60 protein-coding genes are annotated in these 55,061 nt (G+C 63.0%); 39 read left to right on the top strand and 21 right to left on the bottom strand.

Features of this window, described 5'->3' with window-relative positions; translation table 11 throughout:
* Positions 1-35: 35 nt before the first annotated feature.
* The 14 genes from tsaB (at position 36) to D460_RS0108835 (ending at position 11,763) form a co-directional block, all read left to right on the top strand.
* On the top strand, positions 36-695 hold the full coding sequence (gene tsaB, locus D460_RS0108900) for a tRNA (adenosine(37)-N6)-threonylcarbamoyltransferase complex dimerization subunit type 1 TsaB (RefSeq protein ID WP_018898192.1): 660 nt from the start codon (positions 36-38) through the stop codon (positions 693-695).
* Between the two features lie 2 nt (positions 696-697).
* Complete coding sequence (locus D460_RS0108895) at positions 698-1,192, top strand: GNAT family N-acetyltransferase (protein ID WP_026282945.1); 495 nt, start codon at positions 698-700, stop codon at positions 1,190-1,192.
* A 36-nt stretch (positions 1,193-1,228) separates the two neighbouring features.
* Positions 1,229-1,657 (top strand): Fur family transcriptional regulator, encoded by a 429-nt coding sequence (locus D460_RS0108890; protein ID WP_018898190.1) that lies wholly within the window; start codon positions 1,229-1,231, stop codon positions 1,655-1,657.
* A gap of 33 nt (positions 1,658-1,690) precedes the next feature.
* Positions 1,691-2,491, top strand: coding sequence for a lysophospholipid acyltransferase family protein (locus D460_RS0108885; protein WP_026282944.1), 801 nt, complete (start codon positions 1,691-1,693; stop codon positions 2,489-2,491).
* 64 nt (positions 2,492-2,555) lie between these two features.
* Entirely contained in the window at positions 2,556-2,768 is a 213-nt protein-coding gene (locus tag D460_RS32855; protein ID WP_018898188.1) for a hypothetical protein, read from the top strand.
* A gap of 5 nt (positions 2,769-2,773) precedes the next feature.
* On the top strand, positions 2,774-4,183 hold the full coding sequence (gene miaB, locus D460_RS0108875) for a tRNA (N6-isopentenyl adenosine(37)-C2)-methylthiotransferase MiaB (RefSeq protein ID WP_018898187.1): 1,410 nt from the start codon (positions 2,774-2,776) through the stop codon (positions 4,181-4,183).
* A gap of 18 nt (positions 4,184-4,201) precedes the next feature.
* Positions 4,202-5,254, top strand: a complete 1,053-nt coding sequence (locus D460_RS0108870) for a PhoH family protein (protein ID WP_026282943.1) — start codon at positions 4,202-4,204, stop codon at positions 5,252-5,254.
* Positions 5,254-5,769, top strand: coding sequence for an rRNA maturation RNase YbeY (gene ybeY, locus D460_RS0108865; protein ID WP_018898185.1), 516 nt, complete (start codon positions 5,254-5,256; stop codon positions 5,767-5,769). Before D460_RS0108870 ends, ybeY begins: the two co-directional genes overlap by 1 nt.
* On the top strand, positions 5,766-6,917 hold the full coding sequence (locus D460_RS0108860; protein WP_026282942.1) for a hemolysin family protein: 1,152 nt from the start codon (positions 5,766-5,768) through the stop codon (positions 6,915-6,917). The genes ybeY and D460_RS0108860 overlap by 4 nt, the downstream gene beginning before the upstream one ends.
* 77 nt (positions 6,918-6,994) lie before the next feature.
* The gene (gene lnt, locus D460_RS0108855) at positions 6,995-8,599 is read left to right on the top strand and encodes an apolipoprotein N-acyltransferase (protein WP_018898183.1); all 1,605 of its coding nucleotides are present in this window, start codon (positions 6,995-6,997) and stop codon (positions 8,597-8,599) included.
* A 151-nt stretch (positions 8,600-8,750) separates the two neighbouring features.
* A complete protein-coding gene (locus tag D460_RS0108850; RefSeq protein ID WP_018898182.1) occupies positions 8,751-9,170 on the top strand; it encodes a helix-turn-helix domain-containing protein in 420 nt (139 codons plus the stop codon).
* A gap of 180 nt (positions 9,171-9,350) precedes the next feature.
* Positions 9,351-10,592: a methionine adenosyltransferase gene (metK, locus tag D460_RS0108845; protein WP_018898181.1), complete on the top strand. Its 1,242-nt coding sequence runs from the start codon at positions 9,351-9,353 to the stop codon at positions 10,590-10,592.
* Between the two features lie 4 nt (positions 10,593-10,596).
* Positions 10,597-11,298 carry a tRNA (guanosine(46)-N(7))-methyltransferase TrmB gene (locus D460_RS0108840; protein ID WP_026282941.1) on the top strand — a complete coding sequence of 234 codons (702 nt, stop codon included), beginning with the start codon at positions 10,597-10,599 and terminating at the stop codon, positions 11,296-11,298.
* 21 nt (positions 11,299-11,319) lie between these two features.
* Positions 11,320-11,763 (top strand): NUDIX domain-containing protein, encoded by a 444-nt coding sequence (locus D460_RS0108835; RefSeq protein WP_018898179.1) that lies wholly within the window; start codon positions 11,320-11,322, stop codon positions 11,761-11,763.
* Here the strand turns inward: D460_RS0108835 and D460_RS32850 are convergent.
* The 3 genes from D460_RS32850 to D460_RS0108820 all read right to left on the bottom strand — a co-directional run bounded on the left by D460_RS32850 (position 11,696) and on the right by D460_RS0108820 (position 13,329).
* The gene (locus tag D460_RS32850; RefSeq protein ID WP_037111105.1) at positions 11,696-12,505 is read right to left on the bottom strand and encodes a carbon-nitrogen hydrolase family protein; all 810 of its coding nucleotides are present in this window, start codon (positions 12,503-12,505) and stop codon (positions 11,696-11,698) included. The genes D460_RS0108835 and D460_RS32850 overlap by 68 nt on opposite strands.
* Positions 12,506-12,589: 84 nt before the next feature.
* Positions 12,590-12,847: a DUF1150 family protein gene (locus D460_RS0108825; RefSeq protein ID WP_018898177.1), complete on the bottom strand. Its 258-nt coding sequence runs from the start codon at positions 12,845-12,847 to the stop codon at positions 12,590-12,592.
* Between the two features lie 50 nt (positions 12,848-12,897).
* Positions 12,898-13,329 (bottom strand): Hsp20 family protein, encoded by a 432-nt coding sequence (locus D460_RS0108820; protein WP_018898176.1) that lies wholly within the window; start codon positions 13,327-13,329, stop codon positions 12,898-12,900.
* Between the two features lie 276 nt (positions 13,330-13,605).
* On the opposite strand from D460_RS0108820, the gene D460_RS0108810 reads away from it, so the two are divergent.
* On the top strand, positions 13,606-14,550 hold the full coding sequence (locus D460_RS0108810; protein ID WP_026282940.1) for a nucleoside hydrolase: 945 nt from the start codon (positions 13,606-13,608) through the stop codon (positions 14,548-14,550).
* Between the two features lie 43 nt (positions 14,551-14,593).
* Here the strand turns inward: D460_RS0108810 and grpE are convergent, their stop codons facing one another.
* Positions 14,594-15,214 (bottom strand): nucleotide exchange factor GrpE, encoded by a 621-nt coding sequence (gene grpE, locus D460_RS0108805; protein ID WP_018898174.1) that lies wholly within the window; start codon positions 15,212-15,214, stop codon positions 14,594-14,596.
* 219 nt (positions 15,215-15,433) lie between these two features.
* Between grpE and D460_RS0108800 the strand changes: the two genes are divergently transcribed.
* Positions 15,434-15,868 (top strand): GFA family protein, encoded by a 435-nt coding sequence (locus D460_RS0108800; RefSeq protein WP_018898173.1) that lies wholly within the window; start codon positions 15,434-15,436, stop codon positions 15,866-15,868.
* Between the two features lie 2 nt (positions 15,869-15,870).
* Here the strand turns inward: D460_RS0108800 and hrcA are convergent, their stop codons facing one another.
* Complete coding sequence (gene hrcA / locus D460_RS0108795) at positions 15,871-16,959, bottom strand: heat-inducible transcriptional repressor HrcA (RefSeq protein WP_018898172.1); 1,089 nt, start codon at positions 16,957-16,959, stop codon at positions 15,871-15,873.
* A gap of 183 nt (positions 16,960-17,142) precedes the next feature.
* Here hrcA and rph point away from each other — a divergent pair, with 183 nt between their 5' ends.
* From rph to hemW, 4 genes are all read left to right on the top strand, one after another.
* Positions 17,143-17,859 (top strand): ribonuclease PH, encoded by a 717-nt coding sequence (rph, locus tag D460_RS0108790; RefSeq protein WP_018898171.1) that lies wholly within the window; start codon positions 17,143-17,145, stop codon positions 17,857-17,859.
* A 172-nt stretch (positions 17,860-18,031) separates the two neighbouring features.
* Complete coding sequence (locus tag D460_RS0108785; RefSeq protein WP_018898170.1) at positions 18,032-18,436, top strand: VOC family protein; 405 nt, start codon at positions 18,032-18,034, stop codon at positions 18,434-18,436.
* Between the two features lie 10 nt (positions 18,437-18,446).
* Positions 18,447-19,091: an RdgB/HAM1 family non-canonical purine NTP pyrophosphatase gene (gene rdgB, locus D460_RS0108780; protein WP_018898169.1), complete on the top strand. Its 645-nt coding sequence runs from the start codon at positions 18,447-18,449 to the stop codon at positions 19,089-19,091.
* Between the two features lie 8 nt (positions 19,092-19,099).
* Positions 19,100-20,302, top strand: coding sequence for a radical SAM family heme chaperone HemW (gene hemW / locus D460_RS0108775; RefSeq protein WP_026282939.1), 1,203 nt, complete (start codon positions 19,100-19,102; stop codon positions 20,300-20,302).
* A gap of 210 nt (positions 20,303-20,512) precedes the next feature.
* Here hemW and D460_RS0108770 read toward each other — a convergent pair whose 3' ends face one another.
* On the bottom strand, positions 20,513-21,430 hold the full coding sequence (locus D460_RS0108770) for a DMT family transporter (RefSeq protein WP_018898167.1): 918 nt from the start codon (positions 21,428-21,430) through the stop codon (positions 20,513-20,515).
* Positions 21,431-21,643: 213 nt separating this feature from the next.
* Between D460_RS0108770 and gcvA the strand changes: the two genes are divergently transcribed.
* Both gcvA and fhuF read left to right on the top strand, forming a co-directional pair.
* The gene (gcvA, locus tag D460_RS0108765; RefSeq protein WP_018898166.1) at positions 21,644-22,528 is read left to right on the top strand and encodes a transcriptional regulator GcvA; all 885 of its coding nucleotides are present in this window, start codon (positions 21,644-21,646) and stop codon (positions 22,526-22,528) included.
* 126 nt (positions 22,529-22,654) lie between these two features.
* Complete coding sequence (gene fhuF, locus D460_RS0108760) at positions 22,655-23,419, top strand: siderophore-iron reductase FhuF (protein WP_018898165.1); 765 nt, start codon at positions 22,655-22,657, stop codon at positions 23,417-23,419.
* A gap of 45 nt (positions 23,420-23,464) precedes the next feature.
* Here the strand turns inward: fhuF and D460_RS32845 are convergent, their stop codons facing one another.
* The 6 genes from D460_RS32845 to mutM form a co-directional block, all read right to left on the bottom strand.
* Complete coding sequence (locus tag D460_RS32845; protein ID WP_018898164.1) at positions 23,465-24,220, bottom strand: glycoside hydrolase family 16 protein; 756 nt, start codon at positions 24,218-24,220, stop codon at positions 23,465-23,467.
* Between the two features lie 108 nt (positions 24,221-24,328).
* Complete coding sequence (gene dnaA, locus D460_RS0108750) at positions 24,329-25,879, bottom strand: chromosomal replication initiator protein DnaA (RefSeq protein WP_026282937.1); 1,551 nt, start codon at positions 25,877-25,879, stop codon at positions 24,329-24,331.
* A gap of 507 nt (positions 25,880-26,386) precedes the next feature.
* Positions 26,387-26,605, bottom strand: a complete 219-nt coding sequence (locus D460_RS36655; protein WP_026282936.1) for a hypothetical protein — start codon at positions 26,603-26,605, stop codon at positions 26,387-26,389.
* 126 nt (positions 26,606-26,731) lie between these two features.
* Complete coding sequence (gene rpsT, locus D460_RS0108740; protein ID WP_018898162.1) at positions 26,732-27,010, bottom strand: 30S ribosomal protein S20; 279 nt, start codon at positions 27,008-27,010, stop codon at positions 26,732-26,734.
* A gap of 191 nt (positions 27,011-27,201) precedes the next feature.
* Positions 27,202-27,975: an enoyl-CoA hydratase gene (locus tag D460_RS0108735; RefSeq protein ID WP_018898161.1), complete on the bottom strand. Its 774-nt coding sequence runs from the start codon at positions 27,973-27,975 to the stop codon at positions 27,202-27,204.
* Between the two features lie 47 nt (positions 27,976-28,022).
* Positions 28,023-28,928, bottom strand: coding sequence for a bifunctional DNA-formamidopyrimidine glycosylase/DNA-(apurinic or apyrimidinic site) lyase (mutM, locus tag D460_RS0108730; protein ID WP_018898160.1), 906 nt, complete (start codon positions 28,926-28,928; stop codon positions 28,023-28,025).
* A 149-nt stretch (positions 28,929-29,077) separates the two neighbouring features.
* On the opposite strand from mutM, the gene ubiE reads away from it, so the two are divergent.
* Together ubiE and ubiB are read left to right on the top strand one after the other, a co-directional pair.
* On the top strand, positions 29,078-29,854 hold the full coding sequence (gene ubiE / locus D460_RS0108725) for a bifunctional demethylmenaquinone methyltransferase/2-methoxy-6-polyprenyl-1,4-benzoquinol methylase UbiE (RefSeq protein ID WP_018898159.1): 777 nt from the start codon (positions 29,078-29,080) through the stop codon (positions 29,852-29,854).
* Between the two features lie 6 nt (positions 29,855-29,860).
* Positions 29,861-31,435 carry a 2-polyprenylphenol 6-hydroxylase gene (gene ubiB / locus D460_RS0108720; protein ID WP_018898158.1) on the top strand — a complete coding sequence of 525 codons (1,575 nt, stop codon included), beginning with the start codon at positions 29,861-29,863 and terminating at the stop codon, positions 31,433-31,435.
* A gap of 63 nt (positions 31,436-31,498) precedes the next feature.
* Here the strand turns inward: ubiB and D460_RS0108715 are convergent, their stop codons facing one another.
* Positions 31,499-32,797, bottom strand: coding sequence for an MFS transporter (locus D460_RS0108715; RefSeq protein WP_018898157.1), 1,299 nt, complete (start codon positions 32,795-32,797; stop codon positions 31,499-31,501).
* Positions 32,798-32,892: 95 nt separating this feature from the next.
* Between D460_RS0108715 and D460_RS0108710 the strand changes: the two genes are divergently transcribed.
* Positions 32,893-33,765: a LysR family transcriptional regulator gene (locus tag D460_RS0108710; protein WP_018898156.1), complete on the top strand. Its 873-nt coding sequence runs from the start codon at positions 32,893-32,895 to the stop codon at positions 33,763-33,765.
* Here the strand turns inward: D460_RS0108710 and D460_RS0108705 are convergent, their stop codons facing one another.
* Positions 33,766-34,671, bottom strand: a complete 906-nt coding sequence (locus tag D460_RS0108705) for a LysR substrate-binding domain-containing protein (protein ID WP_018898155.1) — start codon at positions 34,669-34,671, stop codon at positions 33,766-33,768.
* A gap of 124 nt (positions 34,672-34,795) precedes the next feature.
* Here D460_RS0108705 and D460_RS0108700 point away from each other — a divergent pair, with 124 nt between their 5' ends.
* Together D460_RS0108700 and D460_RS0108695 are read left to right on the top strand one after the other, a co-directional pair.
* Positions 34,796-35,560, top strand: coding sequence for an SDR family oxidoreductase (locus D460_RS0108700; protein WP_018898154.1), 765 nt, complete (start codon positions 34,796-34,798; stop codon positions 35,558-35,560).
* 129 nt (positions 35,561-35,689) lie between these two features.
* Positions 35,690-36,439 (top strand): SDR family oxidoreductase, encoded by a 750-nt coding sequence (locus D460_RS0108695; RefSeq protein ID WP_018898153.1) that lies wholly within the window; start codon positions 35,690-35,692, stop codon positions 36,437-36,439.
* Between the two features lie 62 nt (positions 36,440-36,501).
* On the opposite strand, the gene D460_RS0108690 is transcribed toward D460_RS0108695, so the two are convergent.
* Entirely contained in the window at positions 36,502-37,356 is an 855-nt protein-coding gene (locus D460_RS0108690) for an NmrA family NAD(P)-binding protein (protein WP_018898152.1), read from the bottom strand.
* A gap of 112 nt (positions 37,357-37,468) precedes the next feature.
* Between D460_RS0108690 and D460_RS0108685 the strand changes: the two genes are divergently transcribed.
* Complete coding sequence (locus D460_RS0108685) at positions 37,469-38,368, top strand: LysR family transcriptional regulator (protein ID WP_018898151.1); 900 nt, start codon at positions 37,469-37,471, stop codon at positions 38,366-38,368.
* A 36-nt stretch (positions 38,369-38,404) separates the two neighbouring features.
* Here the strand turns inward: D460_RS0108685 and D460_RS0108680 are convergent, their stop codons facing one another.
* Together D460_RS0108680 and D460_RS0108675 are read right to left on the bottom strand one after the other, a co-directional pair.
* Entirely contained in the window at positions 38,405-39,772 is a 1,368-nt protein-coding gene (locus D460_RS0108680) for a PepSY domain-containing protein (RefSeq protein WP_018898150.1), read from the bottom strand.
* Between the two features lie 58 nt (positions 39,773-39,830).
* Complete coding sequence (locus D460_RS0108675) at positions 39,831-40,250, bottom strand: DUF2946 domain-containing protein (protein WP_018898149.1); 420 nt, start codon at positions 40,248-40,250, stop codon at positions 39,831-39,833.
* A 306-nt stretch (positions 40,251-40,556) separates the two neighbouring features.
* Between D460_RS0108675 and D460_RS0108670 the strand changes: the two genes are divergently transcribed.
* Positions 40,557-41,480 carry a DMT family transporter gene (locus D460_RS0108670; RefSeq protein WP_018898148.1) on the top strand — a complete coding sequence of 308 codons (924 nt, stop codon included), beginning with the start codon at positions 40,557-40,559 and terminating at the stop codon, positions 41,478-41,480.
* An 87-nt stretch (positions 41,481-41,567) separates the two neighbouring features.
* Complete coding sequence (coaBC, locus tag D460_RS0108665) at positions 41,568-42,779, top strand: bifunctional phosphopantothenoylcysteine decarboxylase/phosphopantothenate--cysteine ligase CoaBC (RefSeq protein ID WP_018898147.1); 1,212 nt, start codon at positions 41,568-41,570, stop codon at positions 42,777-42,779.
* Here the strand turns inward: coaBC and D460_RS0108660 are convergent.
* Positions 42,766-43,575 carry a class II glutamine amidotransferase gene (locus tag D460_RS0108660; protein ID WP_018898146.1) on the bottom strand — a complete coding sequence of 270 codons (810 nt, stop codon included), beginning with the start codon at positions 43,573-43,575 and terminating at the stop codon, positions 42,766-42,768. The genes coaBC and D460_RS0108660 overlap by 14 nt on opposite strands.
* A gap of 39 nt (positions 43,576-43,614) precedes the next feature.
* Here D460_RS0108660 and D460_RS35880 point away from each other — a divergent pair, with 39 nt between their 5' ends.
* From D460_RS35880 to otsA, 6 genes are all read left to right on the top strand, one after another.
* A complete protein-coding gene (locus D460_RS35880) occupies positions 43,615-43,896 on the top strand; it encodes a hypothetical protein (protein WP_155947723.1) in 282 nt (93 codons plus the stop codon).
* A gap of 527 nt (positions 43,897-44,423) precedes the next feature.
* Positions 44,424-45,101, top strand: a complete 678-nt coding sequence (locus D460_RS0108655) for a FadR/GntR family transcriptional regulator (protein WP_018898145.1) — start codon at positions 44,424-44,426, stop codon at positions 45,099-45,101.
* Positions 45,098-46,393: an MFS transporter gene (locus D460_RS0108650; RefSeq protein WP_018898144.1), complete on the top strand. Its 1,296-nt coding sequence runs from the start codon at positions 45,098-45,100 to the stop codon at positions 46,391-46,393. The genes D460_RS0108655 and D460_RS0108650 overlap by 4 nt, the downstream gene beginning before the upstream one ends.
* A gap of 82 nt (positions 46,394-46,475) precedes the next feature.
* Positions 46,476-48,005 carry a carboxypeptidase gene (locus tag D460_RS0108645; RefSeq protein WP_018898143.1) on the top strand — a complete coding sequence of 510 codons (1,530 nt, stop codon included), beginning with the start codon at positions 46,476-46,478 and terminating at the stop codon, positions 48,003-48,005.
* Between the two features lie 90 nt (positions 48,006-48,095).
* Complete coding sequence (otsB, locus tag D460_RS0108640) at positions 48,096-48,893, top strand: trehalose-phosphatase (RefSeq protein WP_018898142.1); 798 nt, start codon at positions 48,096-48,098, stop codon at positions 48,891-48,893.
* 57 nt (positions 48,894-48,950) lie between these two features.
* A complete protein-coding gene (gene otsA / locus D460_RS0108635; protein WP_018898141.1) occupies positions 48,951-50,327 on the top strand; it encodes an alpha,alpha-trehalose-phosphate synthase (UDP-forming) in 1,377 nt (458 codons plus the stop codon).
* A gap of 26 nt (positions 50,328-50,353) precedes the next feature.
* Here otsA and D460_RS0108630 read toward each other — a convergent pair whose 3' ends face one another.
* Positions 50,354-51,253, bottom strand: a complete 900-nt coding sequence (locus tag D460_RS0108630) for a LysR family transcriptional regulator (protein WP_018898140.1) — start codon at positions 51,251-51,253, stop codon at positions 50,354-50,356.
* Between the two features lie 99 nt (positions 51,254-51,352).
* Between D460_RS0108630 and D460_RS0108625 the strand changes: the two genes are divergently transcribed.
* The 3 genes from D460_RS0108625 to D460_RS0108615 are packed head-to-tail and all read left to right on the top strand — an operon-like array spanning position 51,353 to position 54,110.
* The gene (locus tag D460_RS0108625) at positions 51,353-52,303 is read left to right on the top strand and encodes a choline ABC transporter substrate-binding protein (RefSeq protein ID WP_018898139.1); all 951 of its coding nucleotides are present in this window, start codon (positions 51,353-51,355) and stop codon (positions 52,301-52,303) included.
* 25 nt (positions 52,304-52,328) lie between these two features.
* Complete coding sequence (gene betC / locus D460_RS0108620) at positions 52,329-53,843, top strand: choline-sulfatase (protein ID WP_018898138.1); 1,515 nt, start codon at positions 52,329-52,331, stop codon at positions 53,841-53,843.
* Positions 53,844-53,900: 57 nt separating this feature from the next.
* Positions 53,901-54,110 (top strand): molybdopterin-binding protein, encoded by a 210-nt coding sequence (locus tag D460_RS0108615; RefSeq protein ID WP_018898137.1) that lies wholly within the window; start codon positions 53,901-53,903, stop codon positions 54,108-54,110.
* A 27-nt stretch (positions 54,111-54,137) separates the two neighbouring features.
* On the opposite strand, the gene D460_RS0108610 is transcribed toward D460_RS0108615, so the two are convergent.
* Both D460_RS0108610 and D460_RS32840 read right to left on the bottom strand, forming a co-directional pair.
* A complete protein-coding gene (locus D460_RS0108610; RefSeq protein WP_018898136.1) occupies positions 54,138-54,425 on the bottom strand; it encodes a putative quinol monooxygenase in 288 nt (95 codons plus the stop codon).
* A gap of 362 nt (positions 54,426-54,787) precedes the next feature.
* The coding region (locus D460_RS32840) for a transposase (RefSeq protein ID WP_018898135.1) at positions 54,788-55,061 on the bottom strand (274 nt) is incomplete at its 5' end.

The following is a 55,061-nucleotide window of genomic DNA, read 5'->3' as shown; positions in this document are numbered from 1 at the left end:
ACAGGTCAGGAACGGTTTATTCGGAAATAGATGCCATGATCATACTGGCGCTCGACACCGCAGGTGTGGATTGCGCTGCTTCTGTCTATGACAGCAGCAGGAATACGGTGCTGGGGGAGGCATCGGACATGATCGGCAAGGGGCATGCAGAGCATCTGATGGGGATCGTGGATCGCGCGCTGGATCAGGCGGGAGTTCAGCTTTCCGATGTCGAGCGTGTTGCCGTCACCATCGGTCCGGGCTCTTTCACCGGCATCCGCGTCGGCGTTGCCGCCGCCCGTGGCTTTGCCCTTTCGCTTGGCGTGCCCGCTGTCGGCATCACGACGCTCGCGGTCATGGCCGAAGCCGAACGTGAGCGCTCGCCGGGCCGACAGGTGCTGGCCGCCATGGATGCCAAGCGCAACGAGATTTATCTGCAGGCCTTCGACGCCGACGGCACGCCGCTCGATGAAGCCAGGGCCGTGACCGTCGAGGACGCGCAGGCCTTCGCGGCATCCTTCGACGGCGTTATCACCGGCTCGGCGACACCCTTGCTGCGGCCGGACGCGACAGGCGAACACGCCAACCATTTCCCCATCTCCATCGTGGCGCGCCTTGCCGCTGCCGCCGACCCCTCTTCCGGAAAGCCGAAGCCACTTTATCTGCGCGGACCTGACGCCAAGCCGCAGGCCGGGTTTGCGATTGCGCGAGTATGACCATGCTGGAATCCTATCTGTCGCTGAAGCCGGAATTCGAAATCATCCCCATGGATGCCGATGATTGCCATGCGGTCTCGACACTGCATGGAGAGCGCTTCGCGCGTCCCTGGGGCGATGGCGAGTTCTACAGCCTGCTCAGCCAGGGCAACGTCTTCGGCTTCGTGGCGCGGCAGACGAATGCTTTCCTGAAAAAGCCGCTGCCGGGCTTCGTCCTGGCGCGTGAGGTTGCCGGCGAGGCCGAGATCCTGACCATCGCCGTGCAGGCGAAGGTCGGGCGGTCGGGGCTTGGATGGCGACTGATGCAGGCGGCGATGCGCGAGGCAAAGCAGCGCGGCGGCGAGAGCATCTTCCTCGAGGTCGACAAGGGCAACGTCGCGGCACTCGGACTTTACCGCAAGCTCGGTTTCGACCAGGTCGGAGAACGCCGTGGATACTACAAGGACGCCAATGGCGACGTGTCCACGGCGCTTGTCATGAAGCGTATTCTTCGCTAGTTCCGTCTTGAGACGTTGACTATCGAAAGGCTCCTGATGACGGATGTGGCAAAGACCCTCGAGGAACTCTGCACCGAGCGCGGCATGCGCATGACGGAGCAGCGCCGGGTCATTGCGCGCATTCTCGAGGAATCAGAAGACCATCCCGACGTGGAAGAGCTCTATCGCCGCTCGGTGAAGGTCGACGCCAAGATCTCGATTTCCACCGTCTACCGCACCGTCAAGCTGTTCGAGGACGCCGGCATCATCGCCCGCCACGACTTCCGCGACGGCCGCTCGCGCTACGAGACGGTGCCGGAAGAGCATCACGATCACTTGATCGACCTGAAGACCGGCGTCGTCATCGAGTTCCGCTCGCCGGAGATCGAGGCGCTGCAGGAGCGGATCGCCCGCGAGCACGGCTTCACGCTGGTGGATCACCGGCTCGAACTCTACGGCATACCGCTCAAGAAGGACGATCACTGATATCATGATGCGTGCAGCCGCGGAGTGTTCGATTTGATCGCCTGGCTGCGCGTCGCCCTCGCCGGCATCGTCATTCTCATCGCCAGTATCCTGCTCATGCCCTGGCAGCTTCTTGCCCTGCGCTACGACTGGAAGATGCGCCGCTGGCTGCCGCGCGTCTGGCACCGGATCATCTGCTTCTGTCTCGGCATCCGGGTTCGCGTTCACGGGCAGATGGAAACACACCGGCCGCTGATGCTGTGCGCCAACCATTCCTCGTGGATGGACATCATGGTGCTGTCCTCAATCGCCGACGTCGCCTTCATTGCCAAGAACGAGGTGCGTGACTGGCCGATCTTCGGCACGCTCGCCAAGCTGCAAAAGAGCGTGTTCGTGGTGCGCGAGGAAAAGCGCAACACCGGCAACCAGGTGAGCGAGATCGCCGCGCGCATGGCCGACGGCGAGATCGTCGTGCTGTTTCCAGAGGGCACGACGTCTGATGGCAACAGGCTGCTCGAGGTGAAATCCTCGCTGTTCGGCGCGGCCGCCATGGCCGTGCCCGCATCGCCCACCGGCACCGTCATCGTGCAGCCCGTCGCGGTCGCCTATACCGGCGTGCACGGCCTCCCCATGGGCCGCTACCACCGCCCGCTCGCCTCCTGGCCCGGCGATGTCGAGATGCTGCCGCACCTGAAAGACATGCTCCGCTGCGGCGCCTTCGACGTCGATGTCCACTTCGGCGAAGCCGTCTCCTACAGCGCCGAGACCAACCGCAAGCAGGTCAGCGCTACGATCGCCAGCCGTATCCGCGCCATGCTTGGTTCGGCGCTCAGGGGCCGGGACGACCAAGCGTAAAAGCCGTTGCCGACATCGGCATAATCTTGCAGACTTCAAAGCTGACGCTGGAGAACCGTCTGGCATGGCAAAGCGAAAAGCGGAAGCAAACACAGATTGGGCACGCATCCGGGCGCTCTCCGATGACGAGATCGAGCGCATGGCGAAAGAGGATGCCGAGAACCCTGCCAGCAAGGCAGCCGATTGGGCCGATGCCGTGATCGGGCTCCCCAAGTTCGACGCCACCGGAAGACGGGATAACAAGCCCTTTTCTCGCGCGTCAAAAACCACTAAATAGCCGGCATGACCCAGGACAGCGCCCTCCTCCCGGCCCCGGAGACCACACTCCGTGATGGCAGCAACAGCCGCAAGGTTTTCATCAAGACCTACGGCTGTCAGATGAACGTCTATGACTCCACGCGCATGAGCGATGCTCTGGCGCGCGACGGCTATGAGCCCACGGAGGACATGGAGCAGGCCGATCTCGTGCTGCTCAACACCTGTCATATCCGCGAAAAGGCGGCCGAGAAGGTTTACTCGGCGCTCGGGCGACTGCGCGACATGAAGAAGGAGCGCAACAAGGAAGGCCGCGAGTTCATGATCGGCGTGGCTGGTTGCGTGGCGCAGGCCGAAGGCGAAGAGATTCTTCGCCGGGCGCCCGCCGTCGATGTCGTCATCGGGCCGCAGACCTATCACCGCCTGCCGGAAGCGCTGCGCCGCGCCAAGGAGGGGCAGCGCATCGTCGATACGGAATATGCGCTGGAAGACAAGTTCGAGCATCTGCCGATCGCCGAAAAGACCAAGATCCGGGCGCGCGGCGTGACCGCGTTCCTGACGGTGCAGGAAGGTTGCGACAAGTTCTGCACCTTCTGCGTGGTGCCCTATACGCGCGGTTCGGAAGTGTCGCGTCCGGTGAGCCAGATCGTCGAGGAAGCGCAGAAGATGGTCGAGGGCGGCGTGCGCGAGATCACGCTGCTCGGCCAGAACGTCAATGCCTGGCACGGCCTCGGCTCTGATGGCCAGGAATGGACGCTGGGCGACCTGCTCTACCGGCTCGCCGAAATCCCCGGCCTTGCCCGCCTTCGCTACACCACCAGCCATCCGCGCGACATGGACGACAGGCTGATCGAGGCGCATCGCGATCTCAGAGCGCTAATGCCCTACCTGCATTTGCCGGTGCAGGCGGGCTCCGACCGGATCCTGAAGGCGATGAACCGTCGCCATACGGCTGCCGAGTATCTGACGCTGGTCGAGCGCATCCGCGCCGCGCGTCCCGATATCGCGCTCTCGGGCGACTTCATCGTCGGTTTTCCGGGGGAGACAGATGCCGATTTTGAGGATACACTAAAACTCGTTGAGAAGGTCCGCTATGCGCAGGCCTTCTCGTTCAAATACTCGACGCGGCCGGGTACGCCCGGCGCTGATCTGAAGGACCAAGTGCCGGAAGAGATCAAGGCAGAAAGGCTCGAACGCCTGCAGGCGCTTCTCCTGAAGCAGCAGCAGGAATTTGCCGAATCCTGCGTCGGGAAGACCATCGAACTGTTGCTTGAAAAGCCTGGTCGCATGTCTCAACAACTTATCGGCCGTTCCCCCTGGCTTCAGTCGGTGAATGTTGATGCAAAAGCATCGCAAATCGGTGACATTATCAAAGTGCGAATCACAGGTACCGGACCCAACAGCCTGTTTTCCGAGATGGTAGAGGCTGGTGCCTAACTCAAGGAGCTCGACCGCTTGAACGGACAAGAATTGGTTTCTTCTTCACCGCGCCACCCACGCATCGCGAGCGACGCCAATCACTTTATTCTGACGTTCGAAAACAATCGGTTCGCCAGCGAACTGTTTGGTCAATTCGACCAGAACCTCAAGCTTCTCGAGGAACGCCTGAACATCGACGCCCGAGCGCGAGGCAACTCCGTCGTGATCTCGGGTGACATCGTCACCACCAACCAGGCGCGCCGCACGCTGGACTATCTCTACGACAAGCTCCAGAAGGGCGGCAGCGTGGAACGTTCCGACGTCGAGGGCGCGATCCGCATGGCTGTTGCAGCCGACGATCAGCTGAGCCTGCCGACGATGGAGAAGAAGGCCAAGCTGACGATGGCGCAGGTTTCCACGCGCAAGAAGACCATCATTGCCCGCACGCCGACGCAGGATGCCTATCTGCGTGCGCTCGAGCGCTCCGAACTCGTCTTCGGCTGTGGCCCCGCCGGTACCGGCAAGACCTATCTCGCCGTTGCTCACGCCGCCCAGCTTCTGGAGCGCGGCGTCGTCGAAAAGATCATCCTCTCTCGTCCGGCTGTCGAAGCCGGCGAGCGCCTGGGCTTCCTGCCCGGAGACATGAAGGAGAAGGTCGATCCCTATCTGCGTCCGCTCTACGACGCGCTCTATGACATGATGCCAGCCGACAAGGTCGATCGTGCCATCACCGCCGGCGTCATCGAAATCGCGCCGCTGGCCTTCATGCGCGGTCGCACGCTGTCCAACGCTGCCGTCATCCTCGACGAGGCGCAGAACACGACGTCGATGCAGATGAAGATGTTCCTGACCCGTCTCGGCGAAAACTCGCGCATGATCGTGACCGGCGACCCGAGCCAGATCGACCTCCCGCGCGGCGTCAAGTCGGGCCTGGTCGAGGCGCTGCAGCTCTTGAACGGTGTCGAGGGCATCTCGATCATCCGCTTCAAGGACACCGATGTCGTGCGCCATCCGCTGGTCGGCCGCATCGTTCGCGCCTACGACGCGACCTATCTGACTGATACAGCAGAGGCCGCGCAGCAGGACTGATGGCCGAACTCGACATACAGATCAGCATCGAGGAGGGCGAATGGCCCTCCGAAGACGCGCTCCACGCGCTGGCCGACCGCGTGCTGGAAACGGCCGCGACCTATCTGCGCGAGACCGAGAAGCAGCCGTTTCCGAAAATGGTCCCCGAGGTGTCGCTGGTCTTCACCGACGACGCCTCCATCCAGGACATCAACGCGGAATGGCGCGGCAAGGACAAGCCGACCAACGTGCTTTCATTCCCCGCCTTCCCGGTTCAGCCGGGCAAGGTTCCAGGGCCGATGCTTGGCGATATCATCATCGCCAGGGAGACCGTGGCCCGCGAGGCGGTCGAGCTCGAAAAGAGTTTCGACGACCATCTCACCCACCTAATGGTGCACGGCTTCTTGCATCTCTTCGGCTACGATCATAATAATGATACCGAAGCCGAGATAATGGAGGGGCTGGAGACTCGCATTTTGGCGAAACTCGGCCTATCTGACCCATACGAGGGTCAAGACCTTAAAATGGAACCATGAGCGACTTTACGACGAGACCGGCCACCGAGGCCAAGGACACCGCCGATCAATCATCCTCCGACGAGGGTGGCAGTAGTAGCAGGCAGTCCGGACGATCCCAATCCTTCTGGTCGCGGGCTGCCCGCATATTGAGGCCACAGCAGGGTTCGCGCATCCGCGAAGACCTTGCCGACGCGCTGATGACCGACGCGGCCGATGGCGATGCCTTCTCCGCCGACGAGAAGGCGATGCTCAACAACATCCTGCGCTTCCGCGAAGTGCGCGTTGCCGACGTGATGGTGCCGCGCGCCGATATCGAGGCGGTGGACCAGACCATCACCATCGGCGAGCTGATGATCCTGTTCGAGGAATCCGGCCGCTCGCGCATGCCCGTCTATGCCGAGACGCTGGATGATCCGCGCGGGATGGTGCACATCCGCGATCTCCTCTCCTACGTCGCCAAACAGGCGCGCAACAAGCGCCGTGGATCGACCAAGGCCACCAAGGGCGCCGAGCCGATCGTCGAGGTCGCGCCGGAGAACCTGCAGAAGGCGCCGCGTTCGGCCAAGCCGAATTTCGACCTTGCCCGCGTGGACCTGCAGAAGACGCTTTCCGAAGCGGGCATCATCCGCAAGATCCTGTTCGTTCCGCCCTCTATGCTGGCCTCCGACCTGTTGCGCCGCATGCAGGTGAACCGCACGCAGATGGCGCTCGTCATCGACGAGTATGGCGGCACCGACGGCCTAGCCTCGCATGAGGACATCGTGGAAATGGTCGTCGGCGATATCGACGACGAGCATGACGACGAAGAAGTCATGTTCAAGCGCGTCTCCGAGGACATGTTCGTGGCCGACGCCCGCGTCGAGCTTGAGGATATCGCCGAAGCCATCGGCCCGGATTTCGACATCACCGAGCAGGTCGACGAAGTCGATACGCTGGGCGGGCTGATCTTCTCCGAACTCGGACGCATTCCGGTGCGCGGCGAAGTCGTTCAGGCGCTGCCGGGCTTCGAGTTCCACATTCTCGACGCCGATCCGCGCCGCATCAAGCGCGTGCGGATTACCCGCAAGCGTCAGGCCATCCGCCGGCGCGCGAAGAGCGATGGTGACGGCGCAATCGGTCTCGACCACGGCGACGAACGCCAGAGCGAGACGCCGACGGCAAACTGATCACTGCCAACCACGACAACGGGCGGCTTTTTTGAAACACTGCGACCTCAGTTGATTCGCGGATTGGTGGGGTGCGCATGGAGCGAATTGCCGACAGGGTCATCCTGGTCTGGGGCTACAAGAGAGTGCTGCTGGCGATCCTTGCAGGCGCTTTCGGCGTTCTGGCCCTCCCCCCCATCGGCTTCTTCGCCGCGATGTTCGTGTCCTTCACGCTGCTGGTCTGGCTGATCGACGGTGCCGCGGCCGCACCCGACAGCGGCATCATCGGGCGCCTCTGGCCGTCCTTCGTCACCGGCTGGCTGTTCGGCTTCGGCTATTTCGTCGCCGGCCTCTGGTGGCTCGGGCATGCGCTGATGATCGATGCCGAGGAGTTTGCCTGGGCGCTGCCGCTGGCGATCTTCGGGCTTCCGGCGGTGCTGGCGATCTTCTACGGCCTGGCGACCGCACTTGCCCGCATCCTTTGGTCCGATGGCGTCGGGCGGATCGCGGCGCTGGCGGCGAGCTTCGGCCTGCTGGAATGGGCGCGCAGCGTGCTCTTCACCGGCTTTCCGTGGAACGCGATCGGCTATGGCATGACGCCGGTGCCCGTGATGATGCAGTCGGCCCATATCATCGGGATCATGGGCATCACCGCGCTGTCCGTCTTCGTTTTCGCCGCTCCTGCCCTCCTGGGTACCAAGCAGGGCGCCAAAACCGGCATTTCGCTGGCACTGCTGCTGCTTGCCGCGCATGTCGGATATGGCGGCTATGTGCTTTACGGCGCACCGAAGCCGGTTGCCGCCACGACCGACAAGAGCCCCGTCATCCGCCTCGTGCAGCCGATGATCGACCAGAGCGCCAAGATGGACAACGACGCCGACCGGGCGGCGATCTTCGAGAAGCATCTGAAGCTCTCGGCCGAGGCGCCCAAGGATGGCGGCCGCAAGCCCGACATCATCGTCTGGCCGGAGACGGCGATCCCGTTCATCCTCACCGATAACCAGGATGCGCTGACAAGGATCGCCGATACGCTTGATGACAACCAGGTGCTGCTGGCCGGCGCCGTGCGCGCCGAGGACATGGGTCCCGGCAATCCGCCGCGCTACTATAATTCGATCTACGTGATCGACGGTCGTGGCCAGATCATCGCCGCCTCGGACAAGGTGCACCTCGTGCCGTTCGGCGAATACATGCCGTTCGAGAGCCTGCTGAGTGAGTTCGGCATCCAGAATATCGTCGAGATGCCCGGCGGCTTCTCGGCGGCCGCCACGCGCCAGCTGCTGACGCTGCCAAGCGGACTGAAGCTCTATCCGCTGGTCTGCTACGAGATCATTTTCCCTGGAGAAATGACCGGCGATATCGGCTCGGCATTGGCCATTTTGAACATCACCAACGATGCCTGGTTTGGCGCCACGCCCGGCCCCTACCAGCACTTCCAGCAGGCCCGCGTTCGGGCCGTGGAAACGGGTCTGCCGCTGATTCGCGACGGCAATAGCGGGATTTCCGCCCTTGTCAGCCCCCGTGGTGAAATTATTGCAGGTCTTTCGCTCAATGAGACCGGCTTTATTGACGCAACCCTTGATAGTTTCGCCTCTCCGACCCATCTGCCGCTGTCACGCGAAACGTACTTCTGGTTGATCGAAACACTTCTGCTTGCAATTGCAATGGCTTCGCGTTTTGGTTTTGTTTTCAAGCGTAATTGACCGAAAACCCCTAAAATTGCATAGTGGTTAGGATCGGCATTCTTAACGTATGGTTCAAGGTGAATAGATCGCACTTTGCAACGTGGCGTTTTGGGGATGGGTTTGGGCGTGCCGGTTTAAACAAGGGCAGAATTATTGTTAGGGCAGCACCATGATTGAGAACAAGAAGAAGCCGAACCCGATCGACATTCACGTCGGCAGCCGTATTCGCCTTCGCCGGACTATGCTTGGAATGAGCCAGGAAAAGCTTGGGGAAAGCCTTGGCATTACATTCCAGCAGATCCAGAAATACGAAAAAGGCACCAACCGCGTCGGCGCGAGCCGGCTGCAGAACATCTCCAGCATTCTGAACGTTCCGGTCTCCTTCTTCTTCGAGGATGCGCCGGGCGAGAACGCTGGCATGGCGGGTGGCATGGCGGAAGCCTCCAGCTCCAACTACGTGGTCGACTTCTTGTCGTCCTCGGAAGGCCTGCAGCTGAACCGCGCCTTCGTGAAGATCACCGATCCCAAGGTGCGCCGCAAGGTCGTCGAATTGGTCAAGGCGCTCGCCGCCGAAGCCGACTCCGAATAAGCATCCCTCATAAGTCATAATAGAGAAAGCGGTCGTAAAGGCCGCTTTTTTGCGTTTTTTGGGCAAAATTTGTCACTTCGCCGCAGATATAAAGATATATTTATGTCCTTCTGCGCTTGTTTTTCAGCCGTGAACTGAGTACCACTACGCAGCTTTTTATTCTTTGAGGGGAATCCCGGAATGCGTGCCAATTACCTCTTCACCAGCGAATCCGTAGCCGAAGGTCACCCGGACAAGGTCTGCGACCGTATCTCCGACGAGATCGTGGATCTGGTGTACCGCGAAGCCGCCAAGACCGGCATCAACCCATGGGGCGTGCGCATCGCGTGCGAAACGCTGGCAACCACCAACCGTGTGGTCATCGCCGGTGAAGTTCGCCTGCCGCCGAGCCTGATGAAGAAGGACAAGAACGGCGCCGACGTCATCAACCCGTCGAAGTTCAAGACCGCCGCACGCCGCGCCATCAAGGACATCGGCTACGAGCAGGACGGCTTCCACTGGAAGACCGCCAAGATCGACGTTCTCCTGCACTCGCAGTCGGCCGACATCGCGCAGGGCGTCGACAACGCCGCCGACCAGCAGGGCGACGAGGGTGCCGGCGACCAGGGCATCATGTTCGGCTACGCCTGCAAGGAAACGCCGGATCTCATGCCGGCGCCGATCTACTACTCGCACAAGATCCTGCAGCTGCTCGCCGCCGCCCGCAAGGCAGGCAATGGCGACGCCGCCAAGCTCGGCCCCGACGCCAAGAGCCAGGTCACCGTTCGCTACGTCGACGGCAAGCCGTCCGAGGTTGCCTCGATCGTTCTCTCCACGCAGCACCTCGACGACAGCTGGGATTCGAAGAAGGTCCGCGCCGTCGTGGAACCCTATATCCGCGAAGCTCTCGGCGACCTGCCGATCGCCGACGATTGCAAGTGGTACATCAATCCGACCGGCAAGTTCGTCATCGGCGGCCCTGACGGCGACGCCGGCCTGACCGGCCGCAAGATCATCGTCGACACCTACGGCGGTGCGGCTCCGCACGGCGGCGGCGCATTCTCCGGCAAGGACACGACCAAGGTCGACCGTTCGGCAGCCTACGCCGCTCGCTACCTCGCCAAGAACGTCGTTGCAGCCGGCCTTTCCGAGAAGTGCACGATCCAGATCTCCTACGCTATCGGCGTTGCCCAGCCGCTGTCGATCTATGTCGATCTGCACGGCACCGGCAACAAGGTCACCGAGGATCAGGTCGAAGCGGCGATCCGCAAGACCATGGACCTGTCTCCGACCGGCATCCGCCGTCACCTCGACCTCAACAAGCCGATCTACGCCAAGACCTCGGCATACGGCCACTTCGGCCGCAAGGCTGGCCGTGACGGCTCGTTCTCCTGGGAGAAGACCGATCTGGTGAAGCCGCTCAAGGAAGCGATCAAGGCTTAAGACGATGACTGACATGGAACGTCGCGGACGCGCGACCGAGGCTTTCTTCGGTCGCCGCAAGGGTAAGGCACTTCGCGGACAACAGGCGGAGAAGCTCAGCACCCTCTTGCCGGCGTTCATCATCGACCTCTCGGCGGCTCCCCCGGAGCCGCTGAGCACGCTCTTTCCCGTCGAGACCAACCGGCTCCGTCTTGAGATCGGCTTCGGCGGCGGCGAGCATCTGATCCACCGCGCGATCGAAACGCCTTCCACCGGCTTCATCGGCGTCGAGCCCTTCATCAATTCGATGCAGAAGCTGCTTGCCAGCGTCGATAATGCCGGCGCCCGCAACGTCCGCGTCTACAACGACGATGCGACGCAGCTGCTCGACTGGCTGCCGGATGCATCGATCGACCAGATCGACCTGCTCTACCCGGATCCCTGGCCGAAGCGGAAGCACTGGAAGCGCCGCTTCGTCTCCAAGACCAATCTCGACCGCTTTCACCGCGTGCTGAAGCCCGGCGGCCTGTTCTGCTTCGCCTCCGACATCGACACCTATGTGAACTGGACGCTGCTCAAATGCCGCGACCATGGTGGCTTCGACTGGCAGGCCAGCAACGCCGCCGACTGGCTGACGCCCTACGAGGGCTGGCCGAGCACGCGCTACGAGGCCAAGGCCCGGCGCGAAGGGCGGTCCTCGGCCTATCTGACGTTCAAGCGCGTCTAAACGATCAAGCGAGGTCGGCGAGTGGCATCCTACCTGATCGACCTTCGCAAACTCATCGGCAATCGCCTCATCCTGCTTCCCGCCGTCGCCGCCGTCATCCATGACGAGGCGGGCCGCTTGCTGCTGCAGGAAAAATCATCCGGAGAAGCATGGAGCCTGCCCGCCGGCGCGATCGAGCCGGGCGAGACGCCGCGGGAAGCCATTATCCGTGAGGTCATGGAAGAGACCGGGCTTGTCGTCACATCGACCAGCATTCTCGGCGTCTTCGGCGGACGCGAGTTCAGATATGTTTATCCGAATGGCGATCAGGTCGAGTATGTCGTGACGCTGTTCAAGTGCCAGATTGGCGACGGCAACGGCGTCTGGACTGACAGCGAGACGAAATCCATCCGATACTTCACACCAGACGACATGCCGCCGCTGGCGCTGCCTTATCCGACGTCCACGCTGTTTGGCCGAGACTGAGCATCGGCTTAGGCCGGTAACATGAATCAATATCGAGCAGGATAGCGCCCTCTTCCCATTCAGGCACCTTGCTCGCGATCACGCCATCAGGCCCGACGGCGAGCGTGCAGCCGCAACTCATCCAGCCATCTCCCCTGTCGCCGACGACATCGGAGGAGATGACCCAGCTGCCCGTGCGCACCGCGCAGGCGCGAAGGCTCTCGATCGCCGGCTCGCGCCATTGATCCACCTTGTGCGCCCGGATCATCATGTTGAGCGGGGCGCAGACGACGGAGGCGCCGTTTGCCACGATGGCATCGGAGAATGCCGGATCACGAAAATCACTGCAGATATTGATGCCGAAGCCGCGACCGGCCCTTTGCCAGACAGGAAATGCATCGCCGGGCGTGCAGCCATCTTCGAGCGGGTTCGCCTTGGCGTATACGCCCGCCACGGCGCCGTTTTCGATCAGCATGGCGCTGTTGTAGACCAGATCACCGCGACGCTCCACGAAGCCGACGATGGCGGCTGCCCTGATGGAACGGAGCGGGTCGAGCAGCTTTTGCAGCGCCGGATCATCGACGCAAAGCGCGCGCCGCTCGTTGATCGCGCGGTCGTAGCTATGGCCCTGGAGGTAGCATTCGGGAAAGATGGCGAGATCGGCGCCTTGGCTGTCGGCCCACGTCAGGTCGCGCAGGATCACGCCTGCCGCCTTCTCAGCGTCATCGAAAATGGGGAAACGCTGGAAGGACACTATTCGCATGAGATGGGGCGTAGCATGAGTCGCCCCTCAGAAACAAAACAACGGCGTTCCTGGGAACGCCGTCTGTTTTCATGCTGACCCGCCTTAGTGCAGGCTGACCGTCTTCAACTCGTCTTCAGCGGCCTTGAAGAAGGTGCTGGAGCGGTTGTCCGTGAGGAGGATCGGGGTTCCGTCCGCGCCGAAGAGCGCCCATAGATCGACGTTCGGATCGATATCGGGAGCTTCCGGAAAACACCGGGGAACATCCTCGGAGCGGATTTTCCTGATATAGGCGACCTCGCCGTTGCCGATGCCGGCAAGCTCGGTCTTGGTCAGGTGCGAATTGGCTTCTTTCATCAACATTCCTGTACCTCCAGAGAGAAGGGACCAACGGTGCGATTTGCGCCGTTGTCCTACTGTGGGACCGAAATGTTAATTTTCTTCACCATACGCGACGGCTCCGGGCGAATGAGATCCACCGACAGAAGGCCGTTCTTCAGGCCCGCGCCGAGAACCTGCATGCCGTCCGCCAGCACAAAAGTGCGCTGGAATTGCCTGGCGGCGATGCCGCGATAGAGATATTCGCGCTCGCCCTGCTCGACCTGGCGGCCACGGATGACCAACTGGTTTTCTTCGACGGAGATGTCGAGCTCATCCTCGCTGAAGCCGGCGACGGCAAGCGTGATGCGCAGGCGCTCGGGATCATCGGTGATGCGGTCGGCGGCAAGGCGCTCGATATTGTAAGGGGGATATCCGTCACTCGCCTTGGAAATCCGCTCCAGCGTCTTTTCCATGGCGTCGAAACCCAGCAACAGCGGGCTGGCGAAAGGCGTCATACGGCTCATCAGCGTTCCAAGTCCTTGATGCAAGCGACCCTTCCGGACCTGAAGACAGCATCCGGATGTTGCTAATATGGGAACGAATGCTGTCATTCGCAAGACAGGGCGCGAGACAGCTGGCCCAAGACGTGCGGCGTCCGCGCACGCGATTGCACCGCCTTGACAAAGCTTGCCGCGCCTCGCATCAAATCCTGCCCCGCGCCGGCTGTGCCGATTTGCGGCGGGAAGATAAACAGATGGTGCATGCATCGACATATGCGCCAGGAGGATGGGACGAACGGAATGGCAAACCCGAGAAAGATCATTATCGACACCGACCCAGGTCAGGACGATGCGGCAGCGATCATGCTGGCCTTCGGCAGCCCTGAGGAGCTGGAACTGCTCGGCATCACCACCGTCGCCGGCAACGTGCCGCTCTCCTATACCAGCCGCAATGCGCGCATCGTCTGCGAGCTCTGCGGCAAGACCGATACCAAGGTTTTCGCCGGCGCCGACAAGCCTATCGCCCGCCCGCTCGTCACCGCCGAGCATGTGCACGGCAAGACCGGCCTCGACGGCCCCGAGCTCGACGAGCCAACCATGCCTTTGCAGGCCGGCCACGCCGTCGACTTCATCATCGAGACGCTGCGCAGCGAGCCTGAAGGCACGGTGACGCTCTGCACGCTCGGACCATTGACGAATATCGGCCTCGCCTTCCAGAAGGCGCCAGATATCATCGGCCGCGTGCGCGAGCTCGTGATGATGGGCGGCGGCTATTCCGAGGGCGGCAACATCACGCCGGCGGCCGAATTCAACATCTACGTCGATCCCGAGGCCGCCGACATCGTGTTCCGCTCCGGCGTGCCTATCGTCATGATGCCGCTCGACGTCACGCACAAGCTCTTGACGCTGAAATCGCGCGTCAAGCGCATGGCCGAGATCGGTACGCGGCCGGCGATCGCGATGGTGGAGATGCTGGAGTTCTTCGAGCGCTTCGATATCGAGAAATACGGCTCGGACGGCGGCCCGCTGCACGACCCGACGGTCGTTGCCTATCTGCTGAAGCCGGAACTGTTCAAGGGACGGGTCTGCAATGTCGAGATCGAGGTGAAGTCGGAACTGACCGTCGGCATGACCGTGGTCGACTGGTGGCACGTGACCGACCGCAAGCGCAACGCGACCGTGATGCGCGATGTCGACGCGGACGGCTTCTTCGATCTCCTGATCGAACGCTTCGCCCGCATCTGACTGTCTGAATGAGATCAGGCCCGCTTAGGCGGGCCCGATCGGGTCAGGCGTCCTTCTGGTCGAAGACCGAGTTGGTTTCGGCTTCGACGATCTTCGGGCCGCCCTTGGCAACGCCTACCATGGCGGGGCGCAGGACGCGTTCGCCGATGGAATAGCCGGCCTGGACGACCTGGACGACGGTGTTGTTGGGCACGTCGGGGTTCGGCACTTCGAACATCGCCTGGTGGAAGTTCGGATCGAACTTCTGGCCGACCGGCTCCAGCTTGCGAACGCCGTGGCGCTCCAGCGTCGACAGCATCGAGCGCTCGGTCATCTCGACACCTTCGATCAGCGTCGTCAGGCCGGCATCGGCGCCGGCGCGGGCCTCTTCCGGGATGGCGTCGAGCGCGCGGCGCAGGTTGTCGGAGACAGCCAGCATGTCGCGAGCGAAGCCGGCTGCGGAATAGGACTTGGCGTCCTTGACTTCGCGCTCGGTGCGGCGACGCAGATTGTCCATGTCGGCGGCGAGGCGCAGATAGCGGTCGCGCAGCTCGGCATTCTCAGCCTTCAGGAGCTCGATCGGATCGGGCTCGGCTGCGGTCTCGTTCTCGACGTTTGCGGCGGCGTCGGCTGCGGCTTCTTCCGCGGCTGCGTCAGGTCCGTTCTTCGTCGTCTCGTCAGTCATGACGTTCTCCGGTCATTGGTGGCTTTTGGATCTGCCCGATATCGAACTTTGAACATCAAAAATCAAGTCTGCGTGACGAAGAAGGTCGCAAACGCAGGCATGTTCGGCCCGTGACGACCGCATATGAAAGCGACAGCGAGGCGGCAGCCACATGTCATTCTTACTTTCGCAAAACCTAATACGGTGCGACACTCATCTCTCAACCTGGGAGGTGCTGAGATGGCCGACGAAAACGTCTATGTCGGGAAATGCTTTTGCGGTGCCGTGGAACTGACCGTGACCGGCACGCCTGTCGCGATGGGCTATTGCCATTGTCGCTCCTGCCAGCACTGGTCGGCCGGGCCGATCAACACCTTCACGCTGTGGCAGCCGCAGGCGGTTCGCGTCACCAAGGGTGGAGAGCATGTCGAGAGCTTTCAGAAGACCGACTACAGCGTGCGCAAATTCTGCGACACCTGCGGCGGGCATCTCTATAGCGAACATCCGCTCTGGGGCGTGACCGATGTCTATGCGCCCGTTATCCCCGATCTCGATTACAAGCCGACCATGCATGTGAACTACGAGGACACCATCCTGCATGTGAAGGACGGGTTGCCGAAGTTCAAGGACATGCCTTCGGAGATGGGCGGCTCCGGCGTTGAGCTGCCGGAATAGCGCTATTTGGACGGGCGCGAGAGCCTTGCCATGAGCTGGGCGGTGTAATCGACCATCGGCACGATGCGCGAATAGTTGAGCCGCGTCGGGCCGATGACGCCGACGGCGCCGACGATGCGGTCATCCTCGTCGCGATAGGGCGCGACGATCAGCGAGGAGCCGGAGAGCGAAAAGAGCTTGTTTTCCGAGCCGATGAAGATGCGCACACCCGGGCCGCTTTCGGCCAAATTCAGCAGCTCAAGAAGGCTGTCTTTCTTCTCGAGATCATCGAACAGCATGCGGAGGCGATCGAGATCATCCGGATTGCCCAGACCTTCCAAGAGATTGGCGCGGCCGCGGATGATGAGCTGCGCCGGCTTGCCTTCATCCGCACTGCCGGACCAGACCGCGATGCCGCGCTCCACCAGATCCTGCGACAGCGCGTCGAGCTCGTGGCGCACATCGGCCTTCAAGCGGCCGAGCTGGCTGCGTAGCTCGGGCAGCGTCTGGCCGGTCATGTGGGCGTTGAGGAAGTTCGCGGCTTCGGTGAGCTGCGAGGAGGTGACGCCGGCGGGGAGTTCGATGATGCGGTTTTCGACCTGGTCGTGATCGCCGACGAGAACGGCCAGCGCCTTGGTGGGCTCCAGGCGGATGAACTCGACGTGCTTGAGCACGGGATCGCTCTTGGATGTGATGACGAGACCGGCGCCGCGCGACATGCCCGACAGCATGCGGCTTGCCTCGTTCATCATCGCTTCCATCGGGCCATCACGGCTTTCCGCCCGCACCTGCCGGTCGATATTGGCGCGGTCCTCGGCGGAGAGATCGCCGACCTGCATGAAGGCATCGACGAAGAAGCGCAGGCCCACCTGCGTGGGCAGGCGGCCGGCGCTGACATGCGGGGAATAGACGAGGCCGAGCTCTTCCAGATCGCTCATGACATTGCGCACCGAGGCCGGCGACAGCGACATGGGCAAGATGCGCGAAAGGTTGCGCGAACCCAGCGGCTCGCCCGTCTCCAGATAGCCCTCGACGATGCGACGGAAGATTTCCTTGGAGCGTTCGTCCAGCGCGGCAACGGCGTCCGAAATCGTCGACGACCTGAATTCCATTAAGCCTTGCGCACCCATGCTGATAATGATGCCGCAAAATATAGCCAATCTCCCCGTGCGCGCAAAAGGGAATTTGCAAATGCGCGCCGCCAATCGTAGAAGCGGTCAACAACAGACCCGCACATAGGATGAAGCCTGGGATCGCGCCCGCGTTCCCGGTCCCGTGCACCGAGGAGAATTAGGATGCGGCCATCAGGCAGAAAAACCGACCAGATGCGCAAGGTCACCTTCGAGCGCAACTTTTCCAAGCACGCCGAAGGCTCCTGTCTGGTGAAATTCGGCGACACGCATGTGCTCTGCACGGCGAGCCTTGAAGAAAAGACGCCGCCGTGGCTGCGCAACACCGGCAAGGGCTGGGTCACAGCCGAATACGGCATGCTGCCGCGCGCCACCGGCGACCGCATGAAGCGCGAAGCCGCCGCCGGCAAGCAGGGTGGCCGTACCCAGGAAATCCAGCGCCTGATCGGCCGCTCGCTGCGCGCCGTGGTCGACCTCAAGGAACTCGGCGAACGCCAGATCACGCTCGACTGCGACGTGATCCAGGCGGACGGCGGCACCCGCACGGCATCGATTACCGGCGCATGGATCGCGCTCTACGACTGCCTGAAGTGGATGGAAAGCCGCAACATGATCAAGGTCGAGCGGGTCCTGAAGGACCACGTCGCTGCGATCTCCTGCGGCGTCTTCGCCAGCCAGCCGGTTATCGATCTCGATTACCTTGAGGACTCGTCGGCCGAGACCGACGCGAACTTCGTGATGACGGGTTCGGGCGGGATCGTCGAGATCCAGGGCACGGCCGAGGGCACGCCGTTCAGCGAAGAAGAGTTCGGCGCGCTGATGGCGCTTGCCAAGAACGGCATTGCCGAGCTGGTCGAGATGCAGAAGGCGGCAATTGCCTGAGGGATCTGAATAAAGACCCCTCCCCAACCCTCCCCACAAGGGGGAGGGCTTAACCCAGACGCCCCGTCGACGTTCAATTTGGGCAGGCGGTTGCCACGGGTCTTCTCCCCCCTTGTGGGGGGAGATGGCCGGCAGGCCAGAGAGGGTCTTTGGCGCCCCGGAGAATGACAGCATGATCGACGGCATTCTTGAAACCGCGCTTTATGTCGACGACCTCGATGCCGCCGAGCGCTTCTATCGCGATGTTCTCGGCCTCGAGAAAGTTCTGCGTCATGACAACCGGCACGTCTTCTTCCGCTGCGGCCCGGGCATCCTCCTGATCTTCAACCGCCACGAGACGATCAAGCCGCCCTCATCCGACGCGCTGCCGGTTCCGCCGCATGGCACGACAGGCGCGGGGCATGCCTGTTTCCGGATGAGTGCGGAAGCGATTGACTTGATCGCGGAAAAGCTCAACAAAGCGGGCGTTTCCATCGAAAGCGATTTCTGCTGGCCGAACGGGGCGCGATCGATCTATTTCCGCGATCCTGACGGCAACAGCCTGGAATGCGCCGAACCCAAACTTTGGAATCTTTGAAGGACCGCTCATGCGCAAGCTCGATACCCGCACCATCGTCGTTGCCAGCCACAATGCCGGCAAGATACGCGAGATCGCCGACCTGATCGGTCCTTTCGGCTTCTCGGCGAAATCGGCAGCCGAACTGAAATTCGAGGAGCCGGATGAGACCGGCACGACCTTCGAGGAAAACGCCGCGATCAAGGCGCTGGCTTCCGCCAAGGCATCGGGCCTGCCGTCGCTCTCCGACGACAGCGGCCTGGTGATCGACGCGCTCGGTGGCGCACCAGGCGTCTACACCGCCAACTGGGCGGAGACGGCCGATGGCACGCGCGATTTCGCCATGGCGATGCGGAAGGTCGAGACCGCTCTTGAGGAAAAGGGGGCCACCACGCCGGAACAGCGCACGGCGCGTTTCGTCAGCGTTCTCTGCCTGGCATGGCCTGATGGGCACACCGAAATGTTCCGTGGCGAGGTGGAAGGCTTCGTCGCCTGGCCGCCGCGCGGCACTGAAGGCTTCGGCTACGACCCGGTCTTCCAGCCCGAGGGCTACGACACCACATTCGGCGAGATGAGCGCGGAACAGAAGCACGGCTGGAAGCCGGGCGACGCTGCCGCCCTCTCGCACCGCGCCCGCGCCTTCAAGATCTTCGTCGAAACCTGCCTTAACGCCTAAGAGCGATCGTGGACACTTTGGAACAGCCTAACCTGACGCGCTATGCATCTCTTTTGCCCGATACCGGCGAGCCCGGCTTCGGCGTCTACGTGCATTGGCCGTTCTGTGCCGCCAAGTGCCCATATTGCGACTTCAACAGCCATGTGCGCCACCAGCCTGTGGACCAGGAGCGCTTCACTGCCGCCTTCCTGAAGGAGATGGCGGCGATGCGGCAGCTGAGCGGCCCGAAGACGGTGACCAGCATCTTCCTCGGCGGCGGCACGCCGTCGCTGATGAACCCATCGACGGTCTCGGCCATTCTCGACGGCATCGCCAAGGAATGGCACATGCCCGAGGGCATCGAGATCACCATGGAGGCCAACCCCTCCAGCGTCGAGGCCGAGCGCTTTCGCGGCTACCGCGCCGCCGGCGTCAACCGCGTGTCGCTTGGCGTGCAGGCGCTGAACGACCGCGACCTCAAGTTTCTCGGGCGTCTGCACGATGTCGAGGATGCGCTGAAGGCGATCAAGCTGGCGCGCGATATTTTTCCGCGCATGTCCTTCGACCTGATCTATGCCCGTCCCAAGCAGACGGTAGAGGAGTGGGAGCGCGAGCTCAAGGAGGCGATCTCCTACGCCGTCGACCACCTGTCGCTCTACCAGCTGACGATCGAAGAGGGTACGCCCTTCTTCGGACTGCACAAGATGGGCAAGCTCGTCGTGCCCGACGACGACCAGTCGGCGCTGCTCTATGAGGCGACACAGGCGATCACCGCCGCCGAGGGCATGCCCGCCTACGAGGTCTCCAACCACGCCCGCCCGGGTGCCGAGAGCCGCCACAATCTCACCTACTGGCGCTACGGCGACTATGCCGGCATCGGCCCTGGTGCGCATGGACGGCTAACGCGCGGGCCCATCAAGCTCGCCACCGCCACCGAGCGCAAGCCGGAAGCCTGGCTGGAACTCGTGGAGCGCGACGGCCACGGCGTGCTCGACCAGGAACAGCTCGGCTATGACGAACAGGCCGACGAACTGCTGCTGATGGGACTGCGCCTCACCGAGGGCGTCGACCTCGCCCGCTGGCAGCAGCTCTCGGGCCGCGATCCCGACCCGAAGCGCGAAGAGTTTTTACTGGAACACGGCTTTATCGAGCGCATCGGCAATTCGCGCATCCGCTGCACGCCGTCGGGGATGCTGATCTTGGATTCGGTGGTGGCTGATCTGGCTTGTTGATTTTTTGGGGTGGGTTCAGGCGGTTAGCTTGTGCTGTGAGGCCCCCTCATCCGGCCCTACGGGCCACCTTCTCCCCTATGGGGCGAAGGGAAGATTGGCGCGAGCGCCCCACCACGAGTCTCTTCTCCCCAATGGGGAGAAGGTGCCGGCAGGCGGATGAGGGGGCTCCGGGCTCTATGCTATCCTCTTATTTCTAAATAACTTCCGCAATCACACCACCCTCCTCCGCACCCGCGCAAACAACCGCCCATCGATCGCAGCCAACCCGATCGCGATCATCGCCATGCCGATCAGGTGCTTGGCCTGCAGCTGCTCGCCGAGGATGGCGGCGCCCAAAAGGATGGCGCTGACGGGGATGAGGAAGGTGACGAGCATCAGGTTGGTGGCTCCCGCCGTGGCGAGGATGCGGAAGAAGAGGACGTAGGCGACGGCCGTCGAGAGCAGCGCCAGGCCGAAAAGCGCCATCCAGGTCTCGGCCGAGGGGGCGGCGAGCGTCCAGGGGTGGTCGACGATGAGAGCGATGGGGAGCATCAGCACGCTGGAGGCGGTGACCTGGCCGGCGGCGGGGAGAAGCGGTGCCATGCCCATCTGGCGGAAGCGGCGGCCGTAGATGCCGGCGAAGGAATAGGAGAGTGCGGCGCCGAGAACGGCGAGCTGCGCCAGCACATTGGTTCCCAGATCGCGCAGCGCATCGAAGCCGATCATGTAGGCGACGCCGGCAAAGCCGACGAGGACGCCGAACAGGCGGTTTCCGGTCATCTTCTCATCCGCCGTCAACAGATGCGCGACGACGACGCCGAAGAGCGGCGTGGTGGCGTTGAGGATCGATGCGAGGCCGCTCGCAATATGGGTCTGGCCCCAGACGATGAGGCAGAAGGGGATCATGTTGTTGATCAGGCCCATGACGAAGAAGGCGCCCCAAGACTTGCCATCACGCGGCATGGCGTGGCCGGTGGCGCGCACGATGAGGTTCAGCGCGACGGCGGCGATCAGCACGCGGCCAGTGACGATGGTAAACGGCGGCAGGGTCTTCACCAGGATGCCGTTGAAGAGGAAGGAGCCGCCCCAGAGCAGCGACAGCACCAGCAACATTCCCCATTCGGCAAGGCCCATCTGTCTTTGCTGCATCGCTTCTCTCCCTTTTGCGGCATGGCCGGTTTAGCGCTCGGCGCTAGCCTGCGCCACCCGATTCCTGCGCGGCTTGTTATCGTCTGTCGAGTTATTCTTATCCGTGACGATCAAGCTTTGACTTTAAATGATCACCTTTATGCATATACTATGGCGGTCAGAGCCATGCGACAAACGAGTCTTTTTCGTTTCATGATTGAGCTGAGCTAAAGCATGAGTGATTTTCTTCCATCGCTTTCGGCGCTCCGTGCCTTCGAGGCCGCCGCCCGGCATTTGAGCATGACGCTTGCGGCGCGGGAACTCAATGTGACGCCGGGCGCGGTCAGCCTGCAGATCCGCGATCTCGAGACGTCGCTCGGCGTGCGCCTGTTCGAGCGCAAGACGCGCGCATTGGCGCTGACGCCCGAGGGTGCCGACTATTTTACGACCTTGCGGGCGGCCTTTCGGCTGGTGCGCGAGGCGACGGCGGCGATCACGGCGCGGAACCGAGGCACGGTGCTGAACGTCACATGCACCGCGGGCTTTGCGACCTACTGGCTGGTGCCGCGGCTTTCGCGCTTCGAAGCGCTGAACCCGGAGATCGACGTACGCATCAGCGCCTCGCACAGGGTGATGGATTTCCAGCGCGACGGCATAGACCTCGCCATCCGTCACGGGCTCGGGGGCTATGACGGGCTCGTCAGCGAACGGCTGGTGGATGACGAGCTGGTGCCGGTCTGCACGCCGAAGCTCGCCGATGAGCTCGGCCCGGATCCATCGCCCGATGCGCTGGCGCCATTCCAGCTGATCCACGACGTCTACCGCCATGACTGGCAGCTATGGCTGGAGGCGGCGGGCGCGAAAAATGTCGATACCGCCCGTGGGCCGGTCTTCATGCACGGCAACGGCGCCTATGAGGCGATGAAGGCGGGGCTCGGCTTCGCGCTGATGCGGCGCTCCTTCGTGACGACTGAACTGCAAGAAGGCCAGCTCATCGCCCCCTTCCCTGTCGGCGTCGCCAGCCGGCTCGCCTTCCATCTTGTCTATCCCGGCCAGGCGCTGGAACGGCCGGCAGCGGCCGCCTTCCGCCGCTGGTTGCTGTCGGAAGCGCAGCGGTAGTCCGGGCCTATTTCAGCAACCGCCGAAAAAGTGGACACCCGCACTCATAAAACACTTTCCCGGCGCGTATTTGCTGATTATCATAGTCAGGATTAAGACGCATACGGGCAAGGCCGAACCTCAGTCATGGCAGTTCAACAGATCGCGCGGACGGCGCCCGGGCTCCCGCAGCCGATTGGCCTGTCCCACGCTTTTTCCGGCGATCACGCCTGGTGCCGCGAGAAGATGATGCTGGCGGATGAGCTGGCCGGTGGCGTCGCCCTCGCAACATTCTTCAAGGATGGCGGTTTCGAGCGGGCGATCGACCGGTACACCGAGGTCACCAAAGGTACCGATCGCCGCGCCGTCGTCTCCATGTGGTCGCTCTATTACTTCGCCGGGATCAGCATTCCCTATCTGCTCGCCCACCGCCTGGCTGGACAGGTGCTGCCGGTGGCATTCGATGAGATGACGATCGCGCTCACCGAAGATGGGCTGCCGCGCGCCTTCGGCGTTTCCCATCGCGGCATGATCGGCGAAGAGACGAGCGGCGACGAATTTTCCGTGGTCGGGCCGTTGATGTCCGGCCATCTCAACATGGCCGTCGAGCGCTTGAAGCGCTGCGGGCTCTCGGCCAAGCTCCTGTGGAACAACGCCGCCGTCTACATCGACTATACGCTGCGGCTGACCGATAGCGAGGGCGGCGGGCGTTCCGCGCCCGACCTGCCGCTCTTCGTGCGCGGATGTCTACCGGATGGCGGGCCGAACCCCTTGTGCGGCAGCGTCAAACGGGTCGAAGAAGACGGACAGATGATCCAGCGGCGCAAGCTTTGCTGCCTGCGCTACATGCTTCCGGGCGTCGCGAGTTGCGGCAGCCGATGTGCACTGCCCAGCCAGCGCAATCCGCAATAAACACATTGCGCCGTTTCAATTCAAAGCCGATGCCGGCGCGGCACCTCAGCTGCCCCACGCCTTGACGTAATCGATGTCGAATGTGGCCGTGAGCGCCTGCGAGCGATCCTCGTCGCCGGGCAGATCGTAGAGGTTCAGCATCAGCTGCATCGGGTAATCGGGGCTCTGGCGGGTGCGTGTGACGATCGTCCCATCGACGAGAAAATCGATCCCCTCGGGCGTCCAGTCCATCGCGTAGACATGCCAGTCGCCAACAGCAATTGGGACGCTTGCCTCATCGAGCTCCGTTGTCAGTTTCGGATCGTGGATCTTCTTGATACCGCGCCCGATCTTCACCGCATCGGGCTCGACATTGCGACCGAAGACTTCGAAGAGGGTTATCTCCCCGGAGCAATGCGGCTCGTCCTCGAAGCCGATCAGCCATAACGCCGCCAGGTTCCAAGGATTGAGGCTTGCGCGAGCGCGCATCTCGAGACGGCAGTAATGCGGCAGGAAGAGGCGGCGGGGTGGGATCGCCTCGCGCACGGTGAGATCCTGATTGAACCGGTGTTGGCCGGCGCGGCTGCCGACCGGGCCGGACCAATGGCCCGTCTGCAGGTTGGAAACCCTGACGCCGCAATCGAATTCCGGGCACCAGGGCTGCTGGTCGTCTTCTACCACCAGCCGGAGGTAGCCATCGCGGATCTTGTAGCGCGCCTGCGATGCTTCCCACGAACTCCAATGCGGGAGATAGCAGGGCAGCCAGTTTTCGCCGTTCAGCTCGGGCGCATCGAAGTCATCGGAAAAAAGCAATGCCGGCATGATCAGCCTCGCGCCTCAATCGTCTACCGCCGACTATGCAGAGGCGCGCGCCAAAAGCAAACGGCCGGGATTGCTCCCGGCCGCCTAAAATCCATGCTATGATCGCGACTACTCGTTGATCAGGCGCTTCAGCAGCTCGATCTCGTGCGACAGCTTGCTGTCACCTGAAATCAGCTCCTCGATCTTGCGCACGGCGTGCAGCACGGTCGTGTGGTCACGTCCGCCGAAGCGACGACCGATCTCCGGGAAGGAGCGCGGCGTCAGGGTCTTGGCCAGATACATGGCGATCTGGCGCGGCTTGACGATGACGCGCGTACGGCGGTTCGAGACCAGCTCCTGGCGCGACACGTTGTAGTGACGTGCGACAATGCGCTGGATGTCCTCGATACGCACGCGGCGCGGTTCGCCGGAGCCGACCAGGTGGGCGAGAAGCTCGTCCACGCGCTCGACCGTCAGGTTCGGCTCGAAGGAGCGACGGAAGAGCAGCTGGTTGAAGGCGCCTTCCAGTTCGCGGCCGCTGGCGGTGATGCTGCGGGCAACGTGGTTGAGAAGCTCGCTCGACATTTCCAGCGACGGATCTTCGCCACGGGCGACATCAAGACGACGCTGGAGGATTTCGAGACGCATCTCGTAATCCGGGCCGTCAAGCTCGATCGCCACGCCACCCTGCAGACGCGAACGAACGCGCGGGTCGAGCGATTCCAGCTCCCAGGGTGCACGGTCGGCTGCGACGACGACCTGCTTGGCGCTGTCGAGCAGCATGTTCAAGAGATGGCAGAACTCGTGCTGGATCATCTTGCCCTGCAGGAACTGCATGTCGTCGATGATCAGAAGGTCGATGTTGCGCAGCGAGTCCTTCAGCGTCAGCGCATCATTGTCGCGGATCGCGGTCGCGAAACGCCACATGAAGTATTCGGCCGTCAGGTAGACGACGCGCAGCTGGCGCGGGTTCTGTACGGCTGCATTGGCGATCGCCTGCAGCAGATGGGTCTTGCCGAGACCGACCGTGGAATGAACGAAGAGCGGGTTGAAGCGCACTGCGCCCTGACCGGCTTCGGCAATGGTCTTTGCAGCCGCGAGAGCGACGCGGTTGGAGCTGCCTTCGACGAAGGTGTCGAAGGTGAAGCGGTTATCGAGCGGCGAGCCGAAGAGCGGCTGGCCAGAGGTCGCCGGGCGCGCCGCAGACGCTGCCGAAACAGCCTGCTGAACGATCTGGCCGGCCTGCTGAGCGACCGGGCGACGGATCGGCGCGACGGATGATACCGGCTCCTGCGTCGCCGTTTCTTCCGGCTTGCTGGTTGCGCGCGCTGCCGTGCGAACCAGGATTTCGACCTTCAGGATTTCAGCGTCTTCCGCCTGGAAGATGCCGGTGATCAGGTCGAGGTAGCGATTGTTGATCCAGGACTTCAGAAAAGTTGTTGGGACCGTCAGCCGTACGACACTCTTGGAGACGGAATGGAGCTTCAGTCGTGCAAACCAGCTTGCGTAGACATCCGGACCGACCTGCGCCTTCAGGCGTGCACTTGCTCGTTCAAAAAGTATGCCATCATTCTTCATGTCTCCCTTTTCCCCCGCCGCGTCTGGGCAAATAGAGCCTAACGTCTGAGATACCTTGTCCGAGTTGTCCAAAGCACTCGCCGCCATCGAATTCATGTGCATCTTGCCGCCTTATAGTTCCATCGGCCGACCTAATCCTGGTCGCCCGATCATTTCCCCGCTTATGACCTGACAGCATCACCCTCATGCTCTGCCGTCGGCCGGTTCACTCAAACGCGTGCCTCTTAACGAGAGGCGACTGTTGGAGGCGAAGCCAACCGCTTCATGCGGTCTTATTGCTTCCTGTCTCCTAGGTGTCCGCTCCTCGTCCAACGAACACCGCCTGCCTGCGTATGCTTTTTCTCTTCATTAGGATCGCACGCGCTGCGTGCAGCCCTCAAAAATGGCGCACAGATGATCCCGTTCCGCGGCAGCCATAGCCGCAGTCCAATCTGCATCAGTGCGTGAAAATCCGGAGGTCGAAACTTCCGCAACAAAAGACACTAAAGCATCGTCCTGCCGACGTGGCAGTTTCAGACCAAGCCTTAAAACAGGTGATGTCCGAGCCCCTTGTTGGGAGGCATTTAGGCAGGATCGGGGGTCGAGATCAACGGGCATATTTCGCCAAAATTAAGCGTAGCCGGTTGACTCCTGCGGCAGATTTAGGGCGCTGCACTGGAGCAAAAAAAGAATCGCTTTTGAATCAAGGAGATTCAGGAAACCGGCAATTTTGACACGCATAAAAAGAAAAAAAGAAAAAAGCTTCTTGACTCGTTTTAGACGCCGCAAGGGAAGGTCTGAGTCTCTTCGCTCAGGAACAACCTGGCACAAGCCTTTGTAATCACTCATTTTTTTGTGTCATTTGCCGGACACGAAATCGTCGCCAAATTAACCACAGTTCGGGCAATTGGCGGAATCGAAAAAGCCCGACAAAGTTGCCGGGCTAATCATATAGCTGTCTTTATTAACGGAAGCTTAAGCGGTCGCGCCGACCGACAGAGCCTTCACACGAGCTGCGAGGCGCGAGACCTTGCGGGATGCCGTGTTGGCGTGCAGGACGCCCTTGCTTGCTGCGCGGGCCAGTTCCGGCTGCGCGGCCTGGAAAGCTTCCTTGGCCTTGGCAGCATCGCCAGCTGCGAGTGCTTCTTCGACCTGACGAACGAACGTGCGAACGCGCGAGCGACGAGCCTTGTTGACGTCGGTACGGCTGGCGATCTTGCGGGTCGCTTTTTTCGCCGAAGTTGTATTGGCCATGGATGCCTCTCTCAAGAATTCGAACAAATTCCGCTACCGCCGCGGGCCTTGCAGCCACTTCCTACACAGCAATGCGGGAGTATTATCGGGAAACCGGACTGGCTTCCCGAACCTTGGGCGGGCATATAACCCTAAAGCCGACCGGCGTCAACGCGCATTTTCAAGGAACCGTCGCCTTTTCTCTTCAGGGCTCAGCGGTTCTTGAAGGCGGGTTTACGCTTTTCGATGAAGGCTGTCATCCCTTCCTTCTGATCTTCCGTCGCGAAGAGACTGTGGAACAGGCGGCGCTCGAAGCGCAGACCTTCCTCCAGCGTGGTCTCCAGAGCGCGGTTGACCGCCTCCTTGGCCATCAGCACCGAGGGGCGCGACAGCGACGCGATCTTGGCCGCCGCCTCCAGCGCTTCATCGAGCAGACGATCGGCGGCCACCACACGCGATACGAGTCCTGCCCGTTCTGCTTCCGCCGCATCCATCATGCGACCTGTCAGCACCATATCCATCGCCTTTGCCTTGCCGACGGCGCGGGTGAGGCGCTGGGAGCCGCCCATGCCGGGAATGACGCCGAGGGTGATCTCGGGCTGGCCGAACTTGGCGGTCTCCGACGCGATGATGAAGTCGCAGATCATGGCGAGTTCGCAGCCGCCGCCGAGCGCGAAGCCGCTGACGGCGGCGATGACGGGTTTGCGCACTTTCGCGACATCGTCCCAGCCGCCGAGGAAATTGCGGGAGTAGACATCGGCGAAATCGAGCGGCTGCATTTCCTTGATATCGGCGCCTGCGGCAAAGGCACGCTCGGAGCCGGTCAGGACGATGGCGCCGATGGCGTCGTCATTCTCGAATGCGGCGTAAGCCTGCAGCAGTTCCTTCAGCACCGTCGAGTTCAACGCGTTTAGCGCCTGCGGGCGGTTCAGCGTGATCAGCCCCACGGCACCGCGGGTTTCGACGATCAGCGTTTCATAAGACATGCGTTCCTCCCGGTCGGGCCAATGCCCAGGCTATTTATGGCAGGCAGCTATTTTTGGCAGGTGGGGCAATAGAAAGTCGAGCGCCCGGCCTGAACGATGCGGGCGATGGTACCGCCGCAGTCGGGCGTCCGGCAAGGCTGCCCTTCGCGATCATAGACGGAGAAGGAGTGCTGGAAATAGCCGAGCGAGCCATCCGTCTGGATATGATCGCGCAACGACGAGCCGCCCGCCTTGATGGCGTCGGCAATGACGTCGCGGATCGAGGAGACCAGCAGGTCGAGCTGCTTGGTGGGCTTGCCCGTCGGCGTCACCAGGGTGGATGCGGGCCGCGTCGGCTTCAGGTGCGAGCGCCACAGCGCCTCGCACACATATATATTGCCGAGGCCGGCGATGTTCTTCTGGTCGAGCAGCGCGCTCTTCAGCGGCTGCGCCTTTCCCTTGAAGCGTTCCGCCAGATAGGCGGCGCTCAGCGCATTGCCTGTCGGCTCCGGGCCGAGGCCATAGAGAAAGGGATTGATGTCGAGCGCCGTGCGGTCGGCCATGTCCATGAAGCCGAAGCGGCGCGGGTCATTATAGATGACGCGGCTTTGGCCCGACGGCCCTTCGAGATGGAAGATCACGTGATCGTGCTTTTCATCCTTCGAGCGCGGGTGATGGAATTCGCCCGGTGTTTCGGAGATGGGGGTTTCGGCGATCGGGCCGGCCTCGATGCGGAAGGAGCCGGACATGCCGAGATGGGCGATGATGGTGGCACCGCTGTCGAGATCGATCAGCAGATATTTGGCGCGGCGGCCCAGCGAGACGATGGTGCGGCCGGACGCCTTTTCGCCGAAGGCCTCCGGAAACGGGAAGCGCAAGTCCCCTCGCCTGAGCTCCAATTTGACGATGCGCGCGCCCTCCATGGTGGGCGCGAGGCCGCGTTTGACGGTTTCGACTTCTGGCAATTCCGGCATCTTAACCCATCTATATCGAACATGTTTCAACCACCCGCGATGTGCGCTATAGCGCCATGGTGTCGCGGACCGGACCGTTGCCCACAGATAGCGTCGCCTGCCTGATTTCGCTATGGTCGCCGCGTTGATTTAAGAGATTGGAGTATTCGATGTCAGACAGCCGCACCTCCGCCGACGGCGGCATGGAAACATCATACGGCTTCCGCGAAGTTTCGGGCGGCGAAAAGCAGGGCCTCGTCAACGAAGTCTTCCATAAGGTCGCCAAGCGCTACGACATCATGAACGACGTCATGTCGGTCGGCATGCACCGCGTCTGGAAGGATGCGATGATCGCGGCGCTGAACCCGCGCAAGGAGCCCGGCTACAAGACGCTCGACGTGGCCGGCGGCACCGGCGATATCGCATTCCGCATCATCGAAGCCTCGAACCGGATGGCGCACTCCACCGTGCTCGACATCAACGGATCGATGCTCGCAGTCGGCGCCGAGCGCGCCGCCAAGAAGAAGCTCTCCGACAACCTGACCTTCGTCGAGGCAAATGCCGAGGAACTGCCCTTCGAGGCCAATAGCTTCGACGCCTATACGATCGCCTTCGGCATCCGCAACGTGCCGCGTATCGATGTGGCGCTCAGCGAAGCCTTCCGCGTGCTGAAGCGCGGCGGCCGCCTGCTGGTGCTCGAATTCTCCGAAGTCGACATGCCGCTGCTCGACCGCGTCTATGAGAGCTGGTCGTTCAACGCCATTCCGAAGTTCGGCAAGGCGATCACCGGCGATGCCGAGCCCTACCAGTATCTGGTCGAATCCATCCGCAAGTTCCCGAACCAGGAGAACTTCGCCGCGATGATCCGCAATGCCGGCTTCTCGCGCGTCAGCTACACCAACTATACCGGCGGTATCGCCGCCCTTCACTCCGGCTGGAAGCTTTAAGCCGGAATGAGCACTGTTTCGGCATATTTCCAGCTCTGGCGGGTTGGTTGGATTCTCGTGCGCGAGGGCGTCGTCTCGGCGCTGCCTTCCGACGAGCTTCCGCCATCGGTCGCGGCTGCCAAATCCTTCGTCGGCATGTTCGCGCGCAAGCGCGCCAAGACCCAGAAGCGCAGCGACCGGCTCTCCAAGGCCGTCGAGCGGTTGGGGCCTTCCTATGTGAAGATCGGCCAGTTCCTGGCGACGCGGCCCGACGTAGTCGGCGTCGAGTTCGCCGACGACCTGTCGCAGCTGCAGGACCGGATGGCCTTCTTCCCCGAGGCCGCCGCCAAGGCCAATATCGAGGGCTCGCTCGGCCGGCCGGTGGATGAGCTTTACGTCAGCTTCGGCGAGCCGATCGCCGCAGCCTCGATCGCGCAGGTGCATCCGGCCGAGGTAATGACACCGCAGGGACGCAAGAAGGTTGCCGTCAAGGTGGTGCGCCCCGGCGTACGCCAGCGCTTCACCCACGATCTCGAGGCGATGTATCTCGTCGCCCACCTGCAGGAGCGCTTCATGCCCTCCAGCCGGCGCCTGAAGCCGGTTGAGGTGACGAAGACGCTGGAGCAGACGACCAAGGTCGAAATGGACCTTCGGCTCGAGGCGGCTGCCCTTTCGGAGATCGCCGAGAACACGCAAGATGATCCGGGCTTCCGCGTTCCGACCGTCGACTGGGAACGCACAGGACGCGACGTCATCACCATGGAGTGGATCGACGGCGTCAAGATGTCCGACGTCGAGGGCCTGAAGGCCGCCGGCCACGATCTCAATGCGCTGGCCGATACGCTGATCCAGTCGTTCCTGCGTCATACGCTGCGCGACGGCTTCTTCCATGCCGACATGCATCCGGGCAATCTCTTCGTCGATCCCCAGGGCATGATCGTCGCCGTCGACATGGGCATCGTCGGGCGTCTCGGAAAGAAGGAACGCCGCTTCCTCGCCGAGATCCTCTACGGCTTCATCACCCGCGACTACATCCGCGTCGCCGAGGTGCATTTCGAGGCGGGGTACGTGCCCGGCCACCACAATGTCGAGAGCTTCGCGCAGGCGATCCGGGCGATCGGCGAACCGATCCACGGGCAGCCGGCCGAGACGATCTCGATGGGCAAGCTGCTGACGCTTCTGTTCGAGGTGACCGAGCTGTTCGACATGGCGGCACGCCCCGAGCTGGTGATGCTGCAGAAGACCATGGTGGTGGTCGAGGGCGTGGCGCGCATCCTCAACCCGCGCTTCAACATGTGGAAGGCCTCGGAGCCTGTGGTCGGCGAATGGATCCGCAACAATCTCGGACCGAAGCGGATCGCGACCGATATCAAGGACGGGCTGAAGGCTGCCGTGAAGCTCGCCGAGGCCGCACCCGAGATCGCCGCCAAGACCGAGAAGTTCCACCACGAGCTGCTACGGATGAGCGAGAACGGCCTGCGCTTCGACGCCGAGACGGCAGACGCGATCGGCAAGTCGGAAGCCCGCCACAGCCGCTCCGGCCGCTGGGCGCTGTGGCTGATCGCGCTGACGCTTGTTTATATCGCCTGGGTGGTTAGCTGACCGCTTGCACGAGCCTGCCAATAATGAGAAAGCCCGCCTTGCCGCGGGCTTTTTCTATGTTTGCTATCGACGCGACAGTCTTGCTGCGGCAAGTGCCGCGACCATGCCGATCGCCAGCAGCGTCAGGGTGAAGATCACCACCGCGTTCCAGCCATCGGCGCCCCAGAAGTATCCGCCGACGGAGCCGGCGACGCTGGAGCCGATGTAATAGGACAGGAGATAGAGCGACGAGGCGTGGCCCTTGGTGCCCTTGGCCAGTCGCCCGACCAGCGCGCTTGCCACCGAGTGGGCAACGAAGAAGCCCGAGGTCAGGAGCACGATGCCCAGGATGATCAGCGGCAGCGAAGCCGAGAGCGTCAGCGCCACGCCGATCGCCGATAGCGCGATGCCAGAAGGCAGCACGACGAAGTGGCCGAAGCGGTCTCCGAGCAGGCCGGCGATCCACGAGGCGGCGATGCCGAAGATGTAGACCGTGAAGATCAGGCCGAGTTCGGTCTGGTTCAGATTGTAGGGCGCCTGGACGAGGCGGAAGCCGATGTAATTATAGAGCGTGACGAATGTGCCCATGGCGAGGAAGCCGATGGCGAACAGGAAGGGCAGCGCCGGGCTCCTGATATGGCCGGCCCAGGCACCCAAATGGAAGCGGGCGTTGAAGCCCTTGCGTGGGGTGAAATTGCGCGAGGCGGGCAGGAGCAGGAAGAAGCCGATGGCCGCCGCAAGGCCGATGGCGCCCAGCGTGCCGAGCGCGATGCGCCAGGAGAAAAACTCGGCCAGCGTGCCGGTGACGACGCGGCCGGCCATGCCGCCGAAGGCGTTGCCGGCGATGTAGAGGCCCATGGATGCGCCGAGGCCGCGCGGATCGATCTCTTCCGAGAGATAGGCCATGGCGACGGCCGGCACGCCGCCGAGGAGCAGGCCTTCAAGGGCGCGGATGACCAGCAGCGCGTGCCAGCTCGGGACCAGCGCGCAGGCGATCGTGCAGAGGGCAGCACCCAGCAGCGAGGCGAACATCAGGCTGCGGCGGCGGAAGCTTTCGGAGACGGCGGCGGCGCAGAAGATGGCGAAGGCGAGCAGGCCCGTGCACAGCGACAGAGAAAGCGAGCTTGCAGCCGGGCTGATGCCGAAGTCGCTGGCGAAGATCGGCATCAGCGGCTGGACGCAATAGAGCAGCGAGAAGGTGGCGAAGCCCGAGAGAAACAGCGCGATGCTGGCGCGCCTGTAGGCCGGGGTGCCGCGCAGCAGGAACTGCTTTTCCTGCGCTTCGCTTCCCCGCTGTTGGGAGGCGGCATTCTCGATGACGGTCAGATGAGGACGGGAGGGAATTTCCGAGGGGACGGACTGCTTGTCTGCGGCGCGTGGCATTGAGGACCAACCTTTCACGCCCTTTGATCTAGCCAACGGGTCATCATTTGTCCAATATATGAAACTGGCTTTCTTGATAGGTTTTGGAGATACCGATGGAGCTGCGCCATATCCGCTATTTCCTTGCGGTGGCCGAGGAGCAGAATTTCACCCGCGCCGCCGCCAAGCTCGGCATCGGCCAGCCGCCGCTCAGCCAGCAGATCCGCGATCTGGAAAACGAGATCGGCGCGGCGCTGTTTCACCGCGTGCCGCATGGGGCGGAGCTGACCGAGGCGGGATCGGCATTTCTGCCGGAGGCGCGGGCCGCCATTGCCTCCGCCGAGAAGGCGAAGCTGGCCGCCCAGCGGGCGACGCGAGGCGAGACCGGGCGGCTGGCGCTCGGCTTCACCGCGTCGTCGGCCTTCAACACCGCCGTCAGCGGCACGATCCGCCGGTTTCGCGGGCAATGGCCGGATGTGAGCCTGTCGCTCACCGAGATGAACAGCAACTGGCTGATGGAAAAGCTGATGCGGCAGGAGATCGACGCCGCCTTCATCCGCCCCGGGCTGGAGGACCCAAGAGACGTGTACCTGAAGCGGCTGGCGGACGAGCCGATGCTGATCGCCTTGCCGGCGCACCATCCGCTGGCGAAGCTGAAGACCGTGCCGCTCGCCGCACTTTCGGGCGAGCCCTTTATTCTCTTTCCGCGCACCGTCGGCCTCAGCCTCTATGACGATATCGTGCGCGGCTGCCGGGATGCGGGCTTCGAGCTCGTCGTGACGCAGGAGGCGCCGCAGATCCCTTCCGTCATCAATCTGGTCGCCGCCGATCTCGGCGTGTCGATCGTGCCCGGTTCGCTCGAGCATCTTAAACTCGACGGGGTCGCCTACCGGCCGATCGAGGGGCCGCCTTTGGTGGCGCGGCTTGGGCTGGCGATGCTGAAGGCACGGCGGTCGCGTGTCGTCGGCAATCTGATGAGCCTGATCTGATCAGCCTGATGGGTCCCAATAGGGCGGATCGCCGAAAGTCTTGCGCAGGTGATCGGCGACGGCGCGCAGCTTGGCGGAGGGATTGCGGCCTTCGGGATGAGCCATGTAGATGTACTCGGCTTCCGGCTTGTAGCCGACGTCGATTTCGGCGAGCCGCCCCTCGCTCACCGCCGGACCGGCGATGAAGGCGGGGAGCAGCGCGATGCCGAGACCGGCGACCGCCGCATCGCGGATCATGTCGCCATTGTTCATTCCGAGCACCTGGCTGGCGCGCACCACGATGGCGCCATCGGGCGTCTGGAAGCGCCAGTCGGAGACGCCGCGATTGGTGTAGAAAATGCCCTTGTGGCCATCGAGATCGTTCAGTGTCTTCGGCGTGCCATGTCGCTCCAGATAATCGGGGGACGCGACCAAGAGACGACGGCTGCGGCTGAGCTTCCAGACGACAAGGCGGGAATCGACGATCGGTCCGTTGCGCACGATGGCGTCATAGCCTTCCGAGGAGACATCGACGCGGCGATCATCGATATCGAGCACCAGCTGGATCTCGGGGTGCTTGGCTAGAAACGGATAGAGCGCCGGGCCGAGATGCATGCGGCCGAAGGTGACGGGGGCGGCTATCCTGAGCGGCCCGGAGAGCGTACCGCGCCGCTCGGCCATCTCGGCGGTGGCGTCCTCGATCTCGCGGACGATGCGCGCGGCGCGATCGAGGAAGGCGGTGCCATCCTCGGTGAGCGTCAGCTTGCGGGTGGTGCGGTGAAGCAGCATGCCGCCCAGCGAGCGCTCCAGTTCGGCCAGCCTTTCGCTGACTACCGATTTCGACAGGCGAAGGCGTCGGGCCGCCTCGCTGACCGAGCCGGATTCCACCACCGACACGAATGCCGTTATTCCCTCAATCTTGATCATCGTTCGGTATTTCCGAATTCGAGTTCCGCTATTTGGAGACTAATCCGAACAAAAGGAAAATGCCATCTTCCACTCATCGAACGGGGCGGCAAACGCCACCCCAACCCAAAAAGGAGATGGAAGAATGAACCGCTTGAATGGAAAAGTCGCCATCATCACTGGTGCCAGCGCCGGCATCGGCCGCGCAACGGCCAAGCTTTTCGCCGCCGAAGGCGCCAAGGTCGTGGTCGGCGCCCGCCGCCAGGCCGAGCTCGACAGCCTGGTCGAGGAGATCAAGGCCGTGGGTGGAGACGCTGTCGCCGTTGCCGGTGACGTGCGCTCGGAAGATTATCACAAGGCGCTGGTCGCCACCGCTGTTGAACGCTACGGCAAGCTCCATATCGCCTTCAACAATGCCGGTATTCTCGGCGAGGCAGGCCCGAGCACGGGCGTATCGGAAGCCGGATTCACCGAAGCGGTGACGATCAACCTGACGGCCTCCTTCCTTGCCGCCAAGCACCAGATCGGCCAGATGGAGAAGAATGGCGGCGGCTCGGTGATCTTCACCTCGACCTTCGTCGGCTACAGCTTCGCCTTCCCTGGAGTAGCCGCCTATGCCGCCAGCAAGGCCGGCCTGATCGGCTTGACGCAGGCGCTCGCCGCCGAATACGGCCCGAAGAATGTGCGCGTGAACTCGGTGCTCCCAGGTGCCGTCGATACCGACATGTATCGCGAGATGAACGACACGCCGGACAAGCAGAGCTTCGTCACCAACCTGCACGCGCTGAAGCGCGTGGCAACGCCTGACGAACTGGCCCGCTCGGTGCTCTACCTCGCCTCGGACGACTCGAGCTTCGTGACCGGTACGGCCTCGCTGGTCGATGGCGGCGCCTCGATCACCCGCACCTGATACGCATAGCTCGTCGATCACCTTCGCCTTTCGGAGGGGGTGATCGCGACCCAACAGCAAGGCATTCTGCCGACCGCCCCCCAACAACACATCATGGGCAAGCAGCCCACCCCACAAGGATATCAATCCATGTCACGCCTTCAGAACAAGACTGCCCTCATTACCGGCGGCACCAGCGGCATCGGCCTTGAAACCGCCCGCCAGTTCATCGCCGAGGGCGCCCGCGTCGCCATCACCGGCAGCAGCGCCAACAGCGTCGCGGCCGCCCGCGCCGAGCTCGGCGACAAGGCGATCGTCATCCAGGCCGATGCCGGCAATGTCGCCGGGCAGCAGGTCGTCGCCGAAGCGATCAAGAACGCCTTCGGCCATCTCGACATCCTCTTCGTGAATGCCGGCGTGGCCGAATTCGGCCCCGTGGAGCAGTGGAGCGAGGCCGCCTTCGACAAGTCGATCGCGATCAACGTCAAGGGTCCGTTCTTCCTGATCCAGGCGCTGTTGCCGATCTTCTCCAAGCAGGAAGCGATCGTGCTCAACACCTCGATCAACGCGCATATCGGCATGCCGAACTCCAGCGTCTACTCGCTGACCAAGGGCGCGCTCCTGACGCTTGCCAAGACGCTGTCGGGCGAACTGATCGGCCGCGGCATCCGCGTCAACGCCGTCAGCCCCGGCCCGATCGCCACGCCGCTCTACAGCAAGCTCGGCGCATCGGAAGCGGATTCGAAGGCGATGGCCGATCATATCCAGTCGCAGATCCCGGTCGGCCGCTTCGGCGACGCCGCCGAGGTCGCCAAGACCGTGATCTTCCTCGCCTCCGACGAGGCCGCCTACATCGTCGGCAGCGAACTCGTCATCGATGGCGGGATGAGCAATCTCTGACATCGAGTGTCTAATTGATATGGAAAGGCCGCGGATGTTTCGTCCGCGGCCTTTCTTTTGTATCAGGCGACTTCGACCAGCCGCCGGATGGCTGTCTCCAGCGTTGTCGACCCTCTCTCGGGCTGGCCTTCGAAGCGGATCCAGCCCTCGTTGAAACCATCGATCATGCGGATGCGCGGGATCGGGTTGCGCATCCCTTGCCCCTTGAACAGCTCTTCCCAGCCGTCGCGCGCGACGATTTCCGCGCTGACCGGCTTGCCGAGAACCTTGGAGAAGGTGGCGGCAATGTCGGCGGGTGTTACCTTCTCCGGTCCCTGCAGCTCGACGATGCGCTTGCCGGTCCAACTCTCCCGCAACAGTGAAGCTGCCCTTTCGCCGACATCGGCCACCGAAACCATCGGGTAGGCCTGGTCGAGCGGTTGGAGAAAACTTGCGATGACGCCAGCCTCGCGCGCGGCCGCCAAATCCCAGGCGGCGTTCTCCATGAACCAGGCGGCGCGGAGGAAGGTGATCGGTAGCGGCAGGGTCGAGAGCTCCTGCTCGACGAGGCCCAGCTGGCTGAGCAGATTTGGCTCCTCGGCCTGCGCGCCGATGGTGGAGAGGCAGACGACCCTCTCGGGCCGCGCCCTCAACAGCGCCGTCTTCAAGGCGGCAATGACGGCGCGCACTTCCGGGTAGCCGGGTGTCGGGTCGAAGGTCGGCGGGATCAGCAGGAAGACGCCCTCGGCGCCGGCGAAGGCGGCGGTCAGCGCATCGGCATCGGTCATTTCGGCCAGCGCCAATTCGGCGCCTTTCTCGCGCCAGGCCCTGCCTTTCTCGGCGTTGCGAAGGATGGCACGAACCGGCAAGCCGGTCTGCAGCAGCTGCGCGGCGACGATGCCGCCGACCTGTCCGGTTACTCCTGTGATGGCGAACATTGGAAACTCCTTTGGTTCAGTTTTCCGTTCGCCCGCAAAATGATCCTTTCCGATCTTTGATTGAAGTGCGCATATGTCATGGTATTGGTGACTCAAAATCACGGATGGATCGATGTTCGACGGACGATTGCTGAACGGGGTGAGCGTGCTGGCGGCGGTGATCGAAAGCGGCAGCTTCGCGCGGGCGGCGGATGCGATGGGTCTGTCGCCATCAGGCGTCAGCCGCGCCATCGCCCGGCTGGAAGGCCGTATCGGCCTGCGCCTGCTCGACCGCACCACCCGCACCATGCGCCTGACCGACGACGGCGCCCGCTTCTACGAGCAGGTAGCACCGCTGCTGAGCGGTATCGAGGAGGCAGCGATGGCGGCCTCGGGCGTCGCGCAGTCGGTGCGCGGGCGGCTCAGGGTGAATGTGGATCCGTATTTCTCGCGGCTGGTTCTGGGACCCAGGCTCGGCGCGTTTCTCGATCTCTATCCCGAGCTGCAGATCGAGATCACAACCCGCAACGAGATCGGCGATCTGGTGGCCGACGGCATGGACGTGGCGGTGCGCTTCGGCGATCCCGCGCAGACCTCGCTGATTTCGCGGCTGTTGATGCGCACGCGGGTGATCACCATCGCGGCGCCTGCCTATCTCACCAAACACGGACGGCCGACAGCGCCCGGCGATCTTGCCGACCACACCTGCATCCAGTTCCGGGATTCGCTGACGGGCCGCCCCTTCGAGTGGGAATTGCGGCGTGGCGCCGAGGTCGTGCCGATCGAGACGCGCGGACGCATTCTCGTCAACGACGCCGGCACGACGCTCGCCACCTGCCTTGCCGGGATCGGCATCGCGCAGGTGTTTTCGCTTGGGATGCAGGACTATCTGGAAAGCGGCCAGCTGATCGACTTGTTTCCTGATTGGCCCGACGAGACATTTCCGCTCTACGCCTTCTACCCTTCCCGCCAGCATGTACCAGCGAAGGTCAGGGCGTTCATCGATTTCTGTGTCGGGATCGTTCAGGAGTAAGTGTAAGGAGGCATCGACGATGCCTCCTCACGGCTTTCAGATCGATCGGCGGTGACGGGTTCTGACGTAGATCCAGTCGAGCGCCAGCATGACGACGAGCGACAGGCCGACCAGCGGGAAGATGATGCCGCCGATCGCGAGGATGGCGATCAGGCAGCGAAAGACCCGTTTGTCCGACGGCATGGGCGGGACGCCGAGCGAGCCTGCCGGGCGGCGCTTCCACCACATGACGCCGGCGGATACCGCGAGCATCGCGATGCCGATGCACGCGGCGAGCAGGACGAGCTGGTTCGCCAGCCCGAACTCCTGCCCCATATGGACGTTGACGCTCCACTCCAGCGCCTTGCCGAGCGGGCCGTAATCGGCGTAGCTCATGTCGATCAGCGGTTTTCCCGTGAACTGATCGAGATGCACGACACGCTGCTCTGCGAGATTGTCAGGATAGACGGAGCCGGTGTAGACGCCCATGGCATCCACGGGGATGTTGACGGCGTAGCCGCGATGCAGGCCGAGGCGGTCGAAGGTGGCGACAGCGTCATCCAGGCTGATCGGCGCTCCGCCATGCTGGTGGCCCGGGGATTGCGGGACCTGCGCCTGCTCGAGCGACCATGTGGTCTTGGCGATATGGTCGACATGTTCGTCGGACATGGGGACGGCGACGCGCACGCCGGCCGGATAGCCAAAGTTGTTTCCATTCGCCCACTCGTTGACCTTGGCGCCCCAGACGCCGGACCAGGGCATGCCCGTGACGGCGAGGAAGACGATGAAGCCACCGACGAAAAGGCCGAGGACGGCATGGGTATCGCGCCAGAAGACGCGCTTGCGGGGCGTGCCGCGAATGCTGAGCACCCCTCCCGTCTGCTTGCGCGGCCACCAGAGATAGATGCCGGTGCCGACAAGCAGGATCGCCCAGCCGGCCGCGATCTCGATCAGCGAGCGGGTGACGGAGCCGAAATATTTGAGGCTATGGAGATAGCGGACCGTCCACATGATCGTGCCGCGATCGGGCAGCGCGCCGAGCACCTTGCCGCTATAGGGATCGACATAGACGGCGATACTGCCCTCGGCCGCGGTGTTGATGGTGATCTCCGCCGATGCGCCGGGGTCGACGGGATCGGTGAACTTGATCGCGGTGCCGGGATGGGCGGCGAGGGCGGCGTCCACCATCGCGGATGGCGGTCGCGCTGCCTGCTCGCTGATTGCGACGCGCTTCAGATCGGCATGGACGACATTGTCGATCTCGTCCTTGAAGAGATAGAGCGCGCCGGTGACGGCAAGCGAGAGCATGAAGGGCAGGACGAGAAGACCCGCGTAGAAATGCCAGCGCCAGACGGCGCGGTAAAGATCGGACGGGGAGCGCACGGCAGCGCTCGCACCTTCCCGACCGATGGTGAAATCGGACATGATATGTCTCCTGATGATGAAGATTGAGGCCGGCACTGCGAGCGCCGGCAATCGAACGTCAGGAGATTTGTGGTGGCGCGCGCGGTTGGCCGATCAGGCCTCGCAGCGTGGGCGTGATGGCGGCGTCTGCGGTGAAGACGATCGTGGCGGCGCCGACGGCATCGACGTGGAGGATCGCTGAATCCGCACCGAGGATGGCCGGCATTGCGTGGGCAGCGAGGCGGCAAAGCGTGCAACATGGGCAATCGGCGGCCTTGCCGTGCGATTGATCATGCGATGTGCCGTCGTTGGTGTTTTCGACGTGGTCGATGACGCTTTCGCCCGTCATCGAGCAGATCGATTGCAGGGGATCCATGGCGGCGCTCGCCATCGATCCCTGTGCCTGGCCTGACAGCAGGCCCTGGATCAGCAGCAGGAGGGCGGCGAGCAGCGTGATGGCGCTTGCCGATGCCCTGTCCCCCAAAACTGTCCTGATCATCCCCATATCCGCTGCATGCCACAGCGCGCGGACAATGTCACGCTTGCCGCCGGCGACACCAAAGCTGCATTCTTTCCATTTAATCATCAACTTAGGCGGTCGATGTCGGGACATGCGACCTTTGGCCACCTCACGGCCGGATCATTCACGGGCGATTTGCGATCGTGACCTGTCCCCTTCCCGCCTGCGCCATGTCGTTGGTGGACGCTTGCACCCGTGCGATATCAGGCATAGTGGCATTTCCAGCTCTTCGCCTATCCTGATTCCTTCCCATTTCCTGCGGCTCTATCCGTTCCGGAGACCCCCATGCTGTTCGGCATTCTCTGCGGCATCGCCACCTGCGCCTTGTGGGGGCTGACCTTCGTCGTGCCGCGCGCCATCGCGCCCTTCACGACGCTTGACCTGACCGTTACGCGATATGGCCTGTTCGCACTGACCAGCGTGGTGCTGATGGTTCATCCGCGCTTCCGGCCGCGCGGCATCAAGCTCAAGCCGATGATCACCGCGCTGCTGCTCGGCGGTATCGGCTATGTCGGCTATTTCATCAGCGTCGCTTATGCCGTCCGGTTCGCCGGTGCCGCCATTCCGCCGCTGGTGATCGGGACGATGCCTGTCATCCTGGCGATGATCGCCAACTTCCGCGATCGCTCCGTCTCGTGGCGTCTGCTTGCACTGCCGCTGATTCTGATCGCGGCCGGGATCGCTTGGGTGAACGTCGCCGTCTTCGCATCGACGCCGACGGGCGACCGGGTGATGATCGCCTACGGCATCGCGTCCGCGGCGATCGGGCTTGTTCTCTGGGTCGTCTACGGGCTGGCCAGCACCGCCACCATGCAATCGCCCGACGCGCCCGACATCCTGCAATGGACGGGCATGCAGGGCATCGGCGCCGGACTCGGCAGCCTTGTGTTGATCCCGCTGACATCGCTGAACACGCCGATCGTCTATACAGACATCGACCTCATGCGCTTCCTTTTATGGTCGCTGATCATGGGGCTCGCCGGCGCGTGGCTGGCAACGCTTTTGTGGATGATCGCCTCGAAGAGGTTGCCGCTGGCGCTCGCCGCCCAGTTGATCGTCGCCGAAACCGTGTTCGGCCTGATCTTCGGCTTCGTCTTCGAACAGCGGCTTCCGACGCTTGCCGAGGCCGGTGGCTCGCTGCTGCAACTGGCGGGCGTCGGCATGGCGATCGCGATCTTCAGCCATGTCAGGCAACAGCAGCACGCGTGAGAGGTGGCACCAACTGCGCGCGCCGATTGCTTATTATCCGCCAAAGGCTTAGGGTTTGCCCAGTAAATTCCACGTTGGACAAGCGGCATGGTTCTCGGCGGCAAACGCATCCTCCTCATCATCTCCGGCGGCATCGCGGCCTATAAGAGCCTCGATCTGATCCGCCGCCTTCGCGAGCGCGGCGCCTCGGTCCGGCCGGTGATGACAGCGGGCGCGCAGCAGTTCATCACGCCGCTCGCGGTTGGTGCCGTAGCGGCGGACCATGTGTTCACCGATCTGTTTTCACGGCAGGACGAGCAGGATGTCGGCCATATCAGGCTGGCGCGCGACTGCGACCTCGTGCTGGTGGCACCTGTGACCGCCGACCTGATGGCGAAAATGGCGAACGGACTGGCCGACGATCTGGCCTCGACGGTGCTGCTCGCCACCGACCGGCCGGTGCTTCTGGCGCCGGCGATGAACCCGCATATGTGGAGCAATGCCGCAACCAAGCGGAACGTCACGGCGCTTCATGGCGACGGCGTCCATTTCATCGGGCCGATGTCCGGCGAAATGGCGGAAAGCCGCGAGGCGGGCGTGGGCCGCATGGCCGAACCGCTCGACATCGTCGCCGCGGCGGAGCGATTGCTCGACACCAGCCCGAAGCCGCTTGCAGGGCGCAAGGCGATCGTTACATCCGGGCCGACGCATGAGCCGATCGATCCGGTGCGCTATATCGCCAATCGCTCATCCGGCCGGCAGGGCCACGCGATCGCTTCGGCGCTTGCACGGCTTGGCGCGGATGTGACGCTGGTCTCGGGCCCGGTGACGATCGCCGATCCCGCCGGTGTGAAGACCATCCATGTCGAGCGCGCCGAGGAGATGCGCGACGCGGTGTTGACCGCGCTGCCGGCCGATATTGCGGTGATGGTCGCGGCGGTGGCCGACTGGCGCGTGGCATCCGCGTCCGATCAGAAGATCAAGAAGCATCCCGGCGAATCCATTCCGACGCTGGCGCTGACCGAAAACCCCGACATTCTGAAGACGATCGGGCATCACACGTTGCGGCCGAAACTCGTTGTCGGCTTTGCCGCCGAGACGCAGGATGTCGATAGCAACGCGAAGGTGAAGCTGGAGCGCAAGGGCGCCGACATGATCGTCGCCAACGACGTCTCGCCGGCAACCGGCATCATGGGCGGCGTGCGCAACCGCGTTAAGATCGTCACCCGAGATGGCATCGATCAATGGCCTGATATGGCCAAGGAGGATGTCGCGACGAAGCTTGCGGAACTGATCGCTGAACGGCTCAGGCGGGGATAGCGACGGGAGCGGATTTGGCAGGTGCTGCGACCGGCTGGAACGGCGTGACGTCGAGGCCGTTATCGGTCAACGTAACAGCGCTGCCATCCGGAATTTCCGCCCAGGCATCGACATCGTCGTTGAGCGGCTCGGAGACGAGGCAATAGCCTTTGCCCACTGGGGACGCATAGAGCGTTGGCGCCTTGCGATCGGTCGCATAGCGGATGGCATAGAGCGCATTGCCGTCGGAAAAGGCTGCCGTGTAGCGCACCAGTGCCGAGCCGAGGATATTTTCCGACAAGCCTTCGACGAAGCGGATCATTTCCGACATGGCCGCGATCGGCGTCTGGCGCAGGCCGAACTGGAGCGCGAGCAGAAACATCAGTTCGGAATCGGTCGTGCCGCCGCGCGCGTTGAAGAGATCATCATCAAGCATCGCCTCCATCGACCGGCGCAGGCGTTCGAAGCCAGCTATCTGGCCGTTGTGCATGAAGGACCAGTTGGCGAAAACGAAGGGATGGCAGTTGTCGCGCCGCGTGCCGCCGCCGGTCGCGGCGCGGACGTGGGCGAGGAACAGCGGCGAGCGGATCTGCCGCGCGATGCTTTTCAGGTTGCAATCCGACCAGGCCGGCAGCGTATCACGATAGCGGCCAGGCTCGGGGTGATCGCCGTACCAGGCGATGCCGAAACCATCACCGTTCGTCGCCGTCTTGGCGCGGGTGGCGCAGTGGGATTGTTCGATCAGGGAGTGCGCAGGCGACGAGACGAGGTCCTCCAGATAGAGGGGTTCTCCGCGATAGGCTGCCCAGCGACACATGCTATTCACTCCGCAACCCGCCCTGATCGTGGCGGGACAATGCTGAAACGCATCGACGATTGTCGAATCCGATGGTTAATAAGAACTAAACAAGCATGTGGCTTGCAAGCCGAACATGACGTTTTTCTGACATTGACGGCGATCAACTTCCGCAAGGCAGCATTTTGTTTTGTGAACGGGGTGGCGAGCGGTTTGCGCGAGCCGCGTGCGCATCACCAGCATTGCGCGCGATGTCTTGATGAAAATGAGGGAATGGCTTATATTCAAGGAGTGGAAGGCAGGTTGCTGCCTGCCTCCCGCTTGTTCAGACTAGGAAATTGACCCGGACCTCTAGCAACCAGCTGGTCCGGGTTTTTCTTACCCTAAACGTGATGCTAAGTGGAAACCACATAGCTCACCTCCTTGTGAGAGGGCGAGGCCGATCGCCGCGGTCGAGGTTGCCCATCTTCCCCGATCCCGCCGGCTGGCGCGGCGGACGCTGCTTTGCCACTCACGCCGCAAGCAATATCATCCCTTGGTTGCAATTTCCATTACCACCAAATTAGGCCTTGCATCCCGCTGAAATGCTCTTACCTTTCTTCTATCGGAAACAGAACGAAAGGAAGGTGATCCAATGTCTAATGAGATTTCGGACCTCGTAATGGGCTTGGAAGTGGTGACGAAGGCGAGGCAGCCCTCGCTCTGAAACCCGCCTTCCTGGGATCGCCATAGCGGTCCGGCCGGTTTTACAGGCCAAAACTCATGGAAAGGGTCGCTAGCGCGGCCCTTTTTCTGTTTCAGATCGCTAATTGACCAAAGGCAATTCCATCGCTATTCATAAAGTCATCAGATGACTTTATGAGGCGCCTATGCAGCCGCTTTCGAAAACCAATCTCGCGGAAACCGCGACAGAGGCGATCCGTACCGAGATCCTTGCCAAGCGCTGGGCCGTCGGTGACAAGCTGCCCAACGAGGCGGCGCTGTGCGCTATGCTCTCCGTCAGCCGAGGCACGGTGCGCGAGGCCGTGCGTGTGCTTGTCTCGCAAGGCCTGCTCGAGACGCGACAGGGGTCGGGCACCTATGTGCTTTCGACCACCGACAGCGCATTGCCGCTGACCATGGCGCGCCGCGCCGGGCTTCGCGATCTCTTCGAGGCGCGATGCGCGCTCGATGTCGAGGCAGCCAGACTGGCGGCGCTCCGTCACACACCACAGACGATCACGACGCTGCGCAGGCTGCTTGAAAAGCGCGGCAATTTCGACGGCGGCGACAAGATAGCCTTCATCGAGCGCGACCTTGCCTTCCACAAGGCGGTGATCGCCGCTTCAGGCAATCGTGCGATGATCGAGATCTACGACTTCTTTTCCGCCTCGATCGCCGAGACCATCGAGGCGACCCTGGGCGAAGATATTCCCGAGCCCCACATGCAAGCCCACGCCGCCATCATCGACGCGATCGCCACCGGCGACGCAGAGAAAGCGGATGCGGCGGTGCGCGCCTTCATGGCTCCCGTAATTACAGCTCTCGACCGGATGATCCTTTCATGACCACGCCTTCGCAAGACGCCGCCCATCTCTACGATCACGCCGAGGAGCAGTTGATCGATGCGGAAGCAGACAGCGTGCCGCAACCGCAGCCGCCGATGGGAACCAGCGCGACGGGACGGTTCGTGCTCGGCGCCAGCCTCGTATTGATCGCGTTCAACCTGCGGCCGCTGTTTTCCAGCGCCTCGACGCTGCTGCCCGAAATCCGCAGCGAACTTGGTTTATCGGCGCTCGGCACCAGCTTGCTGACGACACTGCCCGTCGTCTGCCTCGGCGCCTTTTCGCCGCTGGCGCCGAAGCTCGCGCAACGTATCGGCGCCGAGCGGACGCTGCTCGGCGTGCTGTTGCTTTTGGCGCTCGGAACGGCGCTGCGCGGCCTCTCCTCCATCCCGCTCCTGTTTATCGGCTCGGCGCTATCAGGCGCCTGCATCGCGGTCGGCAATGTTCTGCTGCCCGGTCTGGTGAAGCGCGATTTCGCTGATCGCGCGGCCTTGATGACGGGCTTCTACACGATGGCGCTCTGCGCGGGTGCGGCCGGAGCGGCCGGATTTACGCTGCCGCTCGAGCGCGCCTTCGGCGGCTCCATGGCTGCGGCGCTGGCGATCTGGGCGCTGCCCGCGCTCGTCGTCGGCCTGATCTGGCTGCCGCAGGTGCTGTCGACCAAAGCGCAGGTGAAGCGCAGCGGCTTCTCCGTCGAGGGGCTGTGGCGGGACAGGCTTGCTTGGCAGGTCACGCTGTTCATGGGGCTGCAGTCGGCGCTTGCCTACTGCGTATTCGGCTGGCTGGTACCGATCCTGCGCGAGCGCGGCATGGATGGCGTCACCGCCGGCGCGATCGTTTCCGTGTCGGTGATGGTGCAGGCGGCCTCGTGCCTGGTCGCGCCGCAGATCGCGGTGCGCGGCAAGGATCAGCGGGTGATCAACGCAGCGCTTTGCGGCATCGCCGTGGTCGCGCTGCTGGGACTTCTCTTCGCGCCGCTCTCGACGGTCTGGCTCTGGGCGGTGCTTCAGGGGATCGGTCAGGGTGGGCTGATTGCGGCGGCGATGACCACGATCGTGCTGCGGTCGCGCGACCCGCATGTGGCGGCGCATCTTTCCGGCATGGCGCAATGCGTCGGCTATCTTTTGGCCGCCATCGGGCCTCTCGTCGTTGGCCTCATCCGCGGCTGGACCGGGAGCTTCGCTTGGTGCGCGGTGCTGTTCGTGGCGCTCGGAGCGGGTGCCGCCATCAATGGCTGGAACGCCGGGCGGGCGATGCATGTGAACGCGCGGACGGTCGAGAAAACCGCTGATTGAGGCCTTCACCATCTGTTGATGCCCTCTGCGGCGGCGCCGATGCTAGGCTCCGCGCAAAGATGGCATCCGCGGAGGAACAGTCGTGCGCTTTCGATCCATTGTCCTGGCCACAATCCTGGCCACCGGGCTCACTGCGGCAGTCACCCCATCCCTGACCTATGCGCAAGACGCGGCGCGGCCATCCGCCGGATCGCGCGAGGGCGTGCTGAAGCTGCTGCCTGCGGATTCCGTCACCGAGCATGAGATCACCCTCGATGGCCGCAAGCTCGCCTATACCGCGACGGCTGGAACGCTCGACATGTTCGGCCAGGATGGCGCGCAGACGGCGGCGATCTTCTACACCGCCTACGTCAAGAAGGATGGCGGGGCCAACCGGCCGCTGACCTTCGCCTTCAACGGTGGCCCGGGTGCGGCCTCGGCCTTCCTGCATCTGGGCCTCGTCGGTCCCCGGATCGTCGACTTCGGACCGAAGGGCGACGACGGGGCGGAAGCCAGGCTGGTCGACAACCCGAACAGCTGGCTCGATTTCACCGACCTCGTGCTGATCGACCCTGTTGGTACCGGCTGGAGCCGGACGGTGAAGCCCGATGACGCCGCCAAATACTACAATGTGAATGCCGACGCCGAGAGCGTAGCCAAGGCGATCGCGCTCTACGTCACGCACAACAACCGGGCGTCCTCACCGAAATATCTGCTCGGCGAGAGCTATGGCGGCTTCCGGGCGGCGAAGGTGGCGAGCGCGCTGAAGGATACGCAGGGCATCATCGTCTCGGGCGCGGTCATGCTGTCGCCGCTCCTCGAGGGGCAGCTGATGTTCGGCGCGGACGAGTTCGCGCTCGGCGCGGCGCTGGAGTTGCCGTCGTTGGCGGCAGCTCAGATGGATCGGCGAAAGGCCTTCGACGAGACGAAGCAACGCGAGGCGGAGCGGTTCGCGCTCGGCGACTATCTGACGACGCTGGCGGGGGCAGCACCCACGGGGGACGCGGCGAAGGCGTTTTATTCCAGGCTCTCTGCCATGACGGGTATCCCCGAAGATGTGGTCGAAAAGAACCGTGGCTTTCTCGGCAACGCCTTCGCCAAGGAGATCGGCAAGAGCGACGGACTGGTTGCCAGCCCCTATGACGCGGCCTTTACCACGCCCGATGCGTTTCCGGAGACCGCCGACGCACGCGGCGACGACGCCATCCTCGACGGTTTCACGCGCGCTTATGGCGGCGCTTTCGCCGACTACGCCCGCAACGAGCTCGGCTTCAAGACGGAGATGACCTACTCGCTGCTCGACAGCGACATAAACCGTCAGTGGGAATGGGGACGCCGGGGTGGCGGGTCGCGCCTTCAGGCAAGCGTGACTGGCGACATCAGGCAGTTTCTCGCCGCCGTTCCAAGCTTCCGGCTGCTGATCGCGCATGGCTACAGCGACCTCGTCACGCCCTATGGCGTCAGCCGCTATGTCGTCGACCATCTGCCGGCTTCGCTTGCCGCCAACCGGGTGGGGCTGAAGGTCTACCAGGGCGGCCACATGTTCTACACACGCAGCGATCAGGGCACTTTGTTCACCCGCGACGCGAAGGCCTTCTATGCGGCCAATGCCCCTGTGACGCCGGGAGATTGAGGGATGGCGAACGTCCGCGCGAGACGCCGCAAAGGGACAGCGATGACTTTTTAGGGTTGTCATCGGGCTTTGCTGCCACATTTAGACCACATGTCCTATCCAGCGCAGCCATCCCGAACCCTGAAGCCGCAGCAGGTTTCCGGGACCTCGTTTCTGTTTAATCTGCTCCGGTCCTCGGCCGCCGATTGGGCGCTGTTTCTCGATATCGACGGCACCTTGCTCGATCTCGCCGACACGCCCGATGGCATTGTCGTGCCCCCTGCCTTGCCGCAGCAACTCGATCAGCTGTCGCGCAAGCTTGGTGGCGCCGTGGCGCTGGTGACCGGGCGGGCGCTGCCCTACGCCGACAAGCTTTTTGCCCCTTACCGGTTTCCGATCGCGGGCCTGCATGGAGCGGAGCTTCGCCGCGCGGACGGACGGATCGAGCAGGCCGAGCCGACGGCGCAGTTCGAGAAACTGAAGGCCGAACTGCGCAAGGAAACGTCAGGCTTCGATGGCGTGCTGATCGAGGACAAGGGGGCAGCGGTTGCCGCCCACTACCGGCTCGCGCCGCAGCGGCAGGCCGAGCTCGAGCCGCTGATGGAGAAGTTCCTTGCCAAGGCCGGCGAGAACTGGACGCTGCAGCGCGGCAAGATGGTGCTCGAAATTCGCCCTGCCAGCGCCGACAAGGGGCATGCGGTGGAGACCTTTCTCTCCGAGGCGCCGTTCGCGGGCCGCCGTCCGATCGCGATTGGCGACGACATTACCGACGAGGCGATGTTCCACGTCGCCAACCGGCTGGGCGGGCATTCGATCCGCGTCGGCGCGCCCCTTTCCGGCACGGCGGCGCAACTGACGCTGCCGACCGCGGTCGCTCTCAGGGAACTCATCGCGCATCTCGCCGTTTGATGATCGCGACCTATCGATTGCCATTTTGCGTACTGCCGTTTTTGAAAGGAATATTGCGTGAGCCGTCTTGTCATCGTTTCCAACCGTGTGCCCGTTCCCGAAAAGGGCGGAGCGGCAGCGGCGGCCGGCGGGCTTGCCGTGGCCTTGCAGGCAGCGCTCCAGCAGCGCGGCGGCATCTGGATGGGCTGGTCGGGCAAGTCGAGCGGCGACACCGAGCCAGGTCCCTTGCAGATCAGCGAGGATGGCCGGATCACCTATGCGCTGACGGATCTGACCGAAAAGGATGTCGAGGAATATTACTTCGGCTTTGCCAACCGTGTGCTCTGGCCGATCTGCCACTACCGGCTGGATCTGGCGGAATACGGCCGCAAGGAGATGACGGGCTACTTCCGCGTGAACCGCTTCTTCGCGCACCGCCTTGCGCCGATGCTCGAACCAGACGACACGATCTGGATTCACGATTACCACCTGATCCCGCTTGCCGCCGAGCTCAGGCAGATGGGGGTTAAGAACCGCATCGGTTTCTTCCACCACATCCCCTGGCCGCCGGCCGACGTGCTCTTCACCATGCCTGTTCACGAGGAGATCATGCGCGGGCTTGCCGCCTACGATCTCGTCGGCTTCCAGACCGACCACGACCTTGAGAATTTCGCCGGCTGCCTGCGTCGCGAGGAGATGGGTGACGCGCTGGGAGACGGTCGCTTCAACTCCGGCGACAAGATCTTCAAGGGCGGCGCCTATGGTATCGGGATCGAGACCGAAGCCTTCGCCAAGTTTGCCCGCAAAGCCGTCAGCCACGCCATGGTACACAAGGCGAAGGAGAGCATCATCGGCCGCGACCTGATCATCGGCGTCGACCGGCTCGATTACTCCAAGGGCCTGACGCAGCGCATCGACGCATTCGAGCGCTTCGTGCTCAACAACCCGGCCCACCAGCGCAACGTGACCTATCTGCAGGTGACGCCGAAATCGCGCTCGGAGGTGCCGGAATACGAGCAGATGCAGCGCACGGTCGCCGAACAGGCAGGCCGGGTAAACGGGGCTCTCGGCACCGTGGACTGGGTGCCGATCCGCTATATCAACCGCTCGCTCAGCCGACCCATCCTTGCCGGGCTTTATCGCCTCGCGCGCGTGGGCCTCGTGACGCCGCTGCGCGACGGTATGAACCTCGTCGCCAAGGAATATGTCGCGGCGCAGGATCCCGGGGATCCAGGCGTTCTCGTGCTTTCACGCTTCGCGGGTGCCGCCCGCGAACTGAAAGGCGCTCTTCTGGTCAATCCCTATGACATCGAGGGGACCGCCAACGCGATAGCGCGGGCGCTCAACATGTCGCTCGAAGAGCGCAAGGAGCGGTGGCAGCGGATGATGGACTATCTCGCGGTCCACGACGTCTCGCGCTGGTGCGACGACTTCCTGCAGGATCTGGCCGCCTGAAGACCACACCATCTCGATACAGCATGTCAGAGACCGGCTTCGGCCAGCATCCAGGCGCCGAGTTCATCGCTCCCGGGCGTGCGGCCTTTCGGCTGCAGCAGAAAATAGCCGCGATCCGGCGCTTCCAGCGTCGGGCCGGCCACAGACAGGATGCCATTCGAAAGCAGCGTATCGACCAGGCCCATCCAGCCGAGCGCCAGCCCCTGTTCGCCAAGCGCTGCCTGCACCACCAGCGAGTAGGTGTTGAAACTGAGATCGCCCTGCCCGGCAAAGGCCTCGCGCCCGATGCCGAGTTCGGCGAAATAGCTGCGCCAGTCGAACCATGGCGATGGCACTGCCGTATCGAGGTGGATCAGCCTGTTGCGGGCGAGATCGGCGGGCGTCTCGAAGGGGCCGTTGCGCTCGATGAAGCCGGGGCTGCAGACGGGCGCCACCTTTTCCGGCAGCAGAAGCTTCGCGTCGCGGCCGAATTCGGCGCGAGTGCCGAAGACGACGGAGACGTCGCCTTCCCCCGAACGATGACGCTCCATGCGCTGCGTGGCGATGATCTGGATGTCCGTATCCGGATGGACCAGGCGAAACGCGTGCATGCGCGGGATCAGCCAGAGCGCGGAAAAGGCGTAGTCCGTATGCAGGCGGATCGACGGGCGTTCCTTCTCGCTGCGCAGCCTGCGCGTCAGCTGGTCGATTTCATCGACGCTTCTTGCGACCAGATCGAAAAGCCGCTGCCCCTCCGGCGTGAGCTCGACGCCGCGATGCTGGCGCTTCAACAGCGTCACGCCGATCTGCTCTTCCAGCCTGCGGATCTGGTAGCTGACGGCGGGCTGGGTGAGGCCGAGCGCGCCGGCTGCGGCCGACAGGCTGCCGGCGCCGCCGATCTCCGCGAAAATGCGCATCCACCCCAGATCGATCGGCCGCTCTGCCATAAAAAATCCTGTTGGGAACCATCGAAAAAAGCTGCCTTCACAGGGACGATGCTAGTGTTGTTCAATAAAACTATCAAATGACAAAAAAGGGGAAATGAGATGACAGCAGTTTCCATGATCCGCCGTCTTGCTGCCGGCGTTGTGCTTACCGCTCTGGCCGTTGGGTCGGCCGCTGCCGCCGACGATGCGTCGTGCAAGACGATCCGCATGTCCGATCCGGGCTGGACCGACATCACCGCCACCAATGGCGTCACTTCCGTGATCCTGACTGCCCTCGGCTACGAGCCCGACGTCAAGACGCTCTCGGTTCCGATCGGCTACCAGTCGATGAAGAACGGCGAGATCGACGTCTTCCTCGGCAACTGGATGCCGGCGCAGAAGGCCTTCATCGACGACCTCAATGCCGCCAAGGCTGTCGAGGTAATGAACAAGAACCTCGAGGGCGCAAAGTTCACGCTCGCCGTGCCGACCTATGTCGCCGACAAGGGCATCAAGGATTTCGCCGACCTGCAGAAGCATGGCGACGAGTTCGGCAAGCAGATCTACGGCATCGAGCCGGGCGCGCCTGCCAACGGCAACATCCAGAAGATGATCGACGCCAACGACTTCGGCCTCAAGGACTGGAAGCTGGTGGAATCCGGCGAGCAGGCGATGCTGGCGCAGGTCGAGCGCGCCTCCAAGGACAAGGGCGCTGTGGTGTTCCTTGCCTGGGCGCCGCACCCGATGAACGAGAAGTTCCAGATCACCTATCTCTCCGGCGGCGATGCCTATTTCGGCGCGAACTTCGGCGGCGCCGAGATTTATACCCTGGCCCGGACCGGCTGGTCGGCGAAATGCCCGAACGCGGCCGCGTTCATGAAAAACCTGAAGTTCGACCTCAGCATGGAAAACGTGCTGATGGGCTCGATCCTCGGCGGCGAGGACCCGAAGGCCGCGGCAACCGCATGGCTGAAGGCCAATCCGACCGCTGTCGACCCATGGCTGTCAGGCGTCACGACGTTTGACGGCAAGCCCGCCGCGGACGCAGTCAAGACCTCCCTCGGCCTCTGATACTTTCCAAGGACCAATACCCAGCATGTCGCGCCCGAATTTTCTCATCCTGATGGTCGACCAGTATAACGGGACGCTGTTTCCCGATGGGCCGGCCGAGTTTCTTCACGCGCCGCATCTGAAAGCCCTGGCGAAGCGCTCCGTGCGCTTTGCCAACACCTATACGGCAAGCCCGCTCTGCGCGCCGGCGCGGGCTTCCTTCATGTCCGGACAGTTGCCGAGCCGCACCCGCGTCTACGACAACGCCGCCGAATTCGCTTCCGATATTCCGACCTTCGCGCATCATCTGCGCGCGGCCGGCTATCACACAGCGCTCTCGGGCAAGATGCACTTCGTCGGTCCCGACCAGCTGCACGGCTTCGAGGAGCGACTGACGACCGATATCTACCCGGCCGATTTCGGCTGGACGCCTGACTATACCAAGCCCGGCGAGCGCATCGACTGGTGGTACCACAATCTCGGCTCGGTAACGGGCGCGGGTGTGGCCGAGATCACCAACCAGATGGAATATGACGACGAGGTCGCCTACAACGCGACCCGCAAGCTCTACGACCTCTCGCGCCGGCAGGACGATCGCCCCTGGTGTTTGACGGTCAGCTTCACGCATCCGCACGACCCCTATGTGGCGCGCCGCAAGTTCTGGGATCTCTACGAGGATTGCCCTCATCTCGACCCCGAGGTCGGCACGATCCCCTTCGAGGAACAGGACCAGCATTCGCAGCGGCTTTTGAAGGCCTGCGACTACGACGCCTTCGAGATCACCCGCGAGCAGGTGCGCAACGCAAGGCACGGCTATTTCGCCAACATCTCCTATATCGACGAGAAGGTCGGCGAACTGCTCGACGTTCTCGAGCGCGGGCGGATGGCCGAGGATACCGTTATCCTCTTCGTCTCCGACCACGGTGACATGCTGGGCGAGCGCGGGCTGTGGTTCAAGATGTGCTTCTTCGACGGTTCCGCGCGCGTACCGCTGGCAATCGCAGCACCCGGCTGGGAGCCAAAGCTCATCAGCCAGCCGGTCTCGACGCTCGACGTGACGCCGACGCTGGCCTCGCTTGCCGGCATCGACATCACCAAGCTGAAGCCATGGACTGACGGCGAGGATCTGACGCCGCTTGCCAAGGGAACGGGAACGCGCGGGCCGGTGCCGATGGAATATGCGGCCGAGGGCTCGATCGCGCCGCTGGTCGGGCTGCGCGACGGCAAATTCAAGCTGACGCTCTGTGACGCTGACGCGCCGATGCTCTTCGACCTCGACGCCGACCCGAAGGAATTGAAGAACCTCGCCACCGATCCCGCCTATGCGGACACGCTGGCGCATCTGACTACGCAGGCGGAGAAGCGCTGGAACCTCGCAAGCTTCGACGCCGCCGTGCGCGAGAGTCAGGCGCGTCGCTGGGTGGTCTACGAGGCGCTGCGCAACGGCGCCTATTATCCCTGGGACTACCAGCCGCTGCAGCGCGCCTCGGAACGCTACATGCGCAACCACATGGATTTGAACGTGCTGGAAGAAAACCAGCGCTATCCGCGCGGCGAGTGAGATTGCCGTTTCGGTGGCGAGACGCTAAGTTCCGCCATCGAACCAGGGAGAAAACTCATGAAAATCAGCGCTCGCAATCGCCTCAAGGGCAAGGTCGTCGAGATCACCCTCGGCGCCACGACGGCGCATGTGCGCATCGATATCGGCGGCGGCTCGATCGTGACGTCGTCGATCACCAACGAGGCGGTGAAGGAACTCGGGCTGACCGTCGGCTCCGACGCCTATGCCGTGGTCAAGGCCTCCGACGTGATGGTCGCCGTCGACTGAGGTCAACGGCGACATGTTCAGAATGCCTCAGGCATGGACCTTGAGGTTATGCAGCTTCAGCGGCTCGGCCAGGATGTCCTTGTGGAGTTCCACGAGTGCTTTCAGGTAGGGCTGCTCGAAATGCGCGGTCAGGGCTTCCTGGTCGCGCCAGCTTTCGCGGATGAAGAAGGTGCCGGGCGCATCCGTGTCCTCATGGACGACAAACTGAATGCAGCCTTCCTCGCGACGGGTCGGCTCGACGATCGCGAGCGTCGCTTCACGCAGCTTATCCTCGCTGCCGGGCTTTGCACGGAAGGCGGCAATGACTTCGATCATATTGATTGCTCCTAATCGATAAAACAACGGCTGCCCGTGCTGGAAGGCTGGGCGGACCGTGGGACGATAGCTACCGTTCGGATGGCATCGGGACAATGACGGATGGGCGGCAAAGCGTTCACAATGGCGATAGGTCGCAGGGGTGGCGGCAGGACTCGGCTTCTCGCAGGCGATGGCCGGCGGTGTGCCGTGTGGCCCCCTCATCGCCTCGCTGGCGCTCCGGCACTTCTCCCCGCTGGGGAGAAGAGACTGGGGGCACCGCCCTGCCCTGCTCACATCAGCTGAAGCGCCATCGCAAACGTCAATGATAAGGGCGAGCGAGCCAGTGCATCCCCTTCTCCCCCGCGGGGAGCAACCATGTCTCATCCATTCACATATTTCGGCGTCCATTCGGTCTGCCTGGTGAGGATGGTGTTGGCGAGAATGACGAGTTTTCTGGCGACCGCGATGACCGCGCACAGGTGCTCCTTGCCGTTGCCGCGCAACCGCTTGTAGAAGGCCGCCAGATCCGGATTGTGCCGGCTGGCGGTGAAAGCGCACATGAACAGGCTCTTGCGCAGCCTTTCGCGACCGCCCTGGATCCTGCGCCTGCCGCGATGCTTGCCGCTGTCGTCATCATAGGGTGCGACACCGGCA

Source organism: Rhizobium sp. 2MFCol3.1 (assembly GCF_000377565.1).
Taxonomy (GTDB): Bacteria; Pseudomonadota; Alphaproteobacteria; order Rhizobiales; family Rhizobiaceae; genus Rhizobium.
This window is presented reverse-complemented; position numbering and strand designations above follow the sequence as displayed.

Excerpts from the sequence above, each read along its gene's own strand:
- tsaB (WP_018898192.1), top strand. The coding sequence starts at position 36 with ATGATCATACTGGCGCTCGACACCGCAGGTGTGGATTGCGCTGCTTCT.
- D460_RS0108895 (WP_026282945.1), top strand. The coding sequence starts at position 698 with ATGCTGGAATCCTATCTGTCGCTGAAGCCGGAATTCGAAATCATCCCC.
- D460_RS0108890 (WP_018898190.1), top strand. The coding sequence starts at position 1,229 with ATGACGGATGTGGCAAAGACCCTCGAGGAACTCTGCACCGAGCGCGGC.
- D460_RS32855 (WP_018898188.1), top strand. The coding sequence starts at position 2,556 with ATGGCAAAGCGAAAAGCGGAAGCAAACACAGATTGGGCACGCATCCGG.
- miaB (WP_018898187.1), top strand. The coding sequence starts at position 2,774 with ATGACCCAGGACAGCGCCCTCCTCCCGGCCCCGGAGACCACACTCCGT.
- ybeY (WP_018898185.1), top strand. The coding sequence starts at position 5,254 with ATGGCCGAACTCGACATACAGATCAGCATCGAGGAGGGCGAATGGCCC.
- D460_RS0108860 (WP_026282942.1), top strand. The coding sequence starts at position 5,766 with ATGAGCGACTTTACGACGAGACCGGCCACCGAGGCCAAGGACACCGCC.
- lnt (WP_018898183.1), top strand. The coding sequence starts at position 6,995 with ATGGAGCGAATTGCCGACAGGGTCATCCTGGTCTGGGGCTACAAGAGA.
- D460_RS0108850 (WP_018898182.1), top strand. The coding sequence starts at position 8,751 with ATGATTGAGAACAAGAAGAAGCCGAACCCGATCGACATTCACGTCGGC.
- metK (WP_018898181.1), top strand. The coding sequence starts at position 9,351 with ATGCGTGCCAATTACCTCTTCACCAGCGAATCCGTAGCCGAAGGTCAC.
- D460_RS0108840 (WP_026282941.1), top strand. The coding sequence starts at position 10,597 with ATGACTGACATGGAACGTCGCGGACGCGCGACCGAGGCTTTCTTCGGT.
- D460_RS32850 (WP_037111105.1), bottom strand. The coding sequence starts at position 12,505 with ATGCGAATAGTGTCCTTCCAGCGTTTCCCCATTTTCGATGACGCTGAG.
- D460_RS0108825 (WP_018898177.1), bottom strand. The coding sequence starts at position 12,847 with ATGTTGATGAAAGAAGCCAATTCGCACCTGACCAAGACCGAGCTTGCC.
- D460_RS0108820 (WP_018898176.1), bottom strand. The coding sequence starts at position 13,329 with ATGAGCCGTATGACGCCTTTCGCCAGCCCGCTGTTGCTGGGTTTCGAC.
- D460_RS0108810 (WP_026282940.1), top strand. The coding sequence starts at position 13,606 with ATGGCAAACCCGAGAAAGATCATTATCGACACCGACCCAGGTCAGGAC.
- grpE (WP_018898174.1), bottom strand. The coding sequence starts at position 15,214 with ATGACTGACGAGACGACGAAGAACGGACCTGACGCAGCCGCGGAAGAA.
- D460_RS0108800 (WP_018898173.1), top strand. The coding sequence starts at position 15,434 with ATGGCCGACGAAAACGTCTATGTCGGGAAATGCTTTTGCGGTGCCGTG.
- hrcA (WP_018898172.1), bottom strand. The coding sequence starts at position 16,959 with ATGGAATTCAGGTCGTCGACGATTTCGGACGCCGTTGCCGCGCTGGAC.
- rph (WP_018898171.1), top strand. The coding sequence starts at position 17,143 with ATGCGGCCATCAGGCAGAAAAACCGACCAGATGCGCAAGGTCACCTTC.
- D460_RS0108785 (WP_018898170.1), top strand. The coding sequence starts at position 18,032 with ATGATCGACGGCATTCTTGAAACCGCGCTTTATGTCGACGACCTCGAT.
- rdgB (WP_018898169.1), top strand. The coding sequence starts at position 18,447 with ATGCGCAAGCTCGATACCCGCACCATCGTCGTTGCCAGCCACAATGCC.
- D460_RS0108770 (WP_018898167.1), bottom strand. The coding sequence starts at position 21,430 with ATGCAGCAAAGACAGATGGGCCTTGCCGAATGGGGAATGTTGCTGGTG.
- gcvA (WP_018898166.1), top strand. The coding sequence starts at position 21,644 with ATGAGTGATTTTCTTCCATCGCTTTCGGCGCTCCGTGCCTTCGAGGCC.
- fhuF (WP_018898165.1), top strand. The coding sequence starts at position 22,655 with ATGGCAGTTCAACAGATCGCGCGGACGGCGCCCGGGCTCCCGCAGCCG.
- D460_RS32845 (WP_018898164.1), bottom strand. The coding sequence starts at position 24,220 with ATGCCGGCATTGCTTTTTTCCGATGACTTCGATGCGCCCGAGCTGAAC.
- dnaA (WP_026282937.1), bottom strand. The coding sequence starts at position 25,879 with ATGCACATGAATTCGATGGCGGCGAGTGCTTTGGACAACTCGGACAAG.
- D460_RS36655 (WP_026282936.1), bottom strand. The coding sequence starts at position 26,605 with ATGAGTGATTACAAAGGCTTGTGCCAGGTTGTTCCTGAGCGAAGAGAC.
- rpsT (WP_018898162.1), bottom strand. The coding sequence starts at position 27,010 with ATGGCCAATACAACTTCGGCGAAAAAAGCGACCCGCAAGATCGCCAGC.
- D460_RS0108735 (WP_018898161.1), bottom strand. The coding sequence starts at position 27,975 with ATGTCTTATGAAACGCTGATCGTCGAAACCCGCGGTGCCGTGGGGCTG.
- mutM (WP_018898160.1), bottom strand. The coding sequence starts at position 28,928 with ATGCCGGAATTGCCAGAAGTCGAAACCGTCAAACGCGGCCTCGCGCCC.
- ubiE (WP_018898159.1), top strand. The coding sequence starts at position 29,078 with ATGTCAGACAGCCGCACCTCCGCCGACGGCGGCATGGAAACATCATAC.
- ubiB (WP_018898158.1), top strand. The coding sequence starts at position 29,861 with ATGAGCACTGTTTCGGCATATTTCCAGCTCTGGCGGGTTGGTTGGATT.
- D460_RS0108715 (WP_018898157.1), bottom strand. The coding sequence starts at position 32,797 with ATGCCACGCGCCGCAGACAAGCAGTCCGTCCCCTCGGAAATTCCCTCC.
- D460_RS0108710 (WP_018898156.1), top strand. The coding sequence starts at position 32,893 with ATGGAGCTGCGCCATATCCGCTATTTCCTTGCGGTGGCCGAGGAGCAG.
- D460_RS0108705 (WP_018898155.1), bottom strand. The coding sequence starts at position 34,671 with ATGATCAAGATTGAGGGAATAACGGCATTCGTGTCGGTGGTGGAATCC.
- D460_RS0108700 (WP_018898154.1), top strand. The coding sequence starts at position 34,796 with ATGAACCGCTTGAATGGAAAAGTCGCCATCATCACTGGTGCCAGCGCC.
- D460_RS0108695 (WP_018898153.1), top strand. The coding sequence starts at position 35,690 with ATGTCACGCCTTCAGAACAAGACTGCCCTCATTACCGGCGGCACCAGC.
- D460_RS0108690 (WP_018898152.1), bottom strand. The coding sequence starts at position 37,356 with ATGTTCGCCATCACAGGAGTAACCGGACAGGTCGGCGGCATCGTCGCC.
- D460_RS0108685 (WP_018898151.1), top strand. The coding sequence starts at position 37,469 with ATGTTCGACGGACGATTGCTGAACGGGGTGAGCGTGCTGGCGGCGGTG.
- D460_RS0108680 (WP_018898150.1), bottom strand. The coding sequence starts at position 39,772 with ATGTCCGATTTCACCATCGGTCGGGAAGGTGCGAGCGCTGCCGTGCGC.
- D460_RS0108675 (WP_018898149.1), bottom strand. The coding sequence starts at position 40,250 with ATGATCAGGACAGTTTTGGGGGACAGGGCATCGGCAAGCGCCATCACG.
- D460_RS0108670 (WP_018898148.1), top strand. The coding sequence starts at position 40,557 with ATGCTGTTCGGCATTCTCTGCGGCATCGCCACCTGCGCCTTGTGGGGG.
- coaBC (WP_018898147.1), top strand. The coding sequence starts at position 41,568 with ATGGTTCTCGGCGGCAAACGCATCCTCCTCATCATCTCCGGCGGCATC.
- D460_RS0108660 (WP_018898146.1), bottom strand. The coding sequence starts at position 43,575 with ATGTGTCGCTGGGCAGCCTATCGCGGAGAACCCCTCTATCTGGAGGAC.
- D460_RS35880 (WP_155947723.1), top strand. The coding sequence starts at position 43,615 with ATGCTGAAACGCATCGACGATTGTCGAATCCGATGGTTAATAAGAACT.
- D460_RS0108655 (WP_018898145.1), top strand. The coding sequence starts at position 44,424 with ATGCAGCCGCTTTCGAAAACCAATCTCGCGGAAACCGCGACAGAGGCG.
- D460_RS0108650 (WP_018898144.1), top strand. The coding sequence starts at position 45,098 with ATGACCACGCCTTCGCAAGACGCCGCCCATCTCTACGATCACGCCGAG.
- otsB (WP_018898142.1), top strand. The coding sequence starts at position 48,096 with ATGTCCTATCCAGCGCAGCCATCCCGAACCCTGAAGCCGCAGCAGGTT.
- D460_RS0108630 (WP_018898140.1), bottom strand. The coding sequence starts at position 51,253 with ATGGCAGAGCGGCCGATCGATCTGGGGTGGATGCGCATTTTCGCGGAG.
- D460_RS0108625 (WP_018898139.1), top strand. The coding sequence starts at position 51,353 with ATGACAGCAGTTTCCATGATCCGCCGTCTTGCTGCCGGCGTTGTGCTT.
- betC (WP_018898138.1), top strand. The coding sequence starts at position 52,329 with ATGTCGCGCCCGAATTTTCTCATCCTGATGGTCGACCAGTATAACGGG.
- D460_RS0108615 (WP_018898137.1), top strand. The coding sequence starts at position 53,901 with ATGAAAATCAGCGCTCGCAATCGCCTCAAGGGCAAGGTCGTCGAGATC.
- D460_RS0108610 (WP_018898136.1), bottom strand. The coding sequence starts at position 54,425 with ATGATCGAAGTCATTGCCGCCTTCCGTGCAAAGCCCGGCAGCGAGGAT.